The 57,671-nt window shown below is 54.1% G+C and carries 49 protein-coding genes and 1 riboswitch (2 of these 50 cut by a window edge); of the genes, 21 read left to right on the top strand and 28 right to left on the bottom strand.

Annotated features, from left to right (window positions below):
• From nadC to hofC, 4 genes are all read left to right on the top strand, one after another.
• On the top strand, positions 1–112 hold the end of the coding sequence (gene nadC / locus VGM55_RS19500; RefSeq protein WP_154187200.1) for a carboxylating nicotinate-nucleotide diphosphorylase. 779 nt of this gene lie to the left of the window's left edge; only the last 112 of its 891 coding nucleotides appear in the window; its start codon lies beyond the left edge, outside the window; the stop codon is at positions 110–112.
• A 186-nt stretch (positions 113–298) separates the two neighbouring features.
• Complete coding sequence (gene ppdD / locus VGM55_RS19495) at positions 299–754, top strand: prepilin peptidase-dependent pilin (protein WP_154187199.1); 456 nt, start codon at positions 299–301, stop codon at positions 752–754.
• Positions 751–2,130 carry a type II secretion system protein GspE gene (gene gspE / locus VGM55_RS19490; RefSeq protein WP_154187198.1) on the top strand — a complete coding sequence of 460 codons (1,380 nt, stop codon included), beginning with the start codon at positions 751–753 and terminating at the stop codon, positions 2,128–2,130. The genes ppdD and gspE overlap by 4 nt, the downstream gene beginning before the upstream one ends.
• A complete protein-coding gene (gene hofC / locus VGM55_RS19485) occupies positions 2,123–3,328 on the top strand; it encodes a protein transport protein HofC (protein WP_154187197.1) in 1,206 nt (401 codons plus the stop codon). The genes gspE and hofC overlap by 8 nt, the downstream gene beginning before the upstream one ends.
• 34 nt (positions 3,329–3,362) lie before the next feature.
• On the opposite strand, the gene VGM55_RS19480 is transcribed toward hofC, so the two are convergent.
• On the bottom strand, positions 3,363–4,406 hold the full coding sequence (locus VGM55_RS19480) for a GMP reductase (RefSeq protein WP_154187196.1): 1,044 nt from the start codon (positions 4,404–4,406) through the stop codon (positions 3,363–3,365).
• Between the two features lie 389 nt (positions 4,407–4,795).
• On the opposite strand from VGM55_RS19480, the gene coaE reads away from it, so the two are divergent.
• From coaE to yacG, 3 genes are read left to right on the top strand one after another with little or no spacing between them, the layout of a single operon-like run.
• Positions 4,796–5,416 (top strand): dephospho-CoA kinase, encoded by a 621-nt coding sequence (gene coaE / locus VGM55_RS19475; RefSeq protein ID WP_154187195.1) that lies wholly within the window; start codon positions 4,796–4,798, stop codon positions 5,414–5,416.
• Positions 5,416–6,159: a cell division protein ZapD gene (zapD, locus tag VGM55_RS19470; protein WP_331636388.1), complete on the top strand. Its 744-nt coding sequence runs from the start codon at positions 5,416–5,418 to the stop codon at positions 6,157–6,159. The genes coaE and zapD overlap by 1 nt, the downstream gene beginning before the upstream one ends.
• A 9-nt stretch (positions 6,160–6,168) precedes the next feature.
• Complete coding sequence (yacG, locus tag VGM55_RS19465; protein WP_038475555.1) at positions 6,169–6,366, top strand: DNA gyrase inhibitor YacG; 198 nt, start codon at positions 6,169–6,171, stop codon at positions 6,364–6,366.
• Here the strand turns inward: yacG and mutT are convergent.
• The 3 genes from mutT to secM all read right to left on the bottom strand — a co-directional run bounded on the left by mutT (position 6,363) and on the right by secM (position 10,090).
• Positions 6,363–6,752, bottom strand: coding sequence for an 8-oxo-dGTP diphosphatase MutT (gene mutT / locus VGM55_RS19460; RefSeq protein ID WP_154187193.1), 390 nt, complete (start codon positions 6,750–6,752; stop codon positions 6,363–6,365). The two genes, yacG and mutT, sit on opposite strands and share 4 nt — an antisense overlap.
• A 62-nt stretch (positions 6,753–6,814) precedes the next feature.
• On the bottom strand, positions 6,815–9,520 hold the full coding sequence (secA, locus tag VGM55_RS19455; protein ID WP_331636387.1) for a preprotein translocase subunit SecA: 2,706 nt from the start codon (positions 9,518–9,520) through the stop codon (positions 6,815–6,817).
• 63 nt (positions 9,521–9,583) lie between these two features.
• Positions 9,584–10,090 carry a secA translation cis-regulator SecM gene (gene secM, locus VGM55_RS19450; RefSeq protein WP_331636386.1) on the bottom strand — a complete coding sequence of 169 codons (507 nt, stop codon included), beginning with the start codon at positions 10,088–10,090 and terminating at the stop codon, positions 9,584–9,586.
• A gap of 22 nt (positions 10,091–10,112) precedes the next feature.
• Between secM and VGM55_RS19445 the strand changes: the two genes are divergently transcribed.
• Positions 10,113–10,628 (top strand): DUF721 domain-containing protein, encoded by a 516-nt coding sequence (locus VGM55_RS19445; RefSeq protein WP_154187191.1) that lies wholly within the window; start codon positions 10,113–10,115, stop codon positions 10,626–10,628.
• An 8-nt stretch (positions 10,629–10,636) separates the two neighbouring features.
• Here the strand turns inward: VGM55_RS19445 and lpxC are convergent, their stop codons facing one another.
• The 20 genes from lpxC to leuO form a co-directional block, all read right to left on the bottom strand.
• Complete coding sequence (gene lpxC, locus VGM55_RS19440) at positions 10,637–11,554, bottom strand: UDP-3-O-acyl-N-acetylglucosamine deacetylase (protein ID WP_331636384.1); 918 nt, start codon at positions 11,552–11,554, stop codon at positions 10,637–10,639.
• 101 nt (positions 11,555–11,655) lie between these two features.
• Entirely contained in the window at positions 11,656–12,807 is a 1,152-nt protein-coding gene (gene ftsZ, locus VGM55_RS19435; RefSeq protein WP_008461800.1) for a cell division protein FtsZ, read from the bottom strand.
• Positions 12,808–12,870: 63 nt separating this feature from the next.
• Positions 12,871–14,127: a cell division protein FtsA gene (gene ftsA, locus VGM55_RS19430; RefSeq protein WP_008461798.1), complete on the bottom strand. Its 1,257-nt coding sequence runs from the start codon at positions 14,125–14,127 to the stop codon at positions 12,871–12,873.
• Positions 14,124–14,960 carry a cell division protein FtsQ gene (gene ftsQ / locus VGM55_RS19425; RefSeq protein WP_154187190.1) on the bottom strand — a complete coding sequence of 279 codons (837 nt, stop codon included), beginning with the start codon at positions 14,958–14,960 and terminating at the stop codon, positions 14,124–14,126. The genes ftsA and ftsQ overlap by 4 nt, the downstream gene beginning before the upstream one ends.
• Position 14,961: 1 nt before the next feature.
• Positions 14,962–15,882, bottom strand: coding sequence for a D-alanine--D-alanine ligase (locus VGM55_RS19420; RefSeq protein WP_154187189.1), 921 nt, complete (start codon positions 15,880–15,882; stop codon positions 14,962–14,964).
• On the bottom strand, positions 15,875–17,350 hold the full coding sequence (gene murC, locus VGM55_RS19415) for a UDP-N-acetylmuramate--L-alanine ligase (protein WP_154187188.1): 1,476 nt from the start codon (positions 17,348–17,350) through the stop codon (positions 15,875–15,877). Before murC ends, VGM55_RS19420 begins: the two co-directional genes overlap by 8 nt.
• Positions 17,351–17,420: 70 nt before the next feature.
• Positions 17,421–18,488, bottom strand: coding sequence for an undecaprenyldiphospho-muramoylpentapeptide beta-N-acetylglucosaminyltransferase (gene murG, locus VGM55_RS19410; protein ID WP_154187187.1), 1,068 nt, complete (start codon positions 18,486–18,488; stop codon positions 17,421–17,423).
• Positions 18,485–19,729 carry a cell division protein FtsW gene (gene ftsW / locus VGM55_RS19405; RefSeq protein WP_154187186.1) on the bottom strand — a complete coding sequence of 415 codons (1,245 nt, stop codon included), beginning with the start codon at positions 19,727–19,729 and terminating at the stop codon, positions 18,485–18,487. The genes murG and ftsW overlap by 4 nt, the downstream gene beginning before the upstream one ends.
• The gene (gene murD / locus VGM55_RS19400) at positions 19,729–21,045 is read right to left on the bottom strand and encodes a UDP-N-acetylmuramoyl-L-alanine--D-glutamate ligase (RefSeq protein WP_154187185.1); all 1,317 of its coding nucleotides are present in this window, start codon (positions 21,043–21,045) and stop codon (positions 19,729–19,731) included. The genes ftsW and murD overlap by 1 nt, the downstream gene beginning before the upstream one ends.
• Before the next feature lie 2 nt (positions 21,046–21,047).
• Complete coding sequence (gene mraY, locus VGM55_RS19395; RefSeq protein WP_154187184.1) at positions 21,048–22,130, bottom strand: phospho-N-acetylmuramoyl-pentapeptide-transferase; 1,083 nt, start codon at positions 22,128–22,130, stop codon at positions 21,048–21,050.
• Positions 22,124–23,482, bottom strand: coding sequence for a UDP-N-acetylmuramoyl-tripeptide--D-alanyl-D-alanine ligase (gene murF, locus VGM55_RS19390; RefSeq protein WP_331636383.1), 1,359 nt, complete (start codon positions 23,480–23,482; stop codon positions 22,124–22,126). The genes mraY and murF overlap by 7 nt, the downstream gene beginning before the upstream one ends.
• The gene (murE, locus tag VGM55_RS19385; protein ID WP_331636382.1) at positions 23,479–24,966 is read right to left on the bottom strand and encodes a UDP-N-acetylmuramoyl-L-alanyl-D-glutamate--2,6-diaminopimelate ligase; all 1,488 of its coding nucleotides are present in this window, start codon (positions 24,964–24,966) and stop codon (positions 23,479–23,481) included. The genes murF and murE overlap by 4 nt, the downstream gene beginning before the upstream one ends.
• Positions 24,953–26,719: a peptidoglycan glycosyltransferase FtsI gene (locus tag VGM55_RS19380; RefSeq protein WP_154187273.1), complete on the bottom strand. Its 1,767-nt coding sequence runs from the start codon at positions 26,717–26,719 to the stop codon at positions 24,953–24,955. Before VGM55_RS19380 ends, murE begins: the two co-directional genes overlap by 14 nt.
• A 15-nt stretch (positions 26,720–26,734) precedes the next feature.
• Positions 26,735–27,097 carry a cell division protein FtsL gene (gene ftsL / locus VGM55_RS19375; protein ID WP_154187182.1) on the bottom strand — a complete coding sequence of 121 codons (363 nt, stop codon included), beginning with the start codon at positions 27,095–27,097 and terminating at the stop codon, positions 26,735–26,737.
• Complete coding sequence (rsmH, locus tag VGM55_RS19370) at positions 27,094–28,035, bottom strand: 16S rRNA (cytosine(1402)-N(4))-methyltransferase RsmH (protein WP_154187181.1); 942 nt, start codon at positions 28,033–28,035, stop codon at positions 27,094–27,096. Before rsmH ends, ftsL begins: the two co-directional genes overlap by 4 nt.
• 2 nt (positions 28,036–28,037) lie before the next feature.
• Positions 28,038–28,496, bottom strand: coding sequence for a division/cell wall cluster transcriptional repressor MraZ (gene mraZ, locus VGM55_RS19365; protein WP_154187180.1), 459 nt, complete (start codon positions 28,494–28,496; stop codon positions 28,038–28,040).
• A gap of 563 nt (positions 28,497–29,059) precedes the next feature.
• Positions 29,060–30,064 (bottom strand): catabolite repressor/activator, encoded by a 1,005-nt coding sequence (cra, locus tag VGM55_RS19360; RefSeq protein ID WP_331636380.1) that lies wholly within the window; start codon positions 30,062–30,064, stop codon positions 29,060–29,062.
• A gap of 176 nt (positions 30,065–30,240) precedes the next feature.
• On the bottom strand, positions 30,241–30,732 hold the full coding sequence (gene ilvN / locus VGM55_RS19355; protein WP_039300404.1) for an acetolactate synthase small subunit: 492 nt from the start codon (positions 30,730–30,732) through the stop codon (positions 30,241–30,243).
• Positions 30,733–30,734: 2 nt separating this feature from the next.
• On the bottom strand, positions 30,735–32,459 hold the full coding sequence (gene ilvI, locus VGM55_RS19350) for an acetolactate synthase 3 large subunit (protein WP_154187179.1): 1,725 nt from the start codon (positions 32,457–32,459) through the stop codon (positions 30,735–30,737).
• A 404-nt stretch (positions 32,460–32,863) separates the two neighbouring features.
• The gene (gene leuO, locus VGM55_RS19345) at positions 32,864–33,808 is read right to left on the bottom strand and encodes a transcriptional regulator LeuO (protein WP_154187178.1); all 945 of its coding nucleotides are present in this window, start codon (positions 33,806–33,808) and stop codon (positions 32,864–32,866) included.
• A gap of 629 nt (positions 33,809–34,437) precedes the next feature.
• Between leuO and leuA the strand changes: the two genes are divergently transcribed.
• From leuA to leuD, 4 genes are read left to right on the top strand one after another with little or no spacing between them, the layout of a single operon-like run.
• Positions 34,438–36,015, top strand: a complete 1,578-nt coding sequence (gene leuA, locus VGM55_RS19340; RefSeq protein ID WP_331636378.1) for a 2-isopropylmalate synthase — start codon at positions 34,438–34,440, stop codon at positions 36,013–36,015.
• Positions 36,015–37,106, top strand: a complete 1,092-nt coding sequence (gene leuB / locus VGM55_RS19335; protein ID WP_154187176.1) for a 3-isopropylmalate dehydrogenase — start codon at positions 36,015–36,017, stop codon at positions 37,104–37,106. The genes leuA and leuB overlap by 1 nt, the downstream gene beginning before the upstream one ends.
• Positions 37,107–37,108: 2 nt before the next feature.
• Positions 37,109–38,509 carry a 3-isopropylmalate dehydratase large subunit gene (gene leuC, locus VGM55_RS19330; RefSeq protein WP_331636377.1) on the top strand — a complete coding sequence of 467 codons (1,401 nt, stop codon included), beginning with the start codon at positions 37,109–37,111 and terminating at the stop codon, positions 38,507–38,509.
• Between the two features lie 11 nt (positions 38,510–38,520).
• Positions 38,521–39,126 (top strand): 3-isopropylmalate dehydratase small subunit, encoded by a 606-nt coding sequence (leuD, locus tag VGM55_RS19325; RefSeq protein WP_154187174.1) that lies wholly within the window; start codon positions 38,521–38,523, stop codon positions 39,124–39,126.
• A 38-nt stretch (positions 39,127–39,164) separates the two neighbouring features.
• Here the strand turns inward: leuD and VGM55_RS19320 are convergent, their stop codons facing one another.
• Both VGM55_RS19320 and sgrT read right to left on the bottom strand, forming a co-directional pair.
• The gene (locus VGM55_RS19320; RefSeq protein ID WP_331636376.1) at positions 39,165–40,343 is read right to left on the bottom strand and encodes a sugar efflux transporter; all 1,179 of its coding nucleotides are present in this window, start codon (positions 40,341–40,343) and stop codon (positions 39,165–39,167) included.
• Positions 40,344–40,456: 113 nt separating this feature from the next.
• Positions 40,457–40,636, bottom strand: a complete 180-nt coding sequence (sgrT, locus tag VGM55_RS19315) for a glucose uptake inhibitor SgrT (protein ID WP_038475623.1) — start codon at positions 40,634–40,636, stop codon at positions 40,457–40,459.
• A gap of 87 nt (positions 40,637–40,723) precedes the next feature.
• Between sgrT and sgrR the strand changes: the two genes are divergently transcribed.
• The 4 genes from sgrR (at position 40,724) to thiQ (ending at position 45,815) form a co-directional block, all read left to right on the top strand.
• Positions 40,724–42,382 carry an HTH-type transcriptional regulator SgrR gene (sgrR, locus tag VGM55_RS19310; protein ID WP_154187172.1) on the top strand — a complete coding sequence of 553 codons (1,659 nt, stop codon included), beginning with the start codon at positions 40,724–40,726 and terminating at the stop codon, positions 42,380–42,382.
• Between the two features lie 49 nt (positions 42,383–42,431).
• A riboswitch (TPP riboswitch) is annotated at positions 42,432–42,533 on the top strand.
• Between the two features lie 30 nt (positions 42,534–42,563).
• Complete coding sequence (gene thiB / locus VGM55_RS19305) at positions 42,564–43,547, top strand: thiamine ABC transporter substrate binding subunit (protein WP_331636374.1); 984 nt, start codon at positions 42,564–42,566, stop codon at positions 43,545–43,547.
• Complete coding sequence (thiP, locus tag VGM55_RS19300) at positions 43,523–45,133, top strand: thiamine/thiamine pyrophosphate ABC transporter permease ThiP (protein WP_331636373.1); 1,611 nt, start codon at positions 43,523–43,525, stop codon at positions 45,131–45,133. Before thiB ends, thiP begins: the two co-directional genes overlap by 25 nt.
• Positions 45,117–45,815 carry a thiamine ABC transporter ATP-binding protein ThiQ gene (thiQ, locus tag VGM55_RS19295; RefSeq protein ID WP_331636372.1) on the top strand — a complete coding sequence of 233 codons (699 nt, stop codon included), beginning with the start codon at positions 45,117–45,119 and terminating at the stop codon, positions 45,813–45,815. The genes thiP and thiQ overlap by 17 nt, the downstream gene beginning before the upstream one ends.
• On the opposite strand, the gene VGM55_RS19290 is transcribed toward thiQ, so the two are convergent.
• Positions 45,812–46,579 carry a DedA family protein gene (locus VGM55_RS19290; protein ID WP_154187168.1) on the bottom strand — a complete coding sequence of 256 codons (768 nt, stop codon included), beginning with the start codon at positions 46,577–46,579 and terminating at the stop codon, positions 45,812–45,814. The genes thiQ and VGM55_RS19290 overlap by 4 nt on opposite strands.
• 210 nt (positions 46,580–46,789) lie before the next feature.
• Here VGM55_RS19290 and polB point away from each other — a divergent pair, with 210 nt between their 5' ends.
• The 3 genes from polB (at position 46,790) to rluA (ending at position 53,235) form a co-directional block, all read left to right on the top strand.
• The gene (gene polB / locus VGM55_RS19285; protein WP_331636371.1) at positions 46,790–49,150 is read left to right on the top strand and encodes a DNA polymerase II; all 2,361 of its coding nucleotides are present in this window, start codon (positions 46,790–46,792) and stop codon (positions 49,148–49,150) included.
• 306 nt (positions 49,151–49,456) lie between these two features.
• The gene (gene rapA, locus VGM55_RS19280; RefSeq protein WP_154187166.1) at positions 49,457–52,363 is read left to right on the top strand and encodes an RNA polymerase-associated protein RapA; all 2,907 of its coding nucleotides are present in this window, start codon (positions 49,457–49,459) and stop codon (positions 52,361–52,363) included.
• Between the two features lie 212 nt (positions 52,364–52,575).
• The gene (gene rluA / locus VGM55_RS19275) at positions 52,576–53,235 is read left to right on the top strand and encodes a bifunctional tRNA pseudouridine(32) synthase/23S rRNA pseudouridine(746) synthase RluA (protein ID WP_154187165.1); all 660 of its coding nucleotides are present in this window, start codon (positions 52,576–52,578) and stop codon (positions 53,233–53,235) included.
• Between the two features lie 37 nt (positions 53,236–53,272).
• On the opposite strand, the gene djlA is transcribed toward rluA, so the two are convergent.
• Positions 53,273–54,097 (bottom strand): co-chaperone DjlA, encoded by an 825-nt coding sequence (gene djlA, locus VGM55_RS19270; protein WP_331636370.1) that lies wholly within the window; start codon positions 54,095–54,097, stop codon positions 53,273–53,275.
• A 181-nt stretch (positions 54,098–54,278) separates the two neighbouring features.
• On the opposite strand from djlA, the gene lptD reads away from it, so the two are divergent.
• Positions 54,279–56,639, top strand: a complete 2,361-nt coding sequence (gene lptD / locus VGM55_RS19265) for an LPS assembly protein LptD (protein WP_331636369.1) — start codon at positions 54,279–54,281, stop codon at positions 56,637–56,639.
• 58 nt (positions 56,640–56,697) lie between these two features.
• On the top strand, positions 56,698–57,671 hold the 5' portion of the coding sequence (gene surA / locus VGM55_RS19260; protein ID WP_154187162.1) for a peptidylprolyl isomerase SurA. It continues 319 nt past the right edge of the window; 974 of the gene's 1,293 nt are visible here — the first part of the coding sequence; its start codon is at positions 56,698–56,700; its stop codon lies beyond the right edge, outside the window.

The raw sequence follows: 57,671 nt of genomic DNA, 5'->3' as shown, positions 1-57,671 counted from the left end.
TGTAACGAAAGAAACCTTGCGGACCTTTGCCGAGACGGGCGTGGATTATATTTCCGTAGGTGCACTGACTAAGCACGTACGCGCGCTCGATCTTTCTATGCGTTTCCGCTGACAACCTGTCTCTACGGGCGTGCTTGCACGACGCCCGTGTTTTTTTGCGTGGTCACTTCCATTTCAGTTGTTGATAAACACAATATCTATAACTAACGCTGAAGCCCTGTCCCGAATACTGATTTCCTCATTCGCTATCGCTTCGCCGGTTCAGCACAGTGTTGCTCTCTAACAGACGGGGTGACAAATGAACAAACAACAAGGTTTCACGCTAATCGAACTCATGGTGGTGATAGGTATCATCGCGATTCTTAGCGCCATCGGTATTCCCACCTACCAGAACTATCTTCGCAAAGCGGCACTAACCGATATGCTGCAAACCTTTTTACCCTATCGTACCGCTATCGAACTCTGCGCCATAGAACACGGAGGCATCACTGGCTGTCATGCTGGCAGTAATGGTATTGCGGAAACCAAAACGACGCGTTACGTCGGCACAATGAGCGTAGCCAGCGGCGTCGTGACGCTCAGCGGACAAGAATCACTGAGCGGGCTGACGGCAATTTTTACCCCGCAGTGGAGCGATACCAGCGGCGTAACAGGCTGGACGCGAAGCTGTAGCGCGGGCAACAGTTCTGCCCTTAAACAGGCCTGTGAAGACGTATTCCGCTTTGACGACAACAGAGCAGGAGCTGACGAATGAACACAAGAGAACAGCTTCACTCACTTTGCCAGCATTACAACGCAGTGTTAGTGGAAGAGATGCCGGATACGATACGGATTGCGGCCCAGGACACCCCCAGTGAGCAAATGTACGCAGCGTTGCGTTTTCTCTGCAATAAGCATATTGAGGTGGAAGTCTGGCCTGTTGAGAAGCTGGAGAAATGGCAGAACCGGGAATCCCCCATACCTTCAGAACACGAGTACGGCAGTTCAGTGGTCACGCTATTAAACGCAACCCTTACTTCGGCCATCCAGCAACGCGCCTCTGATATTCATTTTGAACCCTTTGAAGAGGCCTATCGCATTCGGCTACGCATCGATGGTGTGTTGCAGTGCCAACCATTATTGGCTCATGCAATGGTTGCCCCTATGACAGCAAGACTCAAGATCCTTGCCAATCTGGATATCGCAGAAAAGCGCGTGCCTCAGGATGGGCAAATGGATTATTTGGTCGGGGATGTAAAAGCCTCATTTCGCATCTCGACGCTACCCTGCCGCCATGGAGAAAAGGTCGTTTTACGGCTTCTCCAGCAAAGCAGGCAAAATAGCGATCTCCCTTCATTGGGCATGTCGCAAAACGAAGCGGAGCAGTTCAGACAATCACTCAGTGCCCCACAGGGTATGATTCTGGTGACTGGACCAACAGGCAGCGGAAAAACCATTACACTCTACAGCGCTCTGGACAATCTTAACCAACCAGATATCAATGTCTGTAGCGTGGAGGACCCCATCGAAATTCCACAAGAAGGGCTAAACCAAACGCAAATAAACCCTAAGGCCGGGCTCACCTTTCAGAACGTTCTGCGCGCCTTACTGCGACAGGATCCAGACGTCATTATGATCGGTGAAATCAGAGACGGAGAAACGGCCGAAATTGCGATTAAAGCGGCCCAAACTGGCCACCTGGTGCTGTCGACGCTTCATACCAACTCCACCGTTGAAACGCTTGTCCGGCTTGAACAGATGTCCATTCCACGGTGGATGATTGCCTCAGCCGTAAACATCATTGTTGCTCAAAGACTGGTGAGAAAACTTTGCCCACATTGCAAAAAATTTAGCGATCCTCCCATAAAATTACCTGGCCATCTTTGGCCATCGACTCTGCCGAACTGGATCCCGGCAGGCTGCGAACGGTGTTACGGAGGATATTACGGGCGAACGGCACTGTTTGAGATTATGCCTGTGTCTGCTTCCCTACGTGCGGCAATCACCAACGGTGAGTCAGCCAGCAAAATAGAATCGCTTGCCAGGAAACAAGGCATGAGAACGCTATTCGAAAGCGGCTGCCTGGCGGTAAAGAATGGGCATACCACTCTGGAAGAGGTTTACCGGGTATTAGGGGTACCCAATGCCTAAGTATCTGCTCTGGCGCTGGAAGGCGATTAATCCTCATGGGCAGTTGGAGACTGGCGCCACCTTTGCCGTTGAACGCGAAGCCCTGGAGGAAGATCTCAGCAACCGGCAGCTCCAGCTGCTTTCGGTTAAAAAATCAGCCCGAGCCGGGAGCGCGTGCTGGCACATCCAGCAGAAAATTGACTTTATTCGGCAGCTTGCAGCGTTGCTCCACGCGGGTATCGCGTTAACGGACGCGCTGTTGCTGATTGCACGTCAACATCCGAAACCTGAATGGTCAGCCTTATTACAGCATATTGAGATGCAGGTATCGCAAGGTGTGGCGCTTTCAGAAACGCTCAAACAGTGGCCTCGCATCTTCCCTCCGCTGTTTATCGCCTTACTGCACACGGGGGAACTTACCGGCAGACTTGCCGAATGCTGCCAGCGACTGGCCGAGCAGCAAGAACAGCAGCATCAGCTCACTAAAAAGGTCGTGAAAGCTTTACGCTATCCATTGTTTATTCTGCTTGTTGCGCTGCTCGTTACGGCAGGAATGATAGGATTTGTGTTGCCTGAATTCGCCAACATCTACCGCACCTTTAATGCCCCTCTGCCCGTAATAACACAGGTCGTCATGAGCGCTTCAGAATGGGTAGCGACCCGGGGTGGCTGGTGTGTCCTCGCAGCTACCGTTCTTTCCCTCATTGGGTGGAGTATTCGCCGCACCCGCCCCAACCTGCAGGAAAAAGAACAATTATTGCTGTTAAAAATACCGGTGATTGCTCCCTTAAGACGGGGACAGCTACTGAGCCAGATATTCACCGTGCTCACGCTATCTCAGCATTCCGGGATCCCTCTACTGCAAGGGCTTGAGGCGGTAGAAAAAACGCTCACTCAGAGGCTTTGGCAACGACAGATTGCCGAAGTACGAACCCGAGTTTCTGAAGGGCAACCTCTCTGGAGCGCGATGAAAAATTCAGGCCATTTTACACCACTCTGCCAACAGCTGGTTCGCATCGGTGAAGAATCGGGGTCGCTGGATTCGATGCTTGAGCGCTTAGCACGCTGGCACTATGAAAAAACGCAGGAGCTAGCCGAAAGCCTTGCCGCCACGCTGGAGCCGCTCATGATGCTTGTGATTGGGCTAATTATTGGCACGCTGGTTATCGCGATGTACCTGCCCATTTTCCAGATGGGGGATGCCATGAGCGGTGGGTGATGACGCAGCATCGGCTGCTGCGCCATCCATCTCATCAGAGGCTATTGAAAACGCGGTTTTCCTGCTCCGCTACGCGGATGAAGGTGGTGCGTTTAGTCAGCTCTTTGAGGCGAGAAGCCCCCACATAGGTGCAGGCCGAGCGCAAACCGCCGAGGATATCGCGTGCGGTGTGTTCAACCGGGCCACGCAGCGGCAATTTCACGGTTTTACCCTCTGCTGCGCGATACTGCGCAACGCCGCCAACGTGGCGAGTCATGGCTGATTCAGAACTCATGCCATAGAACAGCATAAACTTCTCCCCCTCTTCCTCAACAACGGTACCGCCGCTTTCTTCGTGGCCTGCCAGCATACCGCCCAGCATGACGAAATCGGCGCCGCCGCCAAAAGCTTTAGCCACATCACCAGGCACAGTACAGCCGCCATCGCTGACTATCTGACCACCGAGGCCGTGAGCCGCATCGGCACACTCAATTACCGCAGAAAGCTGAGGATAACCCACACCGGTTTTAACTCGGGTAGTACACACAGAGCCCGGGCCAATACCAACTTTAACAATATCCGCACCGGACAAGATAAGCTCTTCGCACATCTCACCGGTCACAACGTTACCCGCACAAATAACTTTATCAGGCCATGCATCACGCGCCTTGCTGACAAACTGCGTGAAGTGCTCAGAGTAGCCGTTCGCAACATCGATACAGATAAACTTCAGCGCCGGAGTCAGGGCCAGAATCTGCTTAGTTTTAGCAAAATCGGCATCGGAGGTGCCGGTTGAAACCATGATATGACGCAGCAGGTTTTCCGGCACCGACTTAACAAAATTGCTCCACTCCTCAACAGAGTAGTGCTTATGCACCGCGGTAAGAATGTCGAAAGAGGCCAGCGCCTGCGCCATCGCGAACGTACCAACCGTATCCATATTGGCCGCGATTATCGGAACACCAGACCATGCAATGCCGGAGTGTTTGAATGTGAATTGACGCTCCAGTTCAACGTCAGAACGGCTTTTAAGGGTGGAGCGTTTTGGGCGAATTAAAACGTCTTTAAAACCTAACTTCAAATCTTCTTCAATACGCATGTTGCAGATCCCTGGGTCGAATGGCGATGAACGCGATCGGCGGTAGGCTCTTAATAATTTAAATCACAGGAAGGCAACAAGCTCGGGGCCCCGGGCCTACATAAGTAAGGGACTGGGGCGAGCAAGCGCGATAAACGCACCTGTGGCGTAAAGTACAATGAGCGAACAACAGCCAACTCCAGTGACGCTATCATACGCAGTAATAATGACTCCGCAAGACTGCGAAAACCGACTTTTTTACGCTACAATCGATTAAATTTACCTGGTAAACGGTAAAACGCACACGGACGGGATATTGTTTATTTTTATTTGAGCCTGACTCATCTAAAAATACCCGGCAGAATGACTTTTATCTCATTGATAAATAATAGCATCAGGATCGATTATTTATGGTTTACACGGTAGCGCTTACGGGGGGGATTGGCAGTGGTAAAAGTACCGTAGCCGATGCATTTTCCCGTTCAGGAGTCACCGTCATTGATGCTGATGTGATTGCCCGCGAGGTTGTTGAACCTGGACAGCATGCGTTAGCTCTCATTTCTCAACATTTTGGTCCGCAGATCCTTCAGGAAGATGGTGCTCTGAATCGCCGGGCGTTGCGAGAAGAGATCTTTAGTTCCCCACAGCAAAAGCAATGGGTCAATAACCTGCTGCATCCCTTAATCCAGCGGCAAACTCGTGATGAAATTGCCCGCGCCACTTCACCTTACGTGCTGTGGGTAGTCCCGCTGCTGGTAGAAAATAACCTGCAACAAAAAGCGAACCGGGTTTTGGTGGTGGATGTCTCTCCCGAAACCCAGATTACGCGTACCGTGCTGCGGGACAATGTCTCTCGCGAGCACGCGCAGCAGATCCTGGCCGCTCAGGCATCCCGGGAAGCTCGTCTCGCCGTTGCAGATGACATAATTAATAATGACGGCAGCCCCCAAGACGTTGTCGTGCATGTTGACCGCCTGCATCGCCAGTACCTGAAACTGGCTGCCCAGGCCGCACAACAGGAAACAGAATAATGAGCACTCAGGTTCTTTTCGAACATCCACTGAATGAAAAAATGCGCACATGGTTGCGCATTGAATTTTTGATCCAACAGCTACAGTCATCGCTTCCGGTCAATGACAGCGCTAAAGCACTGCATTTTTTTCGTAACGTCGGTGACTTGCTGGATGTATTTGAAAGGGGCGAAATCCGCACCGAAATCCTTAAAGAATTAGGCAGGCAGCAGCGCAAACTGCTGAGCTGGTCAGAAGTACCCGGCGTTGATATGCAGCGCATCGACTCACTGCGTAGCCAGCTGGAAAGTTGCGGCAGCGTATTAATGGCTGCTCCACGTATCGGGCAGGTGCTGCGAGAGGACCGGCTGATTGCGCTGGTAAGACAGCGTCTTAGCATCCCTGGAGGCTGCTGTAGCTTTGATCTGCCCACGCTGCATATCTGGCTTTATCTGCCGCAGGAGCAGCGAGATGCTCAAATAGATTTCTGGATGAATAGCCTGGAGCCTGTAAAGCAATCTCTCGATTTACTGCTGGATATCATTCGCAACTCAGCGCCGTTTCGTAAACAGACCAGCCTCAATGGTTTCTACCAGGACAACGGCGATGATGCAGACTTGCTGCGCCTGCATCTTAGCCTGGACGATCGGCTTTATCCGCAAATCTCCGGCCATAAAAGCCGTTTTGCGATTCGTTTTCTGCCGCTGGATTCAGAACATGGCCTGGTGCCTGAACGTCTCGATTTCGAGCTGGCCTGCTGCTAAGGAAAAAACATGAGCGAAGAGACTATCGTCAATTGCCCCGGCTGCGGTAAAGCCGTTATCTGGAACGAGAGCAGCCCTTATCGGCCATTCTGCAGCAAACGCTGCCAGCTTATAGATCTTGGAGAATGGGCCGCAGAGGAAAAACGTATTCCGAGCAGCGGCGACCTTTCTGAAAGCGAAGGCTGGAGCGAAGAGCAGGAGCGCTAAGCGTTCAGCAGCTTTAAAATAACGGGCTCATTGGCTGGCGGAAACTCGTCGGCGATGAGCTCACTTTGAGAAATCCAGCGCCCAGGCTGCCCTTCTTTCCCCCAGGGTTCCCCTTCCCACTGTTCAACCAGATAAAACCACAGCGAAATATGGCGATCGGGAAACTGATATTCCAGGGTTTCAAACAGGCTGGCACTTTGCGCCACAATGCCGGTTTCTTCTTGTAGTTCGCGGATCACCGCCTGCTCTGGCGACTCTCCAGCCTCAATTTTCCCGCCGGGAAATTCCCATTTATTAGCCATGTGTGCATCGGCAGCACGTTGCGTAATGAAGATTTCACCCTGCTGATTACGGATAATGCCGACGGCGATTTGCAGTTGCTTCATATTCTCAAACTCCACGCGTAAAAAAGGCGCAGCAAGCTGCGCCTTTCCAGGGTTGTCAGACCTTAGCTCAGACGGCCATGGCACTGTTTGTATTTTTTACCGGAACCGCATGGGCAAGGATCGTTACGCCCAACTTTACGATCGCCGGTTTCTGCTGCCAGCGCCTGCGCAGCCTGGGTTTCATCATCCACGTGGCTCAGCTGCTGCATACGTGCCAGACGCTCAGCTTCTTCGCGACGCTGCTGCTCCATCGCTTCCACTTCTTCCGGCATGCGCACCTGGACTTTGCTCAGGGTGCTGATCACTTCATATTTCAGCGACTCCAGCATCGCGGCAAACATAGAGAAGGACTCACGCTTATATTCTTGCTTCGGATCTTTCTGCGCGTAGCCACGCAGGTGAATACCCTGACGCAGGTAGTCCATCGCCGCCAGGTGCTCTTTCCACAGAGAATCCAGCGTTTGCAGCATGACGCCTTTTTCGAAGTGGCGCATCATTTCAGCCCCGACAACTTCTTCTTTGCGCTGATAAAGCTCAATCGCCGTCTGCAGAATACGCTCACGCAGCGTTTCTTCATGCAGTTCAGGCTCTTTATCCAGCCATTCTTTGATTGGCATCTCGAGGTCGAAGTCGTTTTTCAGGCGCTCTTCCAGACCTTCTACGTCCCACATCTCTTCCAGAGACTGAGGCGGGATATGCGCATCAATGGTGACCTTAAAGACGTCTTCACGAATGCTGGCGATGGTTTCGCTCACGTCGCTAACGTCGAGCAACTCATTACGCTGGGTGTAGATCGCACGGCGCTGATCGTTCGCAACGTCATCGTATTCCAGCAGCTGTTTACGAATATCAAAGTTACGGCTTTCGACCTTACGCTGTGCGTTAGCTATTGCCTTGGTCACCCACGGGTGTTCGATAGCTTCGCCCGGCTTCATGCCCAGCTTACGCATCATGTTGGAAACGCGATCTGAGGCAAAGATACGCATCAGCGCATCTTCCATGGACAGGTAGAAGCGGGATGAACCGGCGTCACCCTGGCGACCTGAACGGCCACGCAGCTGGTTATCGATACGACGAGATTCGTGGCGCTCGGTACCAATAATATGCAAACCACCCGAAGCCAGCACCGCATCATGGCGAACCTTCCAGTCCGCTTTAATTTGGGCAATTTGCTCTGGCGTTGGATTTTCCAGCTCGGCAATCTCTTCCTGCCAGCTGCCACCCAGCACGATATCCGTACCACGACCCGCCATGTTAGTAGCGATGGTTACCGCAGCAGGATAACCCGCCTGAGCAACGATACCCGCTTCGTTGGCGTGGAATTTGGCGTTCAGAACATTGTGTTTGATACCCGCTTTGGTCAGCTCGTGAGAAACCACTTCGGATTTCTCGATGGAAATGGTCCCCACCAGCACCGGCTGGCCGTTGGCGGTACGCTCTTTAATGTCTTCGATAATAGCGCCAATTTTATCTAACTCGGTCATGTAGACCAGATCCGGCATGTCTTTACGGATCATCGGACGGTTGGTTGGCACCACAATGGTATCAAGCTTATAAATGGAGCTGAATTCGAAGGCTTCGGTATCCGCCGTACCGGTCATCCCGGCCAGCTTCTCGTAAAGACGGAAGTAGTTCTGGAAGGTAATAGAAGCCAGCGTCTGGTTTTCGTTCTGAATATCAACGCCTTCTTTCGCTTCAACGGCCTGGTGAAGGCCGTCGGACCAGCGACGCCCCTGCATGGTACGGCCGGTATGTTCGTCAACGATAATGACTTCGCCATCTTTAACGATGTAGTCAACGTCGCGGGTGAACAGCGCGTGGGCGCGCAGTGCCGCCGTTACGTGGTGCATCAGCATAATGTTGGCCGGTGAGTAAAGAGACTCACCTTCTTCCATCATGCCTTCTTGCATCAGCAGTTCTTCAATCAGTACCAGACCACGTTCGGTCAGGTTAACCTGGCGAGACTTCTCATCTACGGAGAAGTGGCCTTCACCCTGGAAGGTGTCGGAGTCTTCTTTTTCCTGACGCATCAGGTGTGGGATGATTTTGTTTACGCGCTTGTACAGCTCAGAGCTGTCTTCAGCCGGGCCGGAGATGATCAGCGGAGTACGTGCTTCATCGATCAGGATGGAGTCAACCTCATCCACCAGCGCATAATGAAGTTTACGCTGAACGCGCTCTTCGGGGCTGAACGCCATGTTGTCACGCAGGTAGTCAAAACCGTATTCGTTGTTGGTGCCGTAGGTAATGTCCGCGGCATAGGCTTCACGCTTAGCTGGCGCAGGCATACCCGGCAGGTTGATACCCACGCTCAGGCCCAGATACTCAAACAGTGGGCGGTTGTTTTCGGCGTCACGCTGCGCCAGATAGTCGTTCACGGTCACAACGTGAACACCTTTACCGCTCAGGGCGTTCAGATAAGCTGGCAGCGTTGCAGTCAGGGTTTTACCTTCACCGGTACGCATTTCCGCGATGCAGCGGTCGTTTAGAACCATACCGCCGAGCAGCTGCACGTCGAAGTGGCGCATACCAAATACGCGCTTACTCGCTTCACGAACAACGGCAAAAGCCTCTGGGATCAGGTTTTCCAGCACTTCGCCCTTTTCCAGACGAGCACGGAACTCATTGGTTTTAGCCTTCAGCTCATCATCAGTGAGCTTTTCCATCTGTGGTTCCATGCCGTTAATCATGGTCACCACTTTGCGCATACGGCGCAGGGTACGATCGTTACGACTACCGAATACTTTGGTTAATAATTTGATTAGCATAATAAATTCTCAAACGCCTGCCGTCAGTGCGGTCAATAAATTGTTGTTAGTCAGGAATAGTGATTAGCTGAGGCAAAGCGGGCCGGCGCGGATGCCCTGCACCTGACGGATCCATACAACGGTACTGAATACTTCAGCCGCTGGCGATTCCCGGAACGAAGTCAGGCGCACAATAACGGGGGGTTTACTTTCCTGGTTCAGCAGTGCGTTGAGCGTGTCCAGTAAAGCAAGGTGTTGTGCCTGGAGCGGCACACTTTCCTGCGCCACCGGCAAAGCCTGAGGCGCCATAGCGAAGGAAAGATGACGAATAACGGTGCGAATTGCATGCTGGTGCCAATAGTCCACACTAAAGGAAGGACGACGCGTGCTTTCCTGTAGCTGAACAAGGCTATCAAACCGGAACTGACGCGCAGGATCGTGGCGGCTGGCGGAGGCTTCTGCAGGAATACCGGTTTCTGTGCTACCGTTGAGCGCAGGCATGCCAAAACTCGCCGCGACCATCCCCAACAGGAGATGCGGCCAGAAATAACGTCTGCCAAATTGTCGCCAACGATTTAGAATACCAATCACTTTTTCCGCCGGAGCTTAATGTATGCGCGACAGTCGCCCGCAATCCTTAGAAATTCTGTTTGACGATGCCGGTCAGGAAAGCATGCTGCAGAACGTTCAGCAACGTGCCGTTGCCCTGCTGCGACTGAACCGGGCAGTGAAAGGCATTCTGCCTGCACCACTGCATCCCTGGTGTCGGGTTGCCAACTTTCGCCAGGGGATCCTCGTCCTTGAAACCGCAAATGCCAGCTGGCTAATGCGCCTACGCTATGAACAAGCCACGCTACTGAGTGCATTACGCGCCCAAATATTACCATCATTGACATCAATCGACATCAGGATTAATCCATCGCTGGCGGTAAAAGGGCAGGAATTAGTACAAGAAAACACCACTCAGGCGGGTACGGAGAAATATGAAGTGAATCGGCAGCTGAGCGAGCAAAGCGCGGAAGCATTAAGGGAAGTGGCTAAGCGTAGCCCGGAGAAACTGAGAGCAACGATAGAACGACTGGCTTCACTGGCCGGAGAGGGTACCAGCAAAACCAGTCGTAATAGGTAGCTTAAGCGTTACGCCAGCACCAGGTTAGGTGCTTTAAACGCCAGCGGAAGTTCGGCTTCATCTTCGAAGGTCGCCCATTCCCAGGATTCCTGCTTAGCCAAAACAGCCTGCAGCAGTTTGTTGTTCAGCGCGTGACCAGATTTAAAGGCGGTAAATGCGCCGATAATATTGTGGCCGCACATGAACAGATCGCCGATGGCATCCAGCATTTTGTGACGAACAAATTCGTCTTCAAAACGCAGGCCGTCTTCGTTCAATACGCGATAATCGTCAACAACGATGGCACAATCGAAGCTGCCGCCCAGGCACAGGCCGCGGGACTGCAGATATTCGATATCACGCATAAAACCGAAGGTACGCGCACGGCTAATCTGACGCATAAATGCTTCAGCAGAGAAGTTCATGGCGTAGCGCTGGGTGCTTGCGTCAATCGCCGGATGGTTAAAGTCGATGGTAAAATCCAACGAGAAACCATTAAACGGTGACATTTCAGCCCATTTATCGCCATCTTCCACGCGAACCGTCTCTTTAAGACGTATAAATTTCTTGGCCGAGTTCAGCTCGTCAATCCCTGCATCAAGCAGCAGATAGACAAACGGCGCCGCACTGCCGTCCATGATAGGAATTTCTGGCGCATCAACTTCAATAACGATGTTGTCGATGCCCAGCCCTGCCAGGGCAGCGTTGAGGTGCTCTACGGTAGAAATCCGTACATCATGCTCGTTTACCAGACAAGTACAGAGCATGGTATCCCGCACGGATTTGGCATCAGCCGGAAAATCTACCGGAGGATTCAAGTCGGTGCGACGATAGATGACCCCGGTATTTGCCGGCGCAGGGCGCAGCGTCAGCGTGACTTTCTTGCCGGTATGCAAACCGACGCCAGTCGCCTGAACGATACGTTTAAGTGTCCTTTGTTTGATCATCGTATAATCCCGCCAAATTACTAAGCTAGCCGAGAGTGTATATCACTAACGGCAGGCCAGTTTAGCACAAAGAGCGAATATTCCCAACTTCCGGTTTATTCTTAATCAGCTTGCTTACGCAGGAACGCTGGAATATCCAGATAATCAGGCTCTTTCGCCGTCTGCGGTGTATTGTCGTTAACCACTTTAGCGGCCGGCTTTTGCTCTTGCGTCAGCGGAGCCATACCGTGCTGCTGGTAGCGATCCATCACCGGCTGCTGTACCTGCTTGTTAGTCACCAGGGTAATCTCTGGACGTTTGTCCATGCCAATACCTGTTGCAACAACGGTAACACGCAGTTCGTCGTTCATCTCTGGGTCCAGAGAAGTACCGATAACCACAGTTGCGTTATCGGATGCGAAAGCACGAATGGTGTTACCCACGGTTTCGAACTCATCCAGGCGCAGGTCGAAGCCAGCGGTGATGTTAACCAGCACGCCACGAGCGCCAGACAGGTCAATATCTTCCAGCAGTGGGCTGGAGATAGCCATTTCTGCAGCTTCTTCCGCGCGGTCTTCGCCGCTGGCAACGCCAGAGCCCATCATGGCGTAGCCCATTTCAGACATCACGGTACGTACGTCCGCGAAGTCAACGTTCATCAGGCCAGGGCGGGTGATCAGCTCGGCGATACCCTGCACAGCGCCTTTCAGTACGTCGTTTGCCGCGCCGAACGCGTCGAGCAGAGAGATACCACGGCCCAGCACTTTCAACAGCTTGTCGTTCGGGATAGTGATAAGGGAGTCAACGTGCTTGGACAGCTCAGCGATACCCTGCTCGGCGAACGCCATGCGCTTTTTGCCTTCAAAGTTGAAAGGCTTGGTCACAACGGCAACGGTCAGAATACCTAAATCTTTGGCTACTTCAGCGACCACAGGAGCAGCGCCCGTGCCGGTACCACCGCCCATGCCTGCTGCGATAAACACCATGTCTGCGCCATCCAGGGCTGCACGCAACGCTTCGCGATCTTCTTCCGCAGCATTACGGCCAACTTCAGGATTTGCTCCAGCGCCCAAACCTTTGGTAATGCCATTACCAATCTGGATCGTCTGGCCTACTGCGGTTTTGCGCAACGCCTGAGCATCGGTATTCACCGCAAAGAATTCAACGCCTTCGATGCGCTCGCGCACCATGTGTTCAACGGCATTACCGCCGCCGCCGCCGACGCCGATGACTTTAATCACCGCGTCGTTGGTCAGTTCCATAGGTTCAAACATAGTTTCTCTCCGTTTTGTGCCTGTCGCCTGAGACCGCTAATTGTCTCCGGTCTCTTATAAAAATTAAAATTCTTTTCTCAGCCAGCTATTGAGTCGCTTAAACCACGAACCAACCGAGGTCCTTTTTTCCACTTCCGCCTCACCACTGAGATGTGACTCCTTCCCGTAGTGCAGCAAGCCTACTGCGGTGGAGTAATATGACTCCTGGGCATAGTCAGTAAGGCCAGTAATATTCAACGGCTGACCAATACGCACCTGCGTATGGAACACGCGCTGAGCACAGGCTGCCAGGCCTTCAATTTGTGCCGCGCCGCCGGTTAAGACAATCCCCGCCGCCAGATGATGTTTAACACCCTGCTGGCGAAGCTGTTCCTGTAGCTGCAAAATCTCTTCGTTAACCAAGTTAAGCAACTCGGTATAGCGCGGCTCAATGACCTCAGCCAGCGTCTGACGCTGCAGGCTACGTGGTGGACGTCCACCTACGCTCGGGACTTCAACATTTTCATCTTTCCCGACGATAGAACCCAGCGCACAACCGTGGCGTACTTTAATGGCTTCTGCATCACTCGGTGGCGTACCGAAGGCGTAGGCGATATCACTGGTCACCACGTTCCCCGCATAAGGGATAACTTTGGTGTGGCGCAACGCACCGCCGGTATAAACCGCCATATCCATAGTACCACCGCCGATATCCACAACACAGACACCTAGCTCGCGTTCATCTTCGGTCAGTACCGCATAGCTCGCGGCCAGACCGGCAAAAATTAATTGGTCAACTTTTAGACCACAACGTTCAACCGCTTTAACGATGTTTTTCGCCATATCGTTATGGCAGGTAATCAAATGCACTTTCGCCTGCATACGGACGCCGGACAGACCGACCGGATTTTTGATCCCTTCCTGGTAATCAATAGCGTATTCCTGCGGAATCACATGCAGAACGCGGTGTTCATCACGAACACGCACTGATTTTGCCGTATGCACCACATTTTCCACATCTTCCTGCGTCACTTCCTCTTCCGAAATAGGCACCATGCCTATCTCGTTTTGGCAGCTGATGTGCTTGCCCGACAGCGCCAGATAAACAGATGAGATCTGGCAGTCTGCCATCAATTCAGCCTGGTCAATCGCACGTTGAACGCACTTTACTACCGATTCGAGGTCGTTTACCCCGCCTTTGTCCATACCACGCGATGGGCAGCTGCCCACGCCAATAATATTGACCATACCGTCGGGCAGAACTTCCCCTACTAAAGCGGCAACCTTAGCGGTGCCAATCTCCAGTCCAACTACCAGTTTTCTGTCCGTCGCCTTGATCATTGTTGTTCTGCCTGTGCCTGATTCTGTTGCTGATTCGGATTAGGTACCGGAGGAGGAAGAGCCTCCCAACCTACCGCGGCGCCTGAATCGTATCGCAGGTCGACATAACTGATCCGTTTGTTATCAGCCTGCGCCTGCTGCTGCAGAACCGGGTACAGTTCTACAAAACGATCCAGACGTTTCATCGTATCGCCCCGTCCAAGGTTGAGCTTAATCCCGTTATTCAGCGTCAACTGCCAGGAACGGCGGGCGGTCATAGCCGCCTGTTTCAAGGTAAACTTATCCTTTGCCAGCACCAGCCCCATGTCACGGTAACCTTGCAGAACTTCATTTTCGCTGCCTTCCGGACCGGAGAGCATCGGTAAAGTCTGCTTGCTGGTGCGTTCTGCTGGTACGCTGAAGGAATTTCCCTCAGCGTCAACCATATGCTGGTCATTCCAGCGTGCTATCGGCACATATTCAACCAGATGAATCTTCAATTCGTCCGGCCACTGCTTTCTAACGCTTGCTTGCTTGATCCACGGCAAACGTTCTATCTGCTGTTGGATGATATTCACATCCTGGGTCATGAAGGTGCCCGGTGGCCCCAGAGCCAGAATCGACTGGCGAATATCATCATTACGCGTGTAGTGCCGTTCCCCGGTTACCACCAGCCTGGAGAGCGGTAAACGCTGGGCGTCTTCCATCCAGCCCACCACAATCCAACCGCCGATAAACACGCTTAACAGTACCGCGCACAAGAACACCATTCCCGCCAGACGAGACCCGTTACTGCGTCGCGAACTGGTATTTTCTTCGGCACGATTGCGCGCGTTCAGTGCAGCCTGCGACATATCAGTCCGCCAGTTCCAGAATACGTACAACCAGCTGCGAGAAACTCATTCCCGCCTGGCGAGCCGCCATCGGCACCAGACTATGGCTGGTCATCCCCGGTGAAGTGTTCACTTCCAACAGGTAAAACTGCCCGTCGCTGTCCAGCATAACGTCTACCCGCCCCCAGCCACTGCAGCCCAGAACCTGCCACGCCTGCAGAACTAATGCCTGCAATTCCTGCTCTCTTTGCTCAATTAATCCACTCGGGCAGAAATATTGAGTTTCATCAGAGAGATACTTCGCTTCATAATCATAGAAGGTTCCAGCGGGTTGGATACGAATAGACGGTAAAATTTCCTCACCTAAAATCGCTACCGTGAACTCGGGGCCGCTCAACCACTTCTCAACCAGCACTTCTTCATCATGTTCAAACGCACGTTCCAGCGCCGCAGGCAGCGCATCAGCGCTATCAACCTTCGACATCCCCACGCTGGACCCTTCGCGGCTGGGCTTGACGATAACCGGTAACCCCAACGCAGCAACACGTTCAACCAGCGCATCCGTAAGGCCCGTCGCGAAGTCACGACGATGTAGAGCAACCCATGGCGCGATGGGTAAATCTGCGCCCTGCCACAGCAGCTTGCTGCGCAGTTTATCCATGGTGATCGCCGAAGCCATTACGCCACTGCCGGTATAGGGCAGTTCCAGAAACTCCAGCAGCCCCTGTAGTGTCCCGTCTTCCCCGCCGCGACCGTGCAGCGCGATAAAGACTTTATCAAAGCCCTGAGCCTTCAACTCGAGCACTGACTGATTGTGCGGATCGAATGCGTGAGCATCAATACCCGCTTCTTTTAACCCGGCCAGCACCGCGCTGCCCGATTGCAGAGAAACCTCACGTTCGGCGGAGGTGCCGCCAAGAAGAACGGCGATCTTATCAGCCATGACGCCCCTCCTCTTTAGTTTGAGGCTGCAGTTTGATTTCAGCCAGGTTTCGGGCGATTTTGCCGATATTCCCGGCACCTTGAACGAGAATCAAATCATTTCCCGTCAATACAGGTGCCAAAATTTCCGCCACTTCACCGTGATCGGAAACCAAAATAGGATCAACCTTGCCACGGCCACGAATAGTTCGGCATAAAGAGCGGCTATCGGCCCCCGGAATGGGTGCTTCGCCAGCAGGATAAACTTCCAGCATCACCAGAGAATCTACCTGAGACAGTACACCGGCAAAATCGTCATACAGATCGCGCGTGCGCGTATAACGGTGCGGCTGGAAAATCATCACCAGATTCTTATCTGGCCAGCCCGCACGTGCTGCTTTAATCGTGGCATCCACTTCCGTTGGGTGGTGGCCATAGTCGTCCACCAGCATGGCGGTACCCGCCTTCCCGTTTACTGACGCCAGGGGATATTCGCCCAGGAAGTCGAAACGACGGCCGGTCCCCTGGAAGCTTTCCAGCGCACGTAAAATAGCCTCGTCTTCAATACCTTCTTCTGTTGCGACTGCAACCGCCGCCGCCGCATTCAGGGCGTTATGGCGGCCAGGCGCATTCAGCACCACATGCATCTCAGGCCTGTCGTGCCGAACGATAGTAAAAAATCCCTGCGCGCCCTTCTGCTGGTAATTCTCAACGCGCACGTCCGCGTCGTCGCTGAAACCGTAAGTGGTGGTCTGACGACCAACGCGCGGTAGTAGCTCACGAATTACCGGGTCGTCGACACACATCACTGCTCGACCATAAAACGGCAAATTATGCAGAAAATTAATAAACGTCTGCTTTAAATTTTCGAAGTCGCCCTGGTAGGTATCCATATGATCGGCTTCGATATTGGTGACAATCGAGACCATCGGCTGCAAATGCAGGAACGATGCATCGCTTTCGTCGGCTTCTGCAATCAAATAACGGCTGTGCCCCAAACGGGCATGCACGCCAGCCGCTTTCACCAGGCCGCCGTTAACAAACGTTGGATCCAGACCCGCTTCCGCATAAATGCTGGAAACCATCGCCGTAGTCGTGGTTTTACCGTGCGTACCGGCAACAGCAATACCGTGGCGAAAGCGCATCAGTTCAGCCAGCATTTCAGCGCGACGAATCACCGGGATACGCGCCTCATGAGCCGCAACAATCTCCGGGTTGTCCGCAGAGATAGCCGTGGAAACCACCACGACGCTTGCGTCACGCACGTTTTCCGGACGGTGGTTGAAATAAATCGTGGCACCGAGTGCCGACAACTGCTGCGTGACCGGGTTCGGAGCCAGATCGGAACCGCTGATCTGGTAGCCTTCGTTAGCTAATACTTCGGCAATACCGCCCATACCGGCGCCGCCGATGCCAACAAAGTGAATGTGCCGGACGCGACGCATCTCGGGCACGATTGAACGCAGTTTCGCCAGTTGTTGTGTATTCATTCTCTAAACCTGCAAGCGGCATGCCGCCATTACATCAAATTTACGGGGGGCAATTCGCCTCCCACAAGTATTACGCGCGCGCTGCGGCGCTGACTTCATTTGCTACACGCTCGGTGGCATCAGGGATGGAAGCAGCACGTGCTCGCTCGGCCATCGCCAGCAGCGTTGCTCTGTCCCATCCGGCCAGGATACGGGTAGCCGCATCCACGGTAAACTGCGGCTGCTCCAGTATTTTCGCGGCGCCGACCTGCTCCAGCGGCAACGCATTCCAGTACTGCTGTCGGTCTTTATGCTGGAACGGAACAAACAGCGCAGGTAATCCCGCCGCCGCGATCTCACTCACGGTTAACGCTCCGGAGCGGCAAACCACAACGTCAGCCCATGCATAGGCTGCCGCCATGTCATCAATAAATTCGGTGACTTTATGCTGCGGCTGGCCCACTTCAGCATAAGCCTGCTGCACTACCGCCAGGCCGCCTTTTCCGGTTTGATGCCAGATAGTCACCGCCTCGCCGAGGCGCCCGGCAACCTGCGGTATTGTTTGATTCAGGACGCGAGCTCCCTGAGAGCCTCCCACGACCAGTACACGCACCGGCCCTTCACGTCCGGCAAAACGAACCTGCGGCAGCGGTAATGCAAGCACATCGGTACGCACCGGGTTACCAACAACGTCGGCCTTAGGGAATGCGCCGGGGAACGCTTGCATCACTTTGGTTGCGATCTTCGCTAACCATTTGTTCGTCAGCCCGGCAATCCCGTTTTGCTCATGCAGCACAACGGGAATGCCCAATGACCAGGCGGCAAGGCCACCCGGCCCGGAAACATAGCCGCCCATACCCAGTACCACATCCGGCTTCCACGCCTTCATGATGGCGCGAGCCTGACGCCAGGCATTAAAAATACGCAGCGGAGCCAGTAACAAAGCTTTTACGCCCTTGCCGCGAAGGCCTGAAATGCGAATAAAGTCGATCTCAATACCGTGTTTCGGCACCAGATCGGCTTCCATACGGTCTGCGGTACCTAGCCACCGTATATCCCATCCTTCAGCCTGAAGATGATGAGCAACGGCCAGCCCGGGGAATACGTGCCCGCCGGTACCGCCCGCCATCACCATCAACCGCTTCGCTTTGCCCGTCATTTGGCGCTCCGTGTAAACGCCTGCGCTTTAGCCAGACGCGTTTCATAATCTATTCTCAACAACAGCATGATCGCCGTGGACATAATCAACAGGCTGGAACCACCGTAACTGATAAGCGGCAGCGTCAGACCTTTGGTTGGTAACATACCCGCCGCAGCCCCAACGTTAACCAACGCCTGGAAGCTAAACCAAATCCCGATAGAGCATGCCAGGAAACCGGAGAAACGCTGATCCAGTTCCAGCGCACGTTTGCCGATAGACATCGCGCGAAAAGCGACGAAGAATACCATCAAAAGCGCGAGTACCACACCGATATATCCCAGCTCCTCGCCGATGATCGAGAAGATAAAGTCAGTATGCGCTTCGGGCAGATATTCCAGTTTCTGTACTGAATTCCCGAGCCCCTGCCCCCACAATTCACCGCGCCCGAAAGCCATGAGTGATTGCGTTAGCTGGTAGCCACTGCCGAACGGATCTTCCCACGGGTTCCAGAACGACGTTACGCGGCGAATACGGTACGGCTCAGCGAGGATCAGCAGGATAACCGCCGAGATCCCCATGCCGATAATCGCAATGAACTGCCACAGTTTCGCCCCCGCCAGGAACAGCATCGCCAGGGTGGTGACAAACAGCACAACCACGGTGCCAAGGTCCGGCTGGGCAAGCAGCAGAACGGCCATGACAAGAATCACGCCCATTGGCTTCAGGAAGCCGCGCAGGTTATTACGGACTTCATCAACCTTACGCACCAGGTAGTTTGCGAGATAGCAGAACAGCGACAGCTTGGAAAACTCAGCAGGCTGAATACGCAACGGGCCGAAGGCAATCCAGCGTGATGCCCCGTTAACCGAACTCCCCACTACCAGTACGATCAACAGCATGACAATCGACGCCAGCAGCATTGCCGTACTATGACGTTGCCAGAAATCCATAGGCAATCGGAGCGTCACCATCGCCAGCGCAAACGCAACAATGATGTACAACCCGTCACGCTTCGCGAACAGGAAGGGATCGTTTGCCAGGCGCTGCCCTACTGGCATTGACGCCGAAGTCACCATAATAAAGCCGATCGCCGCCAGGCCGAGCGTCAGCCACAGCAGCGTACGGTCATAGAGCACCATGCTGTTGGCATCGGCCTCGCGGGAGCCCATTACCCACCCTTTTAACGCCGCGGCGACCCAAGCCAGGATACCGAATCCCGGAATACGAGGTACGCGCAGGCGAGGGAGAGATAAACGCATCAGCCCAACTCCTTCGCAAGTTGAGTAAACCTATCGCCGCGCTGTTCAAAGTTTTTGAACTGATCGAGGCTGGCGCAGGCCGGAGAAAGCAGCACCATATCGCCAGGCTGAACACGTCCGGCCGCTAGCTTCATCGCCTGTTCCAGGGTTTCAGTTTGATCCGCAATCTCTGGACGCAGTCCGGCAAGCTCTGCGCCGTCGCGGCCAAAGCAGTACAGACGAACACGATCGCCCTGCAGGTAACGAGCAAGCGATGAGAAATCGGCAGATTTGCCATCACCGCCCAGCAGCAGGTGCAAAACACCCTCGACATGCAAGCCGTTCAGCGCCGCTTCCGTACTGCCAACGTTGGTCGCTTTCGAGTCGTTAATCCAGCGCACGCCGTTATGCTCCCAGGCCAGCTGGAAGCGGTGTGCCAGACCGGTATAGGTCGTCAGCGCTTTCAGACTGGTTGAACGAGGTAACTTCACCGCATCCGCCAGCGCCAGCGCTGCCAGCGCGTTGGTATAGTTGTGCTGCCCAACCAGCTTCATCTCTTTGGTATTGAGGATCTTCTCCCCTTTTACCCGCAGCAAGGTATCACCCTGCTGGCGATTAAGGTGGTAATCACCCACATCCACGCCGAAGCTGATGCAGCGTTCGTCCGCACCGCGTACCGGCATGGTCAAAGCATCATCCGCATTCACTACACAGACTTTGGCATTTTCATAGATGCTCAGTTTTGCAGCCCGATACTGCTGAATACCAAACGGATAGCGATCCATATGATCCTCTGTCACGTTCAGCACAGTAGCGGCTGCCGCTTTCAGGCTGTGGGTGGTTTCCAGCTGGAAGCTCGAGAGTTCAAGCACATAGAGCTCATGCCCTTTATCCAGCAGCATCAGCGCCGGCAGACCAATATTGCCCCCTACCCCAACGTTTACGCCCGCGGCCTTCGCCATCTCGCCAACGAGAGTGGTGACCGTGCTTTTGCCGTTAGAGCCGGTAATCGCCACCACAGGCGCCTGCGCTTCACGGCAAAACAGTTCAATATCGCCAATAATCTCGACGCCAGCGTCAGCCGCTGCGCTTAAGGCCGGTGTCGCCAGCGCCACGCCGGGGCTTGCAATAATCAAATCCGCCGCCAGCAGCCAGTCTTCATTTAATGAGCCGGTATGGCGTTCAACGTTCTCAGGCAGCTTATCAAGACCAGGTGGGGAGACACGCGTATCCATGACCCGCGGCGTTACGCCGCGTGCCAGGAAGAAATCCACGCATGACAGGCCGGTCAGGCCTAACCCAATGATAACGACTTGTTTACCCTGGTAATCTGCCATAGTTAACGAACCTTCAGCGTTGCCAGACCAATCAGGACCAGCATCAGCGAAATAATCCAGAAGCGCACGATAACGCGCGGCTCCGGCCAGCCTTTCAATTCATAGTGGTGGTGAATCGGCGCCATGCGGAAAATGCGCTGCCCGCGCAGCTTGAACGAGCCGACCTGCAGGATAACCGACAGGGTTTCAACGACGAATACGCCACCCATAATCACCAGCAGGAATTCCTGACGCAGCAGTACCGCGATAGTTCCCAGCGCACCGCCGAGAGCCAGAGAGCCCACGTCGCCCATAAAGACCTGTGCCGGATAGGTGTTGAACCACAGGAAGCCTAAACCCGCGCCGACAATGGCCGTACAGACGATAACCAGTTCCCCCGCATGGCGCAGGTAAGGAATATGCAGGTAACCTGCGAAGTTCATGTTACCGGTCGCCCACGCCACCAGCGCAAAACCCGCGGCCACAAATACGGTCGGCATAATCGCCAGGCCATCAAGGCCATCGGTCAGGTTTACCGCGTTACCGGTACCGACTATCACGAAATACGCGAGCAGCACATAGAACAGGCCAAGCTGCGGCATCACGTCCTTAAAGAACGGTACCACCAACTCAGTCGCAGGCGTGCCTTTTCCGGCAGCATACATCGTGAAGGCAACCAGCAACGCAATCACCGACATCCAGAAGTATTTCCAACGCGCGATCAGCCCTTTGGTATCCTTACGTACCACTTTGCGGTAGTCATCGACGAAGCCAACGATCCCGAAACCTATCAGCACGAACAGCACGCACCAGACATAAGGGTTTGACGGATAAGCCCACATCAGCACCGACACGACAATGGCGGTCAGGATCATAATCCCGCCCATTGTTGGCGTCCCTTTCTTGCTGAAGTGCGACTCAGGGCCATCGTTACGTACAACCTGCCCGAAGGAGAGTTGCTGTAAACGCGCAATCATCCGTGGTCCCATCCACAGGGAGATAAACAGAGCGGTCAGCAGGCTGACAATGGCGCGAAACGTCAGATAGGAAAAGACGTTAAAGCCGGAATAATATTTGACCAAATGTTCGGCCAGCCACACTAGCATGCTTGTTTCTCCTGTAATGCGCGAACCACCTCTTCCATGGCCGCACTACGTGAACCTTTCACCAAAATGGTTAATATTGAATGTTCCGCAATCAGCGCTTTCAAACGCGCAACCACGGCCTGTTTATCGGTAAAATGTTCACCAACTTCTGATGCGCTACTGAGCGTTTTGCTTAATGCTCCCACGCTCAGTACACGGTCGATACCTGCGGCTTTAGCTGCCTCGCCTACCTGACGATGGCAAGCTTCAGCTTCCTCGCCCAGCTCGCCCATATCGCCAACCACCATGACACGGTAGCCCGGCATCTCTGACAACACCTGCGCCGCCGCAGTCATCGAACCCACGTTAGCGTTGTAGCTGTCGTCCAGCAGGAGTTGGTTCTCTGCAAGCTGGATAGGGAACAGGCGACCCGGAACGGCTTTCAGCTCCGACAGGCCCGCTTTGACCGCTTCAAGCGTCGCGCCAACGGCCATCGCCAGCGCGGTCGCCGCCAGCGAGTTAGCAATGTTATGGCGTCCTGGCAGCGGCAACACAACGTCTACATCGCCCTGCGGCGTGCGCAACGTGAACTCCGTGCCGTGGGCAGTAATATGGATATTCGTTGCGGTAAAATCGCTCCCGGCCGCATTCGGGGAAAAACGCCAGGTTTTTCGATCGCCAACGATCGTCTTCCAGTTCAGCCAGTCATTGTTATCTGCATTAAAGATGGCAATACCATTAGCCGCAAGGCCGGTAAAGATCTCTCCCTTCGCTTTCGCCACGCCGGCCAGCGAACCAAAACCTTCGAGATGTGCCGCAGCCAGGTTGTTGACCAACGCCGCTTCCGGGCGGGTCAACCCTACGGTCCAGGCAATTTCACCCTGATGGTTAGCACCCAGCTCGATAACGGCAAAATCATATTCCGGCGTCAGGCGCAGCAACGTCATCGGCACGCCGATGTCGTTATTCAGGTTTCCTGCGGTATAAAGCGTATTACCGCACTGGCGCAGAATCGATGCAGCCATTTCCTTCACCGAGGTTTTGCCTGAAGAGCCGGTCAATGCCACAACGCGAGTTGGCACCTGCTGGCGAACCCATGCGCCCAGCTCGCCAAAAGCAAGGCGGGTATCCGCAACCACCAGTTGTGGAACATCAATATCCAGCTTGCGGCTGACCAGTAATGCGCCAGCCCCGCCTTTAACCGCATCGGCGGCAAAGTTATGGGCGTCAAAACGCTCGCCTTTCAGCGCCACAAACAGGCAACCAGCGGTCAGCTTACGAGTGTCAGTCGTAACATCAATAATGTCCGCATCAGCGCCGTGCAGCTTGCCATTGAGAATGGACTCTAGTTGCTTCAGGGAGACGCGAATCATGCGACGACTCCCAACAGGCGAGCGGCCGTCACGCGATCGGAGTAATCGAGACGACGATTACCGACAATCTGATAATCCTCATGACCTTTACCAGCCACCAGGACCACGTCATTCTCTTTCGCCTGCATGATGGCGTTGGTTACCGCTTCAGCGCGCCCCAGCACCACGTGTACACGACCTGCGTCCAGCATTCCGGTCAGGATATCTTCGACGATAGCCTTCGGTTCTTCGGTGCGTGGGTTGTCATCGGTCACCACCACCACATCGGCGTATTGCTCAGCAATACCGCCCATGATTGGCCGTTTACCTTTATCGCGATCGCCGCCACAGCCAAACACACACCAAAGCTTGCCGGAGCAGTGCAGACGAGCAGCCTGCAGGGCTTTTTCCAGCGCATCCGGCGTGTGGGCATAATCCACTACCACGGTAGGTTTGCCAGCGACGCTGAACACTTCCATGCGGCCACAAACCGGCTGGAGGCGTGAACCGGTTTGAATTAATTCGTCGAGCGGGTAGCCCAACGCCAGCAGCGTTGCCAGAGCCAGCAGCAGGTTGCTAACGTTAAACGCCCCCATCAGGCGGCTTTCAATTTCACCTTCGCCCCACGATGAGCTGAAGCGGATAGTCGCCCCGCCGTCGTGATAAATCACTTCGTCAGCTTTCAGCCAGCGGCCATGTCTGCCCGGCTCGAGGTTATTTTGCATCGTGACGGCAACAGCATCCGGCAAACGCGCAAGCCAGCGATGGCCGACTTCATCATCGGCGTTAATGATCGCCTGACCACAGTCATGTTCGGAGAACAGCAGCCATTTGGCAGCTTCGTAGTTAGCCATATCACCATGATAATCAAGGTGATCGCGACTTAAATTAGTGAACACAGACGCGGCAAACTTCAGCGCCGCTACGCGATGTTGAACCAGGCCGTGAGATGAAACTTCCATCGCGCCAAAGGTTGCGCCTTGAGCCTTCAGGCTCGCCAATACGTGCTGTACGTCTACCGCAGAGCCCGTAGTATTTTCTGTCGGCACAACCTGCCCGAGCAGGCCGTTACCCACGGTACCCATCACGGCGCTGATTTCACCCAGCAATTGCGCCCATTGCGCCAACAGCTGAGTGGTTGTGGTTTTTCCGTTGGTACCGGTAACGCCGACCAGGCGTAACGCCTCAGAAGGCTGATGATAGAAACGACCGGCCAGCGCAGACAGCCGCTGGTGCAGCTGGCTAAGGTAAATGACCGGAACGCCATGCATCTCGCGGATTTCACCATCTTCAGCTTCACCGTCCGCTTCTGCGATCACGGCAGCCACACCCTGTGCTATCGCCTGTGGGATATAACGACGCCCGTCCGCCTGATGACCGACCACGGCCACAAAAAGATCGCCCGCAGCCGCCACGCGGCTGTCGAGTGTCATCTCTCGTAGCGCTCTCGCGGGTAGCCCAGCTACCCACGGAGCAAGAAGGTCATTCAAATTACGATCTGCCACCTGATGCCTCTTTCTGATTAATTACAAATTCGCTTTTTTCACCGGTTGCCAACGCATCCGGCTCGATGTTCATGGTGCGCAGCACGCCGCCCATAATGGCACCGAACACGGGTGCAGAGATGGCACCACCGTAATATTTACCGGCCTGTGGATCGTTGATCACCACTACCAGCGCAAAACGAGGATTGCTGGCTGGCGCAACGCCTGCGGTGTAAGCAATATATTTATTGATATATTTTCCATCCGGCCCGACTTTCTTCGCGGTACCGGTTTTAATGGCAATTCGATAGCCCTTAATTGCCGCCTTCACCCCACCGCCGCCGGGCAGCGCCACGCTTTCCATCATGTGGAGCACGGTACGAACGGTTGATTCGGCAAAGATGCGTTCGCCGGGAACCGGCGGATCAACTTTGGTGATCGACAGCGGGCGATAAATGCCATAGCTGCCAATCGTCGCGTAGACTCGCGCTAACTGTAACGGGGTTACCATTAGCCCGTAGCCGAAAGAGAAGGTGGCCCTCTCTATGTCAGACCACCGTTGTTTTTGAGGATATAAGCCACTGCGTTCCCCGACCAACCCCAAATTGGTCGCTTTTCCCAGTCCAAAACGAGAGTAAGTATCTACTAACGCTGAGGAGGGCATCGCTAACGCCAGTTTAGATACACCGACGTTACTCGACTTCTGTAGCACTCCGGTAAGAGTCAATTCGTTGTAGCGCCCAACATCTTTGATCTCATGACCATTGATGCGGAACGGCACGGTGTTAAGCACGGTATTTTCCTGTACCACGCCACGCTGCAGCGCGGTCATCACCACCATTGGCTTCACGGTGGAACCCGGTTCAAAAATGTCGGTAATGGCGCGGTTACGCATCACGTCTTTTGCCGTACCGGTCAGATTATTCGGGTTATAGGACGGGCTATTGGCCATCGCCAATACTTCACCGGTATTTACATCCACCAGCACGGCGCTGCCGGATTCCGCTTTGTTAAAAGCGACAGCGTTATTCAGCTCGCGATAAACCAGCGCTTGCAAACGCTCATCAATGCTCAAAGCCAGGTTATGAGCGGCCTGGCTGTCGGTAGAGGAAATGTCTTCGATAACGCGCCCGAAGCGGTCTTTACGCACAATGCGCTCCCCAGGCTGGCCGGTGAGCCATTTATCAAAGCTTTTTTCCACCCCCTCGATCCCTTCGCTATCGACGTTGGTAAAACCAATGAGGTGAGCGGTTACTTCGCCTGAGGGATAGTAGCGGCGAGATTCCTGCCGCAAATGAATACCCGGAAGTTTAAGCTTCTTGATGTAATCGCCGATATCCGGGTTAATCTGGCGAGCGAGATAAATAAACCGCCCACTTGGATTACTGTTCACGCGGGAAGAGAGCTGGTCGAGAGGCATTTTCAGCGCATCGGCTAACGCCTTCCAGCGGTTGTCCAGCGTCACACCGCCGGCATCGTGTAACTCTTTAGGATCGGCCCACACGGCATTTACCGGCACGCTAACCGCCAACGGGCGGCCGGCGCGATCGCTTATCATGCCGCGTGAAGTAGAAACTTCCTGTACGCGCAGGGAGCGCATATCACCCTGGCGCACCAGCATGTCCGGACTGATGATTTGCAGCCAAGCCACACGGCCCAGCAGGAAAGTTAACGCCAACAGAATGCAACCGCAGAGCAACGCAAAACGCCAACTGACAAAGTTGGCCTGTTCTTCCTGACGTTTTGGTTTAAGCGTTTTTGCCGCTGCTCTCATCTGTCGCATTATTCCTTATTGCTGAACTACGATGTTTTCCTGCGATGGATCGACATGCTGCAACTGCAGCTTTTCCGTCGCGATCCGCTCCACCCGGCTATGATCGCCGAGCGCGTTTTCTTCAAGAATCAGGTTGCGCCATTCAATATCCAGCGCGTCACGTTCGAGTACCATCTGCTCACGTTGCGCGGTCAGCAGGCGGGTGTGGTGCGCCGTGGTTACCACAGAAACGGCGGTGATAATAATCGCGGTGAACAAACAAAGTGCCAGTTTCCCGTGGCGCAAAAGATCGCCGCCGATCACGCCGGGTAGAGCATGGCGCTCATTACTACCGAGCTGCGTGACTCTGCTAAGGGTTTCTGTCACTCGGTTGATCATGCGTTAGTCCTCTCTGCAATACGCAAAACAGAACTACGGGCGCGCGGGTTTTCCGCGACTTCTTCTTCACCAGGCATCATTTTGCCGAGCGCTTTAAGCTGGCGACCGCCCAGCTTATTCAGCTGCATTTCCGTCATAGGTATTCCTGCCGGAACCTGTGGACCACGACTCTTTTCACGCATAAAACGCTTAACGATGCGATCTTCCAGAGAATGGAAGCTAATGATCGATAAACGACCGCCAACCGCCAATGCTTCCAACGAGCCGTTTAACGCTTTTTCAATTTCATCCAGTTCGCTGTTGATCCAGATACGAATAGCCTGGAACGTACGGGTGGCCGGGTGTTTAAATTTATCTTTTACCGGCATAGCGGCAGATACGACCGCCGCCAGCTCTTTGGTACGCGTCATCGGCTCTTCGCGGTTACGCTCAACGATGGCGCGTGCAATGCGCTTACCAAAGCGTTCTTCACCGAAGGTTTTAATAACCCAGGCAATATCGGCTTCTTCAGCGGTCATTAACCATTGCGCTGCGGATTGGCCACGCGTTGGATCCATACGCATATCCAGCGGTCCATCCCGCATAAACGAAAAACCGCGTTCCGCGTCATCCAACTGAGGCGAAGAAACGCCAAGATCCAACAAGATACCGTCGATCTTACCGTCCAGTTCACGCTCGCGTGCATAATCTGCCAGCGCAGAGAATGGGCCATGAATGATGGAGAAGCGTGGATCATCAATAGCAGCAGCTGCGGCAATCGCCTGCGGGTCGCGATCGATCGCCAACAAACGCCCCTGCTCCCCAAGCTGGGAAAGAATCAGGCGAGAGTGGCCACCGCGACCAAAAGTGCCATCAATGTAGATGCCGTCAGGACGAATATTCAGGCCGTTAACAGCCTCATCCAGCAGCACCGTTGTGTGTTTAAAATTTTCCATCATGTCTAAAGTGACAAGTCCTGCAGACGATCCGACAAGGTGTTAGTCGAACCCTGCTCAGCGTCGATATCTTCCCTGACCTGTTGATGCCAGGTCGTTTCATCCCACAGCTCAAACTTATTGAACTGCCCGACCAGCATTACTTCTTTGGTAAGCCCGGCGTGCTGACGTAAAACGGGTGCCAGCAGCAAACGCCCGGCGCTGTCCATCTGACATTCACTGGCATGCCCCAATAACAGCCGCTGCACGCGGCGCTCTGCGGGGTTCATGCTCGACAGACGGGCAAGCTTTTGTTCAATGATTTCCCACTCGGGAACGGTATAAAGCAGCAGGCAGGGGTGATGGATGTCGATGGTACAAACCATCTGACCTTCGGAGGTTTCGATCAGCTTTTCCCGGTAACGGGTAGGTACGGCGAGCCGCCCCTTGCTGTCGAGATTGACTAACGTTGCCCCACGGAACATGCCAGCCTCACCCTTTAATGACCCATTTCACCACTTTAACCCACAAATTCCCACATAAAGGAGTTTACGGAGGGGAGGAAAACCTTGTCAAGCCAGCCAGGCCGCTTACAGGAATAAATTCCCGCGCCTAAGCGATTGATAAATGGCTGGCGTGAAAAAGCCCGCATTAGCGAGGCAAAAATTAACGTTATGAATATTTGAAAGAAAAAGACCAATAAACATCAACAGCGTTAAAACGACTGAATACTTGTTCTGGAAAATATTAAGTACGCAGTTTGCGACGCGGTCGGCATTTTAAGGTATTTCTGTGCGGGTTAACAGCGCCAGATGCCCGTCTGGCGCTGGCTTAGGGTCCGGAAGAAACAAAGAGAAGCCGCGAATGATTAATAATCCAACATTTCTTATCTGCTGGTGTGTAACAAAATAATACAGAGAAGAAATTTATTTAGCGATGGTGGGTTTTTTGCCAGATTTTTCCCGCGTAATTAATTGCCTTAAAAAATAAGGGTAAATATACGGGAAAAATCTCAATTAACTTTAAGCGTCTAAGTATGCTCGCTTAGTCAGTAACGACTTAAGCTGCCGCGACGATAAAGGTTCCTGCGGATTCGGGTTAACCCGGGCTTAGGCTTGCGCGGTTCGTCGAGGCTTGCAAGAACCAGCTCAAGCACTCGCTCCGCCACATCACGATGACGCTGCGCCACCGCCAGTACCGGGCATTGCAAGAAATCTAACAGCTCGTTGTCACCAAAGGTTGCGATTGCCAGCTCTGAAGGTAACCGCCCCTGGCGACGCAACGTTACGTCCATGACACCCTGCAGTAACGCGAAGGAGGTCGTGTACAGCGCATCCGGCATTTCATGTGTTTCCAGCCATTTTTCAAAAAGCTGAGCGGCAGCTTCACGCTCATAGCTGTTGGCGTAGAGATAATTAACGGTGCGAGGATCATCTTTCCAGGCAGTGCGGAATCCTTGTTCGCGCAGGAAGCTGACGGACAGCTCGGGTAACGCACCGAGGTAAAGGATATTTTCACCCGGGAATTTCCGCAGTTCTTCAGCCAGCATTTCTGCGTCGTCCTGATCGGCACCGACAACGCTGGTGAAATGTTCACGGTCTAACGCACGATCGAGCGCAATAATCGGGAACGAATCGTTTGCCCAACGCTGATAAAAGGGATGTTCCGGCGGTAAGGAAGTAGACACTATAATGGCATCAACCTGCCGCTGCAGAAGATGTTCAATACAGCGCATTTCGTTGTCAGGCTGATCCTCAGAACAAGCAATCAGAAGCTGGTAGCCGCGCTGCCGGGCCTGACGTTCAAGGTAATTTGCTATACGGGTGTAGCTGGTGTTTTCCAGGTCAGGGATCACCAGCCCAATAGAACGCGTGCGTCCTGCGCGTAGCCCTGCGGCCACCGCATTCGGGTGGTAGTTATGCTCGCGTACCACCGCCATAACTTTCTCAACGGTTTTATCGCTAACGCGATACTGTTTTGCTTTTCCGTTGATGACGTAGCTCGCCGTGGTGCGAGACACTCCCGCCAGGCGCGCGATTTCATCCAATTTCACTGTAGCCCCTTACTCTCCAGGTGATCCATAACCATACCCTGGCCATGGTTAACAACATTAACATCTAAGCGCAGAATAATAACTCCGGCAACCGCTTTTGCGGGGAGTTGTTTCCTTAATTGCAAAAAAAAGCCCGGCAGTGTTTACCGGGCGTGTGAATTAGATCACATTCATGGCTAGCGCATAATCTTATCACCGCGCGAAACGCCAACAATCCCTGAGCGCGCGACTTCGACTATTTTCGCGACGTCACGGATGGTATCAAGGAATGCGTTGAGTTTATCGCTGGTCCCTGCGAGCTGAACGGTATAGAGCGTTGGCGTTACGTCGATTATTTGCCCGCGGAAAATCTCCGCGCTACGTTTCACCTCTTCACGCCCGTATCCGCTGGCCTGCACTTTCACCAGCATAATTTCACGCTCGACGTACGCCCCCTGCCCCAGCTCGCTTACGCGCAATACATCCACCAGCTTATGCAGCTGCTTCTCAATCTGCTCCAGCACCTTCTCATCACCAACAGTCTGAATGGTCATGCGGGAAAGCGTTGGGTCATCCGTTGGGGCAACGGTAAGGCTTTCAATGTTGTAGCCACGCTGGGAGAACAGGCCAATGACTCGGGACAGCGCGCCCGATTCATTTTCCAGTAAGACTGATAATATCCGGCGCATAATCAAGTTCTCTCCGTTTTGCTTAGCCACATTTCATCCATTCCGCCGCCGCGAATCTGCATCGGATAAACGTGTTCAGTACCATCAACCGTGACATCAACAAACACCAGGCGGCCACCGCGTACGGTTTCCAGCGCCAATGCAAGTTTACTTTCCAGTTCCTCTGGCTTCGTGATGCTGATTCCCACATGGCCATAAGCCTCTGCCAGACGAACAAAGTCCGGCAATGACTCCATGTAAGATTGCGAGTGGCGGCCTGAGTAAATCATATCCTGCCACTGCTTCACCATGCCGAGATAACGGTTATTAAGGTTAAGTACCAGCACTGACAGGCCATACTGCAGCGCGGTGGAAAGCTCCTGAATATTCATCTGAATACTGCCATCACCGGTGACGCAAATTACCGTCTCATCCGGTAATGCCATCTTCACACCAAGCGCCGCTGGAAGACCAAAACCCATCGTGCCAAGCCCACCGGAGTTTATCCAACGGCGTGGCTTATCAAACGGATAGTAGAGCGCGGCAAACATCTGATGCTGACCCACATCGGAAGTCACATACGCATCACCGTTCGTCAGCCGATAAGCGGCTTCAATCACCGCCTGTGGCTTGATCGCCGCGCTGCTGCGATCAAATTCAAGGCAATGGCGGGCACGCCATTGCTCAATGTGTTGCCACCAGTCCCGGATCTCATCACCTGATTGCTGCGCGTCTTCCTGAACAAGCAGCTCCAGCATTTGAGTCAGGACCTGATGCGCATCACCCACAATCGGAATATCCGCTGCGACAGTTTTGGATATAGAGGTCGGATCGATATCAATGTGCAGCACAGTAGCGTTTGGGCAATACTTCGCGAGGTTGTTGGTAGTACGGTCATCAAAGCGTACGCCGACGGCAAAAATAACGTCGGAATGATGCATCGTCATATTCGCTTCGTAGGTGCCATGCATGCCAAGCATACCGAGGGCCTGACGATGCGTAGCCGGGAATGCCCCCAACCCCATTAATGAAGAGACGACCGGAATATTGAGCTTCTCTGCGAGAGCCCGCAGTTCAGCGTGGCACGCCGAGTTGATAGCGCCCCCGCCAACGTACATCACCGGCTTTTTAGCCGCCATCAGGGTTTGCAATGCGCGCTTGATTTGCCCTTTATGTCCCTGAGTCGTTGGGTTGTAAGAACGCATACTAACGGCTTCTGGCCAGGCATACGGCAGCTTGTTCAGCGGACTCATGATATCTTTTGGCAAATCGACAACAACGGGCCCTGGACGGCCACTGGAGGCAAGCCAGAAGGCTTTTTTGATGATCCCCGGAATGTCTTCAACTTGCTTTACCAGGAAGCTGTGCTTAACGACAGGACGGGAGATACCGACCATATCGCACTCCTGAAAGGCATCATAGCCAATCAAAGATGTTGCAACCTGCCCGGATAGCACCACCATAGGAATAGAGTCCATGTAGGCGGTTGCGATGCCGGTAATGGCATTTGTAGCACCAGGACCTGAAGTCACCAGCACAACGCCCGTCTCACCCGTAGCACGAGCAAGACCGTCCGCCATATGCACTGCGGCCTGCTCGTGGCGCACCAGCACATGATCAATCCCACCCATAGTATGAAGCGCGTCGTAAATATCGAGAACCGCACCTCCCGGGTAGCCGAATACCTGCTTAACGCCCTGATCGATTAACGATCGGACGACCATCTCGGCTCCTGACAACATCTCCATGGTTTTGCCTCCAGGCTCACGTTTGCGACCGCACGCAGAAGTCATTTCCGCGCCGTCATTTCGACAGGTTGTGTCTCTGCCTGTATCGTTTTTATAGGTTTAGCGCATTAACATAACCGCTCAAAATGAGTCAGGCAATTCTCCGCCGGGGCAACCCGGCGGTAAGAATTTCCCCTCTCAGCTAAAAAAGCCGCACATCACGGAGCTATCAACTGAATATAGAGGGTGGTTATTTACGAATATGTCAAAGATGCAGATAAATACAGCGCGTTATGCATTAATTTAGCATTGTGACGCTGTCAGGAAGGGAAGATCAGAAAATGCTAAAGTACAAAACACTGCCTTTTATGATAAAAATAGAAAAATCGGGCTGTTTAAGCCCGTAAGTAAAAAATGATGTATGTTTATCTGCCGCAGCTTTTCGCTATCAGATCCTGCATCCATAAATGTCCCTTGTCCTGTCCTGACGAACCATGCCACGACAGGTAACAGGTGCGGTTATTTTTAACAAAAGGCAACGGGAAAATTTTAAGTTTCAAACTATTAGTTACGCTTTCTACCAGCCAGCGTGGAGCAACTGCGACCAGCTGCGTCTTTGAAATAACATTCAATACACAGGTAATCGCTGCCCCCTGATAGGTAATCGATTTTTGTTTTTCTACCGTGTCATACCAGGGGGAACTAAATGAGCAATAACATTCCCGGGAAACTACGGCGTGCCGTTGATTATAAAAATCGTTCACGCTCAGTTGCGAATAAAATCCCGGATGTTCCTCTCCGGTGACTAATACCATTTCATCTTCAAACAGGGGTATTCTCTTATACCCAGGGCGGGCTATTTCTTCATAGCACACCAAAAAATCGACCTCCTGATGCCGCAGCTGTTGCTCAATATCCTCGCTAAAAGAGGATTTAAAGGCTAACTGAATATGGGGAGCGGCATATTTAACGCCATCAAAAATTCGCGGCATTATCTTGCTATCCAGCGGGCTGGCAACACAAAGCGTAAACAGCCGTACGCTGCTCAGTGGATCAAAACCGGCTCCGGGTAGTTCATTCTGTACCATTTGCAGAGCATTGCGAACCACGGCGCAGAGCTGAAGCGCCCTTCCTGTTGGCTGAATACCGCGCCCATAACGAACAAACAACTCATCATTGAAGGTAGTTTTTAATCGAGAAACAGCATTACTGACCGCAGGTTGAGACATTCCCAGCAGCCTGGCGGCCCCGGTAATACTCCGCGCTTTCATGACAGTATCAAAAACCGTCAGGAGATTTAAGTCAACTTCACGTAACCGCGGTGTTATTGTCTCCAGAGACTCCGGGGCCTCAATAATTTCATCATCCATTTTTTACTCCAGCAATGAATTGGGTTCCATTCCGCAACGCATAAATTGGAATTTCCATTATTTACACTCATCTGATTCGCCACATTCATGCCGAATATTCTTATGAATACCCCCTAATAAAAAACATCGAAGGTGCATATCGCAAAGACGCCCCTTTAATAAAATTAAGGGGATAAAAGCGCATGACGAATAGCAAACGAATCAGGTAAGGAACAATACATGAGTTTTATTATATTCATACAATGCATTATCAAAAACAGCGCATAATCAGACAATGTCACACCTTTTATAATAATTTGGTATATTTTAAGAAAATTCTCTTTTCTGGTTTTTTCCACTGCATCTACCGCACGCATAAAACCCTTCAGGTTGGACATCTGACAGGTTAAGGGTTGACACCTGCGGTGAGATCAAGTACCAATTAATACATCACAAAATTGCACAGGGTTTGAAACATGAATCGCACCTTCCGCCTACCAGGTCTACTACTAAACGCAGCTTATTTGCGCGGTAGACTGGTGGGCGACAATCAGCGTTGATTCAAGCCTTCAGACAGAAAAAACCCGCGCCAATGCGCGGGTTTTTTTATGCTCGTAGCGAAGGCGCCCAGACAGATAAAGGACCTAACCATGAGCCAGCAAGTCATTATTTTTGATACCACATTGCGCGACGGCGAACAGGCTTTGCAGGCAAGCCTGAGCGTGAAAGAGAAGCTGCAAATAGCTATGGCGCTGGAACGTATGGGCGTGGACGTCATGGAGGTCGGCTTTCCTGTTTCCTCCCCCGGCGATTTCGAATCGGTGCAGACCATTGCCCGCAATATCAAAAACAGTCGCGTTTGTGGTTTAGCTCGCTGTGTCGAAAAAGACATTGATGTTGCCGCTGAATCGCTGAAAGTTGCCGAAGCCTTCCGTATTCATACCTTCATTGCTACTTCACCCATGCACATCGCGACCAAGTTACGCAGCACGCTGGATGAAGTGATTGAACGTGCAATCTACATGGTCAAGCGCGCCCGCAACTATACCGATGACGTTGAATTTTCCTGTGAAGATGCAGGGCGTACACCGATAGCCGACCTGGCGCGCGTGGTAGAAGCCGCAATCAGCGCCGGGGCCACGACCATCAATATTCCCGATACCGTCGGCTACACCATGCCGTTTGAGTTTGCCAACATCATCACCGGCCTGTACGAACGCGTGCCAAATATCGACAAAGCCATCATTTCCGTCCATACCCATGACGATTTAGGCCTGGCCGTAGGTAACGCCATTGCCGCGGTACACGCCGGGGCTCGCCAGGTTGAAGGCGCGATGAACGGTATCGGTGAACGTGCCGGTAACTGCTCGCTGGAAGAAGTCATCATGTCCATTAAGGTACGTAAGGACATCATGAACCTGCATACCAATATCAACCATCAGGAAATCTGGCGCACCAGCCAGATGGTCAGTCAGATTTGCAATATGCCGGTTCCTGCCAACAAAGCGATCGTTGGTACCGGTGCCTTCGCCCACTCCTCCGGTATCCACCAGGACGGCGTGCTGAAAAATCGCGAAAACTACGAAATCATGACCCCGGAATCCATCGGTCTGAACCAGGTACAGCTGAACCTGACTTCACGCTCCGGCCGTGCTGCCGTGAAGCACCGCATGGATGAGATGGGCTACAAAGAAGCCGATTACAACCTGGATAATCTGTATGACGCCTTCCTGAAGCTGGCGGACAAAAAAGGCCAGGTCTTCGACTACGACCTGGAAGCATTGGCCTTTATCAACAAACAACAGGAAGAGCCAGAGCACTTCAGCCTGGATTATTTCAGCGTGCAGTCTGCCTCTAACGGCATTGCTACCGCCTCCGTGAAGCTGGTTTGTGGCGAAGAGATTAAAGCCGAAGCGGCAAACGGCAACGGCCCGGTCGATGCTGTTTATCAGGCGATTAACCGCATCACCGATTACAACATTGAACTGGTGAAATACAGCCTGAGCGCCAAAGGCCAGGGCAAAGATGCGCTGGGCCAGGTCGATATCGTGGTGGATTACAACGGCCGCCGCTTCCACGGCGTGGGTCTGACAACCGACATTGTCGAATCCTCTGCTAAAGCGATGGTGCACGTGCTGAACAACATCTGGCGCGCCGGTGAAGTCGAAAAAGAATTGCAACGTAAAGCTCAACATCAAAATAAAGAACAAAATCAGGAAACCGTGTAATGTCGAAAAATTACCATATTGCAGTTTTACCGGGCGACGGTATTGGCCCGGAAGTCATGGCTCAGGCCTTGAAAGTACTGGATGCCGTTCGCAACCGTTTTGATATACGCATCAGCACCAGCACCTATGATGTAGGCGGTGCCGCGATCGATCGTCACGGCAGCCCGCTGCCGCAGGCGACGGTCGAAGGTTGCGAACAGGCTGATGCTATCCTGTTCGGCTCGGTGGGCGGCCCTAAGTGGGAACATTTGCCACCGGCGGAACAACCCGAGCGCGGCGCACTGCTGCCGCTGCGTAAACACTTTAAATTGTTCAGCAACCTGCGTCCTGCCCGCCTGTACCAGGGCCTGGAAGCGTTTTGTCCACTGCGTGCCGACATTGCGGCAAACGGCTTCGACATCCTGTGCGTTCGTGAATTGACCGGTGGTATCTACTTCGGGCAGCCTAAAGGTCGCGAAGGCAGCGGCATGCATGAGAAAGCCTACGATACCGAGGTTTATCACCGCTTCGAAATCGAACGTATCGCACGTATCGCTTTTGAATCCGCACGCAAGCGCCGCAATAAAGTGACGTCTATCGATAAAGCAAACGTGCTGCAAACGTCGCTGTTATGGCGTGAAATCGTCAACGAAATCGCCAAAGAATACCCTGATGTGTCGCTGTCCCACATGTATATCGACAACGCCACCATGCAGTTAATTAAAGATCCTTCTCAGTTCGACGTGCTGCTGTGCTCCAACCTGTTCGGCGACATTCTGTCCGATGAATGTGCCATGATAACCGGTTCTATGGGCATGCTGCCTTCCGCCAGCCTCAACGAACTGGGCTTTGGCCTGTATGAACCTGCGGGCGGCTCCGCACCTGATATTGCGGGCAAAAATATCGCCAATCCTATCGCGCAGATCCTGTCGCTGGCGCTGCTGCTGCGCTACAGCCTGGATGCCGAAGAAGCCGCTCAGGCTATCGAAAGCGCCATCAATCGCGCATTAGAAGAAGGCCATCGCACCGGTGATTTAGCCCGCGAAGGCAATGCAATCAGCACTGACGAAATGGGCGATATCATTGCTCGTTACGTGGCTCAGGGGAAATAATCATGGCGAAGACCTTATACCAGAAGTTGTACGACGCCCACGTCGTGTATGAAGCACCGGAAGAGACGCCGTTGCTGTATATCGACCGCCACCTGGTGCATGAAGTGACTTCTCCACAGGCGTTTGACGGCCTGCGCGCCCATGGCCGCCCCGTTCGCCAGCCGGGAAAAACCTTCGCCACGATGGATCACAACGTTTCCACCCAGACCAAGGATATCAACGCGTCTGGCGAAATGGCGCGCATCCAGATGCAGGAACTGATGAAGAACTGCAAAGAGTTTGGCGTTGAGCTCTACGATCTGAACCACCCTTTCCAGGGCATCGTTCACGTGATGGGGCCTGAGCAAGGGATTACCCTGCCTGGCATGACCATCGTGTGTGGCGACTCCCACACCGCAACCCACGGCGCGTTTGGCGCACTGGCTTTCGGTATCGGCACGTCAGAAGTTGAACACGTTCTGGCGACGCAGACCCTGAAGCAGGGTCGCGCGAAGACCATGAAAATTGAAGTAAAAGGCAAAGCGGCTCCGGGTATCACCGCGAAAGATATCGTGCTGGCGATCATCGGCAAAACAGGCAGCGCCGGCGGCACCGGCCACGTTGTTGAGTTTTGCGGCGATGCTATCCGTGCGCTGAGCATGGAAGGCCGCATGACGCTGTGCAACATGGCTATCGAAATGGGGGCGAAAGCCGGGATTGTCGCGCCGGATGAAACCACCTTCGAATATGTTAAAGGCCGCCTGCATGCGCCAAAAGGTAAAAGCTGGGATGAAGCCGTCGAATACTGGAAAACCTTCAGCACCGACGAAGGCGCAAAGTTCGACACCATCGTCACGTTAGACGCTGCCGACATTGCTCCTCAGGTCACCTGGGGCACTAACCCCGGCCAGGTTATTTCCGTTACCGACAATATCCCGAATCCAGAATCTTTCAGCGACCCGGTTGAGCGAGCCTCCGCGGAGAAAGCGCTGGCTTATATGGGCCTGAAGCCGGGTATTCCGCTGACCCAAGTGGCTATCGATAAAGTCTTTATCGGCTCCTGTACCAACTCACGCATCGAAGACCTGCGTGCTGCCGCAGAAATCGCCAAAGGCCGTAAAGTCGCCCCAGGCGTGCTGGCGATGGTTGTACCGGGCTCCGGTCCGGTAAAAGCTCAGGCCGAGTCAGAAGGGCTGGATAAGATCTTTATTGAAGCCGGTTTTGAATGGCGCCTGCCGGGTTGCTCAATGTGCCTGGCAATGAACAACGACCGCCTGAATCCGGGCGAACGCTGTGCCTCCACCAGCAACCGTAACTTCGAAGGCCGTCAGGGCCGCGGGGGGCGCACCCATCTGGTCAGCCCTGCAATGGCCGCCGCTGCCGCTGTGGCCGGTCATTTTGCCGATATTCGTACACTGAAATAAGAGGAACTACCATGGCAGAGAAATTTATCCAACATACCGGCCTGGTCGTTCCGCTGGACGCGGCGAACGTCGATACCGATGCCATTATCCCGAAGCAGTTTTTGCAGAAGGTCACCCGCACCGGTTTTGGCGCTCACCTGTTTAACGACTGGCGTTTTCTGGACGATGCCGGGCAGCAGCCTAACCCGGAGTTCGTTCTGAACTACCCGGAATTTAAAGGCGCTTCTATCCTGCTGGCGCGTGAAAACTTCGGCTGCGGCTCTTCCCGTGAGCACGCGCCGTGGGCACTGACCGATTACGGCTTCAAAGTGGTGATTGCGCCAAGCTTCGCCGATATCTTCTACGGCAACTCGTTTAACAACCAGCTGCTGCCGGTCATTCTGAGCGACGAACAGGTGGACGAGCTGTTTAAGCTGGTCGAAGCCCAGCCGGGCATTAAGTTTGTCGTCGACCTGGAGGCCCAAACGGTTCAGGCGGGTGAGAAAAGCTATTCGTTCGCGCTCGACAGCTTCCGCCGTCACTGCATGCTGAACGGCCTGGACAGTATTGGCCTGACGCTGCAGCACGAAGCCGCTATTTCCAGCTACGAGAAAAAGCTGCCTGCATTTATGCAGTAATCTGTTTTCCCCTCTCCCACGCGGGAGAGGGGAAGCCATCAGACGTTCTTAACCCGGCTAGTGAGGAACAAGGCGACAACCGCCAGCGCTGCCATTAGCCAGTACACGGAATAGTGGCCAAAACCTTCCGCCAGCGCCCCCTGCAGTACGCCGGCTAAAATCACACCCGTTGAAATGCTGTTGGTGAACAGCGTTGTCGCAGAGCCCGGCCTTCCCGGCATCAAATCCTGGAACCACAGCATACCAATCCCGGCAATAATCCCGATAAACACCGCGTTAAACAGCTGCAATACCACCAGCGCCGTTTTAGAGTGGAACAGAATCAGTCCGGCATAGAACAGCACGCCCGCAGCCACCGCCGCCACCATCATGTTCCGTTTCCCAAAGCGCTTCACGTAGTAACCCGCCAGGATCATCGCGGGGATCTCGAGCCCGGCAGCCGTCCCCATTAACAGACCTGCCAGCTCATCCGGCAGCCCGAGATCCTGGCTTATCCATAGCGGCATATCGATGATGTACATGGTGTTGCAGGTCCACATCAGCATTGAGGCGATAAACAGCATCCGCACGTTGCTGTCTTTCCAACCGCTGACCTCCGTTATCGCCACCTCTGCGGAGGGCTCGGCTCGGGCGACCGAAGGCAGCGCAAACACAATAAGCAGCAGCGAGATGACAAAGATCCCGGCAGCAATAAGAAACATGGTAGTGAAGCCATACTTTAGCGCCAGCATAAAGGAAAGCGGCGGCCCGATAACCCAGGCAAGGGAGAGCTGCGCACGCATGATCGAGCTGAACATCACCACTTCACGAGCGGAACGATCGGCATATTCCCGCGCCAGGGCAAAAATCTGCGGCATAGCGGTATTGGCGATGGAGGCAAACATCACGCCGAGCGTAATCAGCGTCAGATAATGCCGGTTGAAGGCAAAAAGAACGCTGTTTGCCACCGCCATCGCGCAGCAAACCATAATCAGTTTGCGACGATCTCCCCGGCTATCCGATCTTTTTGCCAGCAGCAGGCTTACGGCGATCCCGGCAATCGCATTAACGGTATAGAACAGACCAACCCAGAAGGGCCGAACTTCAACTTCGCGGGTTAAAAAGAGGCTGAGCGTCGGGGCCTGCAGCGCACCGGCCACGCCAATCATAAAAGACACGGCCATAAAGGCGGCATAAACGGGGTTAAAACGACGTGCGCGGGTCAAAAACCAGAGCATGAGCTGTCCTTAAAAGGAGGGTGTAGTCAGAGGTATTCGCTAAATGCGTAAAGATTAAACGAAAAAAGCCAGCAGTAAACAGCTGCTGGCGTGGTAAAAGCACCAATACTCAGTCACACATGAGTCGGCGTGTTGGCGTTCTCGGGCATCGGGGTTGTAACCTCCCACTGCATCAAGTCTTCGAGCATCCTTAGTCTTTGTTCCACCGTCAGGCGAGCCAGCCATCCAGAACAAACAAACTGCGTTGCGGCAAAGTACTGTTGGAAAAACCTCGCAGGTGATGACCGCTTCATAAACACCTCCTCGCTTCATCGCTGATGATTATTGACGTAATATAGGGAAAGTTAAATTGATGAGTTTCCGCCGGGAGTTCCTCTTTTATGTCCTCATCTCGTCTGCAACAACAGTTCATCCGTCTGTGGCAATGCTGCGAAGGCAAGCCCCAGGAAACCACGCTCAATGATTTAGCGGATTTGCTCAACTGCTCCCGCCGTCATATGCGGACACTGCTTAACGCCATGCAGGAAAAGGGCTGGCTAAGCTGGCAGGCAGAAGCCGGCAGGGGCAAGCGCTCGCAGCTCACCTTCCTGTATACCGGGCTGGCGCTCCAGCAGCAGCGGGCGGAAGATCTTCTGGAACAGGATCGAATCGATCAACTGGTGCAGATCGTCGGCGACAAGGCCGCGGTGCGGCAGATGCTTATCTCTCATTTAGGGCGTAGCTTCCGTCAGGGCCGACATATCCTTCGCGTCCTTTACTATCGCCCGCTGCTGAATCTGCTGCCCGGTTCGGCGCTCAGGCGCTCCGAAACCCACATTGCCCGCCAGATTTTCAGCGGCCTGACGCGGATAAATGAGGAAAATGGGGAACTGGAAGCGGATATTGCCCATCACTGGCAGCAAATTTCCCCTTTACGCTGGCGTTTCTTCCTCCGCCCCGGCATTCATTTCCATCACGGCCGTGAGCTGGACATGCTGGATATCATCTCTTCCCTGCAGCGCATCAACACCCTGCCGCTGTTTGCCCACATCACGCAGATAACCTCGCCGACGACCTGGACGCTGGATATTCACCTCAGCCAGCCGGATGACTGGTTGCCGTGGCTATTGGGCAGCGTGAACGCCATGATCCTGCCGCGTGAATGGACAACGATGCCCGATTTTGCCAGCCAGCCGGTCGGCACCGGGCCTTATTCCGTCGCTCGCAACAATCGAAACCAGTTAAAAATCCATGCTTTTGATGATTATTTCGGTTTCCGGGCGTTGATCGACGAAGTTAATTTCTGGGTGTTACCTGAAGTCGGAGAAGAATCCAGCTGTGGCGTTCAGCTTCAGGGCATGCCGGACAGCGAAAAAGCCGTTGAAAGCCGCCCGGAAGAGGGCTGCTACTACCTGCTGTTTGATAGCCGCTCAACGCTCGGCGTTCACGAAGGCGTACGCCAGTGGATTGGCCATATTCTCTCGCCGGTCAACCTTATTTACCGCGCTGCCGAGCAGTATCAGCAGTACTGGTTCCCCGCCTACGGCCTTCTGCCACGTTGGCACCATTCGCGTCCGGGACCGCTTACCGCAAAGCCTGCCGGACTTGAGAGCATCACCCTTACCTACTATCGCGATCACGTAGAGCACCGCGTTATCAGCAATATCATGACCGAACTGCTGGCCGAGCAGGGCGTGAAGCTGATTGTTCAGGAGATAGATTACGCTGAGTGGCATCAGGGCGACGCCGAAAGTGATATCTGGCTGAACAGCGTGAACTTCACTATGCCGCTGGAATACTCCCTTTTCGCCCAGCTGTATGAAGTCCCGCTGATTCAAAAATGTATCCCAATCGACTGGCAGGGCGATGCCCGACGCTGGCACAGTAAAACGCTGGCATTGCCGGAATGGTGCAGGCAAATGCTGGAACGTAACGACGTTATCCCGTTGATTCACCATTGGTTACGCATTGAGGGGCAGCGCAGCATGCGCGGTGTGCGCATGAACACGCTGGGCTGGTTTGATTTTAAATCGGCCTGGTTTGCCCCGCCTGGCCCATAACGTTTTCGTAACACAGCTTTCGTAATTCCGGGGAAGTCAGTAGAATCCCCCCTGCTCAACGGGGTGCCAGGACAATTTGTCCGCGCTGAGATAATACCCGTCGAACCTGATCCGGATAACGCCGGCGAAGGGATTTGAGACACTCACTCAATTCCTTTGCCCCCTTTTACTGAGGTGCAAAGTGTTCAAAAAATTTCTGCCGCTGCTGGCGCTGGTTGCCACGCCCGTTTTCGCTAACCCCGTTTTAACTGTTTACACCTACGACTCGTTTGCCGCTGACTGGGGCCCTGGCCCGGCGGTGAAAAAAGCCTTTGAAGCCGACTGTCACTGCGAGCTGAAGTTCGTGGCGCTGGAAGACGGCGTTTCGCTGCTGAACCGCGTGCGCATGGAAGGCAAGAACAGCAAAGCAGACATCGTGCTGGGGCTGGATAACAACCTGCTGGATGCGGCCTCGCAAACCAAACTGTTTGCCCCTTCTAACGTCGAAACCAGCGCTTTGCAGGTGCCCGGCGGCTGGAAGAGCAACACCTTCGTTCCCTATGACTACGGCTACTTCGCTTTCGTTTACGACAAGAACAAGCTAAAAAACCCGCCGAAGAGTCTGAAAGAGCTGGTTGAAGGCGACCAGAAATGGAAGGTGATATACGAAGATCCACGCACCAGCACGCCGGGGCTTGGCCTGCTGCTGTGGATGCAAAAAGTCTACGGCGATAAAACCCCGGAAGCCTGGCAAAAGTTAGCGAAGAAAACCGTCACCGTCACCAAGGGCTGGAGCGAAGCTTACGGCCTGTTCCTGAAAGGCGAAGCCGATCTGGTTCTGAGCTACACTACGTCACCGGCCTACCACATCATCGAAGAGAAGAAGGATAACTACGCCGCAGCGGACTTCAACGAAGGGCATTATCTGCAGGTTGAAGTCGCGGGCCGGCTGGCGAACAGCAAGCAGCCAGAACTTGCCGAGAAGTTTATGAAGTTCATCACCACGCCAGGTTTCCAGAACACTATTGCTACCGGCAACTGGATGTATCCTGTGACCAACGTGGCGTTGCCTGCCGGCTTCGACGGGCTGGTAAAACCAAAAACCACGCTGGAATTTACGCCTCAGCAGGTGGCTGCCCAGCGCGCGGCATGGATTAACGAATGGCAACGCGCCGTCAGCCGCTAATTCCGGGCTGGCTATGTCCGGGGCTATTTGCCGCGACGCTTGTCGTGGCGGTAGCCCTGGCGGCTTTTCTGGCGCTGTGGCTTAACGCCCCGCAGACGGATGTCTTTGCTCTTTTGCAGGACAGCTACCTTTGGCACGTCCTGCGCTTCTCTTTCTGGCAGGCGTTCCTTTCCGCAGTACTCTCCGTTTTCCCGGCGATATTTTTAGCCCGGGCGCTGTACCGACGCCGTTTTCCTGGCCGAATGGCGCTGCTGCGGCTTTGCGCCATGACGCTGGTTCTGCCGGTGCTGGTTGCGGTATTCGGCATTCTCTCCGTTTACGGGCGTGAAGGCTGGCTGGCAACGCTAAGCGGCTGGCTTGGTCTGGAATGGCGTTTCTCCCCTTATGGGCTGCAGGGAATTTTGCTGGCGCACGTTTTCTTTAATATGCCGATGGCGACCCGCCTGCTGCTTCAGGCGCTGGATAACATCCCCACCGAGCAGCGCCAGCTGGCGGCCCAGCTGAATATGCAGGGCTGGCACTTTTTCCGCTTCGTCGAATGGCCCTGGCTACGCCGACAAATACTCCCGGTAGGCGCGCTAATTTTCATGCTTTGCTTCGCAAGCTTCGCCACCGTGCTGTCTCTGGGCGGCGGCCCCCAGGCAACCACCATCGAACTGGCTATCTTTCAGGCGCTAAGCTACGACTACGATCCGGCAAAAGCGGCGCTGCTAGCGCTACTACAAATGTTCTGCTGCCTGGGTCTGGTGCTGCTCAGCCAGAAGCTAAGCAAGGCGATACCTGTCGGCGTAAGTCAGCTTCAAGGCTGGCGCGATCCGCAGGATTCTCTGCGCAGAAAGATTTGTGATGCCCTGTTTATCCTTCTGGCCTTGCTTCTGCTGCTGCCACCACTGTTGGCGGTAATGGTGGACGGCATTAATAGCAGCATGGGCAACGTACTGCAGCAGGCCGCACTGTGGAACGCGCTTTGGACTTCGCTGCGCATTGCCGTTGCAGCCGGGCTGATTAGCGTGACGCTAACCCTGATGCTGCTTTGGAGCTCGCGCGAGCTTCGTTTGCGTAACCGTATTTTCGCCGGACAGGCCATTGAACTTAGCGGTATGTTGATTCTGGCGATGCCGGGAATCGTCCTCGCCACTGGCTTCTTCTTACTGCTAAACAATACCGTGGGCCTGCCGCAATCCGCCGATGGCATTGTGATTTTTACCAACGCCCTGATGGCGATCCCTTACGCCCTGAAGGTGCTGGAAAACCCGATGCGCGACGTCGCCGAGCGCTACGCTCAGCTTTGCCAGTCGCTGGACATCCGTGGCTTTAACCGCCTGCGATTCATCGAGTTAAAAGCCCTGAAACGCCCGATAGCACAGGCGCTGGCCTTTGCCTGCGTACTGTCGATTGGTGATTTCGGCGTGGTGGCGCTGTTCGGCAACGAAGACTTCCGTACACTGCCCTTCTGGCTATACCAGCAAATCGGCTCATACCGTAGCCAGGACGGTGCGGTTACGGCGCTGCTGCTCCTGCTGCTTTGCTTTATGCTGTTCACTCTGATTGAAAAACTTCCGGGACGTGATGCTAACTCTGACTGATGTAACCTGGCTGTACCAGCACTTACCCATGCGCTTTTCTCTGAAGATTACGGCGGGTGAGCGCGTGGCGATCCTTGGGCCGAGCGGGGCGGGGAAAAGTACGTTGTTGAGCCTGGCTGCTGGTTTTCTGCAGCCCGCGAGCGGCAGTATCGTCATAAACGGTCAGGATCACACCCGGACACCGCCTTCAGCTCGCCCGGTCTCCATGCTCTTTCAGGAAAATAATCTGTTTAGCCACCTGACGGTTCGGCAGAATATTGCCCTGGGGATGCACCCGGGGATGAAGCTCAATGAGATTCAAAAGCAGCGGCTGCTGGAGATAACTGAACGCGTAGGGATGACGGAGATGCTGGATCGCCTGCCGTCTCAGCTTTCCGGTGGCCAGCGGCAGCGTGTTGCACTGGCTCGGTGCCTGGTGCGCAAGCAGCCGGTATTGTTGCTGGACGAGCCCTTCTCGGCACTCGATCCCGCGCTACGTAAGGAGATGCTGCAGCTGCTCGACGAACTGTGTCGGGAGCAGCACCTGACGCTGCTGATGGTATCGCACAGCATCGACGATGCCGCACGAATCGCCGGACGGAGCATAGTGGTAAAAGACGGGCGCATCGCGTGGGACGGCGACACGGCTACTCTGCTAAGCGGCGAGGCGAGCGCCTCGACGCTGCTGGGCATCGGCAATTAGTGCGATAGCACTTTCCACAAAATATCCCAGTAAACCGGCATCAACGGATGCTGAAGCAACGCGACGAAACTGGCGATACCGGCAGCCAGCATTAGCGGTGCCAGCCAGTTTAACCGCGACTGAGGCAGATAGCGGGTCAGGCGATCGGTACCACGTTTGCCGCTGCGGTACCAGCGCCAGCACAGCCATGCGGCCAGCCACAGCAACAACGCCACCGCCAGCAGCAGCCACTTAAAGCTGCCGCTCTGCATATCCGCCGGAATATCAATTGCGGCTCCAGCCAGGATCCCCGGCATAAAGTAGAGCGGTGGCCAGAGCAGGCACCCGATAATGTTCGGCGGTAAAAACTTAGCCAGCGGCAAATCCAGCATCCCGGCAACCATCGGAACCAGCGGGCGCGTAGGGCCGACAAAGCGCCCGATCAGGATAGTAAAGAGGCTGTGCTGATGCAGGGCATGCTCGGTTTTATCCAGCAGCGCCTTGTTCTTCTTCATAAACGACCAGCGGTGCAGCGGGCCTTTAAAACGCTGGCCCAGCCAGAATGAAACCCAGTCCCCTAACAGGCAACCAACGATTCCGGCCCCCCAGGCGTAGTAGAAATTAACCTGCCCCCCACCGATAAGCGCGCCGAGTCCAGCCATCATTACCGTACCCGGCAGGATAAGCCCTACCAGCGCTAATGATTCAAAAAAGGCCACCAGCATCACCGCGAAAAGCGAATATGCAACTGACTGTGTAATAAAGTGTTCCAGCAAGGCTTCCATAAGCTTTCCGTCGATAAGCGAGCGGGCGATTCTCCAGAATTAACGTGATGGACGTCAAGGTATCATTTATATGAATAAATAATAGCCGGGAAAGTTCCGGACAATTCGCACTCAGCGTTAACGATACCAACGATAACACTGTATATAAATGCAGTAACCACCGGTTTTTTGCGCTATAATCAAAACACTTTTCCTGAAAGAGAATGCAGCGTGTCTCAAGCTCGTCAGGGGTTTCTGTTGACCAGGCACTGGCGAGACACCCCACGCGGTACCGAAGTCGACTTCTGGCTAGCCACGGACGAAGGCCCGCTTAAGGTGCGCCTGCCGCCGCAGGAGTCCGTCGCCTTTATTCCCCAGGCGCAGTTCGCTCAGGCCCAGCGCCTGCTGGCCGGTGAAAACCTGTTCCACCTTACCCCCCTTGAGCTTAAAGATTTTCATCGCCAGCCGGTAGCCGGCCTCTATTGCCAGCAGCATCGCCAACTGATGAGGCTGGAGAAGCTGTTGCGCGACGGAGGGGTCACCGTTTACGAGGCAGATATCCGCCCACCGGAGCGCTTCCTGATGGAGCGCTTTATTACCGCGCCGGTTTGGTTTAGCGGCAAGCTTCAGGGAGACGTTCTGCTTGATACCCGGCTGAAGCCCTCACCGGCATACCGCCCGCCGCTAAAATGGGTCTCGCTCGATATCGAAACCAACCGCCACGGCGAGCTTTACTGCATCGGCCTTGAAGGCTGTGGTCAGCGTCACGTCTACATGCTGGGGCCGGAAAACGGCGACGCCAGCGGCCTGGATTTTACGCTGGAATACGTGGCCAGCCGCCCGCTTCTGCTGGAGAAACTTAACGCCTGGTTTGCCGAGCACGACCCCGATGTCCTGATCGGCTGGAACGTGGTGCAGTTCGACCTCCGCGTACTGCAAAAAATGGCGGAACGTTACCAGGTTCCGCTGCGTTTAGGGCGTGGTAACAGTCTGCTGGAATGGCGCGAGCACGGCTTTAAGCAAGGCGTATTCTTTGCTCAACTTGCAGGCCGGGTAATTATCGACGGCATTGAGGCGCTAAAATCGGCGTTCTGGAACTTCTCTTCCTTCGCCCTGGAAACCGTTTCCCGTGAACTGCTGGGCGAAGGTAAATCTATTGATAATCCATGGGATCGCATGGATGAGATCGACCGCCGCTTTGCCGAGGATAAGCCCGCACTGGCCACCTATAACCTCAAAGACTGCGAGCTGGTCACGCGTATTTTCCACAAGACCGAGCTGATGCCCTTCCTGCTGGAGCGCGCGACGGTCAACGGCCTGCCGCTGGATAAGCACGGCGGCTCGGTAGCCGCTTTCAGCCATCTCTATTTCCCACGCATGCACCGCGCAGGTTTTGTCGCGCCTAATCTCGGCGAGGTACCTCCGCAGGCAAGTCCAGGCGGATATGTGATGGACTCTCGCCCCGGTCTATATGACTCGGTATTAGTGCTGGATTATAAAAGCCTGTACCCGTCAATTATCCGCACCTTTTTAATCGACCCGGTCGGCCTCGTCGAAGGCACAGCACGGCCGGACGCGGAGCATGCCGTCGAGGGGTTCATCGGCGGCTGGTTCTCCCGCGAGACACACTGTCTGCCGGAAATCGTCAGCCAGATCTGGCACGGCCGGGACGAGGCAAAACGCCACGGTAACAAACCGCTCTCTCAGGCGCTCAAAATCATCATGAATGCCTTTTACGGCGTACTGGGCACCAGCGCCTGCCGCTTTTTCGATCCGCGTCTTGCCTCGTCGATCACTATGCGCGGGCATGAGATCATGCGTCAGACAAAGGCGTTGATTGAGTCTCAGGGCTATGACGTCATTTATGGCGACACGGATTCAACCTTTGTCTGGCTGAAAAAAGCCCATAGTGAAGAAGATGCCGCACAGATTGGCAGGAGGCTGGTTGAGCACGTAAACGGCTGGTGGCGCGAGCACCTGAAAACCACTCAGAACCTGGACTGCGCCCTTGAACTTGAGTACGAAACTCACTTCTGCCGCTTTCTGATGCCCACCATTCGTGGGACAGACCAGGGCAGTAAAAAGCGCTATGCCGGGCTGATTCAGGAGGGCGATTCACAGCGGATGGTATTTAAGGGGCTGGAAACGGTGCGAACAGACTGGACGCCGCTCGCCCAGCATTTCCAGCAAACGCTCTACCTGCGGATTTTCCGCGGCGAGCCCTATCAGGACTATATTCGTGAAACGATAGCCAGCCTGATGGCGGGCGAGCTTGACTCACAGCTGGTCTACCGCAAAAGGCTGCGCCGCCCGCTGAGCGAATACCAGAAAAACGTCCCGCCGCACGTCCGCGCGGCAAGGCTTGCCGATGAGCATAACCAACGTCTGGGCAGGCCTGCGCAATACCAGAATCGCGGTACGATAAAATATGTAATGACCATGCATGGCCCGGAACCCGTTGATTACCAACAGGCTCCGCTGGACTATGATCACTATCTGACACGTCAGCTACAGCCCGTTGCCGAAGGGATTTTACCCTTCCTTGAAGATGACTTTGCTACACTGATGACGGGGCAGATGGGTCTGTTTTAAAAACACGCTAAATAATTTGGCTTACGGCCTGGCGGCAAGGGCGTGACAAAATTCAGGTAAGCAATTTTGAACGTAGTTTACTTCGGCCCCAAAGGGTGAAACTCATGGAGGAGTTGAATAAACGGAGCGCTACCAACACTGCTGTCATTCGAAGAATGAGGAGTGCGTGACGAATCCGTTGCCATCCAGTACCATAGCGCCCTTTCTTCGAATCCATAGACCCAATTTTAAACAACTGCGCCTCTGATGCGTGGTTGTCATGCTATTGCCTGCACATTTAAGTCACTGAAATAGAGCCTAAAACTTATGCCTTTTACACTTGGTCAACGTTGGATCAGCGATACCGAAAGCGAACTGGGACTGGGAACCGTTGTGGCGCTGGATACGCGCATGGTGACCCTGCTCTTCCCGGCAACGGGTGAAAATCGTCTGTACGCCAGAAATGACTCTCCAATCACCCGCGTGATGTTTAACCCGGGCGATGTGATTACCAGCCATGAAGGCTGGCAGCTGAAAGTTGATGAAGTTAAGGAAGAAAAGGGTTTGCTCGCCTACTTCGGCACCCGACTTGATACCGAAGAACAAGACGTTCTACTGCGTGAAGTATTCCTCGACAGCAAGCTGGTATTCAGCAAACCGCAGGACCGCCTGTTTGCCGGGCAAATCGACCGCATGGACCGCTTCGCACTGCGTTTTCGCGCCCGTAAATACCAGAGCGAGCAATCTCGCCAGATCTGGAGTGGCCTGCGCGGTATGCGCACCAGCCTGATCCCACACCAGCTGAACATCGCACACGATGTTGGTCGCCGCCATGCGCCGCGCGTGCTGCTCGCCGATGAAGTGGGTTTAGGTAAGACCATCGAAGCCGGGATGATAATCCACCAGCAGCTGCTGGCCGGTAGCGCCGAGCGCGTTCTGATCGTGGTACCAGAAACGCTGCAGCATCAGTGGCTGGTCGAAATGCTGCGCCGCTTTAACCTGCGCTTTGCCCTGTTTGACGACGAGCGCTACGCCGAAGCCCAGCACGACAGCAGCAACCCGTTTGACACCGAACAGCTGGTTATCTGTTCCCTGGACTTTGTCCGCCGCAATAAGCAACGCCTGGAAAATCTGTGTGAGGCGGAGTGGGATCTTCTGGTGGTCGATGAAGCCCACCACCTGGTGTGGAGTGAAGAAGCGCCAAGCCGCGAATATCAGGCTATCGAACAGCTCGCCGAGCATGTACCGGGCATCCTTCTGCTGACCGCGACACCGGAACAGCTGGGAATGGAAAGTCACTTTGCGCGCCTGCGCCTGCTGGATCCAAACCGCTTCCATGATTTCGCCATGTTTGTGGAAGAGCAGCAGCACTACCGCCCGGTAGCGGATGCCGTTGCCCTGCTGCTGGCGGGTGACCGTCTGACCGACGAACAGCTGAATACCATGGGTGAGCTGATTGGTGAGCAGGATATCGAACCGCTGCTACAAACCGCCAACAGCGACCGCGAAGGTAGCGAAGCCGCTCGCCAGGAACTGATCGCCATGTTAATGGATCGCCACGGCACCAGCCGCGTGCTGTTCCGGAACACGCGAAATGGCGTCAAAGGATTCCCGAAACGCGAGCTGCATAGCATCCGTCTGCCGCTGCCAACGCAGTACCAAACGGCGATCAAAGTTTCCGGCATTATGGCCGCACGTAAATCCGTAGAGGATCGTGCCCGTGATATGCTTTACCCGGAGCAGATTTATCAGGAGTTTGAAGGGGACACCGGCACCTGGTGGAACTTCGATCCGCGCGTCGAGTGGCTGATGGGTTACCTGACCAGCCACCGTTCTCAAAAAGTGCTGGTGATCTGCGCCAAAGCTGCGACCGCTCTTCAGCTTGAGCAGGTTCTGCGTGAACGCGAAGGCATCCGCGCCGCCGTATTCCATGAAGGCATGTCAATTATCGAACGCGACCGCGCCGCAGCCTGGTTTGCGGAGGAGGATACCGGCGCTCAGGTGCTGCTGTGTTCCGAAATCGGCTCCGAAGGCCGTAACTTCCAGTTTGCCAGCCAGCTGGTCATGTTCGACCTGCCGTTTAACCCCGATCTGCTGGAACAGCGCATCGGGCGTCTGGACCGTATCGGTCAGGCGCACGACATTCAGATCCACGTTCCATACCTGGAAAAAACCGCCCAGTCGGTGCTGGTGGACTGGTATCACGCGGGTCTTGATGCCTTCGAACACACCTGCCCGACCGGCCGCACGATTTATGACAGCGTCTATCCGCAGCTGATCGAGTATCTTGCTGCGCCGGAAAATACCGAAGGCTTTGACGCCCTGATCAAACAGTGTCGCGAGCAGCACGATGTCCTCAAGCAGCAGCTTGAGCAAGGGCGTGACCGCCTGCTGGAAATTCACTCCAACGGCGGTGAAAAAGCGCAGGCGCTGGCTGAAGCCATTTCAGAACAGGATAACGATACCAACCTCGTCAGCTTCGCGATGAACCTGTTCGATATCGTCGGTATCAACCAGGACGATCGCGGCGACAACATGATTGTTCTGACACCGTCTGACCATATGCTGGTTCCGGACTTCCCTGGCCTGCCGGAAGACGGCTGCACCATCACCTTCGAACGTGATGTCGCGCTCTCCCGTGAAGACGCGCAGTTCGTTACCTGGGAACACCCGATCATCCGCAACGGTCTGGATCTGATCCTCTCAGGTGATACCGGCAGCTGCGCTCTGTCGCTGCTGAAGAACAAGGCACTGCCGGTCGGTACGCTGCTGCTGGAGCTGGTTTACGTTGTTGAGGCCAAAGCGCCTAAGCAGCTGCAGCTCAATCGCTTCCTGCCGCCGACGCCGGTGCGTATGCTGGTGGATAAAAACGGAACCAACCTCGCGGCGCAGGTGGAGTTTGAGAGCTTCAACCGCCAGCTCAGCGCGGTTAACCGTCATACCGGAAGCAAACTGGTTAATGCGGTGCAGTCCGACGTTCACACCATTCTGCAGCTCGCAGAAGAGAAAGTTGCTGATGCTGCTCAGGCGCTGATCGATGCCGCTCGTGAAGAGGCGGATGAAAAGCTGAGTGCGGAGCTGTCGCGGCTGGAAGCGCTGAAAGCCGTTAACCCTAACATTCGTGACGACGAGCTTGCGGCTATCGAAACTAATCGCCAGCAGGTGATGGAAGCCCTGAGCCAGGCTAACTGGCGTCTCGACGCGCTGCGCCTGATTGTCGTGACGCACCAGTAAATATGCGTCGCTTTACTCAAATCATTCGAGTTGCAGCAAGGCGGCAACAGAGAAAATTCCCAGGGGCTTACTAAAGTAAGTGACTGGGATGACAAATCTGTAGGGAACAGATTTGAACGTTGCTTGCAACGGCCCTGAAAGGGTGAGGCTCGTGGATGAGACGAATAACAGAGAGCAGCCAACGCGGCTGCAGCTTGAAGGATGCAGAGTAAATGCTGATGGAACCTTACAATCCGCCTCTCGATCCCTGGCTGATCATTCTTTATCAGGATGAGCACATCATGGTGGTTAACAAGCCAAGCGGCCTGCTATCCGTCCCGGGGCGTCTTGAGGAACACAAAGACAGCGTGATGACGCGTATTCAGCGCGACTTCCCACTGGCAGAATCGGTCCATCGGCTTGATATGGCGACCAGCGGGGTCATTGTGGTTGCCCTGACCAAAGCGGCAGAGCGGGAGCTTAAGCGCCAGTTCCGCGAGCGCGAACCGAAAAAGCAGTACGTGGCTCGCGTCTGGGGCCACCCGCAGCCGGAAGAGGGGCTGGTGGACTTACCGCTGATTTGCGACTGGCCGAACCGGCCAAAGCAGAAGGTATGCTATGAAACGGGGAAATCCGCGCAGACAGTGTATCAGGTGCTGGACTACGCGGCGGATAATACCGCTCGCGTACAGCTAAAGCCAATCACCGGGCGCTCACACCAGCTTCGCGTACATATGCTGGCCCTTGGACACCCTATCCTCGGCGATCGCTTTTACGCCACGGCAGAGGCGCTGGCGCGAGCTCCCCGTTTGCAGCTGCATGCGGAAATGCTGACCATTACGCACCCGAACTACGGCACGCCAATGACGTTTAAGGCACCTGCCGACTTCTAATAAAAAAGCCTCTCAACGAGAGGCTTTTTTCTCTTTACTATTTAAACCCTTTCGCCGTTTTAATCAGATCGTAAGCACCTTGAATTTCTTGAGCTTTCTGTTTCGCCATCTGCATCATTTCCGGCGGTAAACCTTTTGCCACCAGCTTGTCCGGATGATGCTCGCTCATTAACTTGCGATAAGCGCGTTTGATCGTCGTCGCTTCATCGGTACTTTTTACACCCAGCACTTTGCAGGCATCTTCCAGCGTCGGACCTCGTTGCTGTTGAGAGAACCCGCCCTGCGATTGCTGATGCTGATGCTGATAATGACCACCGCCAAACTGCTGGCCACCCTCCATCATGCGCAGGAACTGGTCGAACTGGGCGCGAGAGATGCCAAGCTCTTCGGCAATGACATACAGCACCTGACGTTCATTCGGGTGTAATGAGCCATCAGCAAACGCCGCCTGAATTTGAATTTCAAGAAACATCCGAATCAAATCAGAGCGGCCAAAACAGACGCTGCGCATCTGCCGCATTTTTTCTCGTAATGGGTAATTATTTTCTTTCCCGGCACGAAACGCACGCTGTGCTGCTGAGCGTGCTTCGCCATGAAGCTGCATTCGGTCCATCAGTAACGACGCAATTTGAATATCCGCTTCGGTCACCCGGCCTTTCGATTTGGTGAGATGTCCCATCACTTCAAACGTGGTAGAAAAAAATAGCGCCTGACGCTGCTGCTGGTTGGCAAACCAGGCACCGCGACGACTGCGCGCTTTATCGAACATATGCCCGATAAGAAAACCTATCACTACACCCCAAAAGCCGCCGCCCGAGATTAAACCCAAAGCAACACCGAGTACTTTTCCCCAATACTGCATATACTCCCCAAATCGTCATGCTGTCGTCTAGAATTTGCTTTATCATACCCGCCATTGATAGCGCTGCCTAACGGCATACTGCTAACGGGCTGGATTAACACTAGCGCTGTGGTGATGAGTACGTTAGTCTCTGACCGTTTGCCTTCGCTATACCCTGATGACGGAACAACAAATAACACGTATGAAAAAACGTATTCCCACCTTGCTGGCCACATTGATTGGTTCAGCGCTTTATAGCCAACAAGGTATGGCTGCCGACCTTGCCTCTCAATGTATGCTGGGTATCCCAAGCTACAATCGCCCTTTGGTTCAGGGCGACGGCAACAATCTGCCGGTCACTATCCAGGCGGATCACGCTAAAGGCGACTACCCGGATAACGCCGTGTTTACCGGCAATGTTGACGTTCAGCAAGGCAATAGCCGCCTGCAGTCAGACGAGGTTCAGCTTCATCAGAAACAGGTTGAAGGCCAGCCCGATCCGGTGCGCACCGTCGATGCCTTAGGTAATGTGCATTACGATGACAATCAGGTCATCCTGAAAGGTCCGAAAGCGTGGTCGAATTTAAACACCAAAGATACTAACGTCTGGAGCGGCGATTACCAGATGGTTGGCCGCCAGGGTCGCGGTACTGCGGACCTGATGAAACAGCGCGGCGATAACCGTTATACCATCCTGGAAAACGGAACCTTTACCTCCTGTCTGCCGGGTTCAAATACCTGGAGCGTTGTCGGCAGCGAAGTGATTCAGGACAGGCAGGAAGAGGTCGCGGAGATTTGGAATGCCCGCTTTAAGCTGGGCCCGGTGCCGGTCTTCTACAGCCCTTATCTGCAGCTCCCGATCGGCGATAAACGCCGCTCCGGCTTCCTGATCCCGAGCGCTAAATACAGCACCAACAACGGGATTGAGTTCTCGCTGCCGTATTACTGGAACATTGCGCCGAACTTCGATGCCACCATTACGCCGCACTACATTGATAAGCGCGGCGGCATTCAATGGCAGAACGAGTTCCGCTACCTGACCCAGGCGGGTGCAGGCCTGATGGAGTTTGACTACCTTCCGTCTGATGACGAATACAAGAACGCACAAGGCGTGCCTCAGGGGGAAAAAGATCGCCGCTGGCTGTTCTACTGGAACCACAGCGGGGTGATGGATCAGGTATGGCGCTTCAACATCGACTACACCAAGGTCAGCGACTCACGCTACTTCAACGACTTTAGCTCCCAGTACGGTAACAGTACAGACGGCTATGCCACGCAAAAATTCAGCGTCGGCTACGCGGTCGAAAACTTCGACGCCACGCTATCCACAAAGCAGTTCCAGGTCTTTGCTAACCAGGCAGGCAGGAGTTCTTATCGTGCGGAACCTCAGCTGGACGTTAACTTCTACCAGAACGACGTGGGCCCATTTGATACCCGTGTTTATGGCCAGGCGGTGAAGTTCACCAACGTTAACGCCAACTACCCGGACGCAACACGTGTCCATTTAGAGCCGGTTATCAACCTGCCAGTGTCTAACGGCTGGGCAAGTCTGAATACTGAAGCCAAGCTGATGATGACCCATTATCAGCAGGACAACCTGGACAAGTACAAGCAGAATGTAAAGGCCGACAGTACGCTGGAAAGCACGGTCAACCGTACGCTCCCACAGTTTAAAATGGACGGCAAACTTATCTTTGACCGCGATATGGACTCGGTTGCCGGCTGGACGCAGACCCTGGAGCCGCGTGCTCAGTATCTTTATGTCCCGTACCGCAACCAAAGTGCTATCAACAACTACGACTCATCCCTGCTTCAGTCTGACTACAGCGGGCTGTTCCGCGATCGCACTTACGGCGGTCTAGACCGTATCGCTTCAGCTAACCAGGTTACCACGGGCTTAACGTCTCGCGTTTATGATGACGCTTCCGTTGAACGTTTTAACGTATCCGCTGGTCAAATCTACTATTTCACCCAGTCCCGTACCGGGGATGACAACATCAACTGGGAGAAAGATAAGAAAACGGGCTCCATGCTTTGGGCCGGAGATACCTACTGGCGTATGACCGATCGCTGGGGCCTGCGCGGCGGCGTGCAGTATGATGCCCGTCTAGGCAGCGTCGCAAACGGCAACGGTGCCATTGAGTATCGTCGCGATAGCGATCGCATGGCGCAGTTGACCTATCGTTACGCCAGCCCGGAGTATATTCAGGCAACGTTACCGGCCGATTATTCCACCGCAGATCAGTTTAAGGACGGGATATCACAGGTGGGTATGGCTGCCAGTTGGCCGATCGTTGATCGCTGGTCGGTCGTCGGTGCCTACTACTATGATACCAATGCCAGACAGTCTGCTGACTCTATGCTCGCCGTACAGTACAACTCTTGCTGCTATGCAATTCGTGTTGGCGTCGAGCGTAAAATCAACGGCTGGGAAAATAACCAAAGCAAATACGATAACGTAATCGGCTTTAACATCGAGTTACGTGGCCTGAGCTCTAACTATGGCCTGGGTATCCCGCAGATGTTGCGTTCTAATATTCTGCCGTACCAAAGCTCGTTGTAATTCACTTTGACGAATACTCTAAATAATCCGCTTTGCGGCTAAGTAAAATGGAAAAAGTATGAAGAACTGGAGAATGCTGCTTCTTGGTGTCGCCCTGGTAGCGAACACGACCTTTGCAGCCCCACAGGTTGTCGATAAAGTCGCCGCCGTAGTGAATAACGGCGTCGTGCTTGAAAGTGATGTTGATAGCTTAATGCAATCAGTAAAAATGAACGCACGCGAAGCGGGACAGCAGCTGCCGGATGACGCGACGCTGCGCCACCAAATCGTTGAACGTCTGATTATGGATCAAATCATCCTGCAGATGGGTCAAAAGATGGGCGTGAAGATAACCGACGACGAACTCGATCAGGCGATCGCTAACATCGCTAAACAGAACAATATCACCATGGATCAGATGCGCAGCCGTCTGGCCTATGATGGTGTGAACTACAACACCTACCGCAGTCAGATTCGTAAAGAGATGACGATTTCGGAAGTGCGTAACAATGAAGTACGGCGTCGCGTCTCTATCCTGCCTCAGGAAGTGGACTCGCTGGCACAGCAGGTTGGCAACCAGAACGACAGCAGCACAGAGCTGAATCTGAGCCATATCTTAATTGCCCTGCCGGAAAACCCAAGCTCTGCTCAGGTTGACGACGCAGAAAAACAGGCGCGTAACGTGGTCGATCAGGCTCGTAGCGGGGCTGACTTCGGCAAACTCGCCATCAGCTATTCCGCCGACCAGCAGGCGCTGAAAGGCGGCCAGATGGGCTGGGGCCGAATCCAGGAACTGCCTTCTATTTTCGCTCAGGCCTTAAGTACGGCGAAGAAAGGCGACATCATCGGGCCGATTCGTTCAGGCGTGGGCTTCCATATCCTGAAAGTTAACGACCTGCGTGGCCAGAGTCAGAATATTTCGGTTACCGAAGTTCATGCTCGTCATATTCTACTGAAAACGTCACCTATCCTGAACGATACTCAGGCACGCCAGAAGCTGGAGCAGATCGCTGCGGATATTAAGAGCGGGAAAACCACGTTCGCCGCAGCGGC

This window comes from Cedecea sp. (assembly GCF_036500665.1).
Classification (GTDB): domain Bacteria; phylum Pseudomonadota; class Gammaproteobacteria; order Enterobacterales; family Enterobacteriaceae; genus Cedecea.
Note: the sequence above shows the minus strand (reverse complement) of the source record. Positions and strands in the feature narration are given on the sequence as shown.

What these genes read in the sequence shown, in the direction of transcription:
- ppdD (WP_154187199.1), top strand. Translation starts at nt 299, where the DNA reads ATGAACAAACAACAAGGTTTCACGCTAATCGAACTCATGGTGGTGATA.
- gspE (WP_154187198.1), top strand. Translation starts at nt 751, where the DNA reads ATGAACACAAGAGAACAGCTTCACTCACTTTGCCAGCATTACAACGCA.
- hofC (WP_154187197.1), top strand. Translation starts at nt 2,123, where the DNA reads ATGCCTAAGTATCTGCTCTGGCGCTGGAAGGCGATTAATCCTCATGGG.
- VGM55_RS19480 (WP_154187196.1), bottom strand. Translation starts at nt 4,406, where the DNA reads ATGCGTATTGAAGAAGATTTGAAGTTAGGTTTTAAAGACGTTTTAATT.
- coaE (WP_154187195.1), top strand. Translation starts at nt 4,796, where the DNA reads ATGGTTTACACGGTAGCGCTTACGGGGGGGATTGGCAGTGGTAAAAGT.
- zapD (WP_331636388.1), top strand. Translation starts at nt 5,416, where the DNA reads ATGAGCACTCAGGTTCTTTTCGAACATCCACTGAATGAAAAAATGCGC.
- yacG (WP_038475555.1), top strand. Translation starts at nt 6,169, where the DNA reads ATGAGCGAAGAGACTATCGTCAATTGCCCCGGCTGCGGTAAAGCCGTT.
- mutT (WP_154187193.1), bottom strand. Translation starts at nt 6,752, where the DNA reads ATGAAGCAACTGCAAATCGCCGTCGGCATTATCCGTAATCAGCAGGGT.
- secA (WP_331636387.1), bottom strand. Translation starts at nt 9,520, where the DNA reads ATGCTAATCAAATTATTAACCAAAGTATTCGGTAGTCGTAACGATCGT.
- VGM55_RS19445 (WP_154187191.1), top strand. Translation starts at nt 10,113, where the DNA reads ATGCGCGACAGTCGCCCGCAATCCTTAGAAATTCTGTTTGACGATGCC.
- lpxC (WP_331636384.1), bottom strand. Translation starts at nt 11,554, where the DNA reads ATGATCAAACAAAGGACACTTAAACGTATCGTTCAGGCGACTGGCGTC.
- ftsZ (WP_008461800.1), bottom strand. Translation starts at nt 12,807, where the DNA reads ATGTTTGAACCTATGGAACTGACCAACGACGCGGTGATTAAAGTCATC.
- ftsA (WP_008461798.1), bottom strand. Translation starts at nt 14,127, where the DNA reads ATGATCAAGGCGACGGACAGAAAACTGGTAGTTGGACTGGAGATTGGC.
- ftsQ (WP_154187190.1), bottom strand. Translation starts at nt 14,960, where the DNA reads ATGTCGCAGGCTGCACTGAACGCGCGCAATCGTGCCGAAGAAAATACC.
- VGM55_RS19420 (WP_154187189.1), bottom strand. Translation starts at nt 15,882, where the DNA reads ATGGCTGATAAGATCGCCGTTCTTCTTGGCGGCACCTCCGCCGAACGT.
- murC (WP_154187188.1), bottom strand. Translation starts at nt 17,350, where the DNA reads ATGAATACACAACAACTGGCGAAACTGCGTTCAATCGTGCCCGAGATG.
- murG (WP_154187187.1), bottom strand. Translation starts at nt 18,488, where the DNA reads ATGACGGGCAAAGCGAAGCGGTTGATGGTGATGGCGGGCGGTACCGGC.
- ftsW (WP_154187186.1), bottom strand. Translation starts at nt 19,729, where the DNA reads ATGCGTTTATCTCTCCCTCGCCTGCGCGTACCTCGTATTCCGGGATTC.
- murD (WP_154187185.1), bottom strand. Translation starts at nt 21,045, where the DNA reads ATGGCAGATTACCAGGGTAAACAAGTCGTTATCATTGGGTTAGGCCTG.
- mraY (WP_154187184.1), bottom strand. Translation starts at nt 22,130, where the DNA reads ATGCTAGTGTGGCTGGCCGAACATTTGGTCAAATATTATTCCGGCTTT.
- murF (WP_331636383.1), bottom strand. Translation starts at nt 23,482, where the DNA reads ATGATTCGCGTCTCCCTGAAGCAACTAGAGTCCATTCTCAATGGCAAG.
- VGM55_RS19380 (WP_154187273.1), bottom strand. Translation starts at nt 26,719, where the DNA reads ATGAGAGCAGCGGCAAAAACGCTTAAACCAAAACGTCAGGAAGAACAG.
- ftsL (WP_154187182.1), bottom strand. Translation starts at nt 27,097, where the DNA reads ATGATCAACCGAGTGACAGAAACCCTTAGCAGAGTCACGCAGCTCGGT.
- rsmH (WP_154187181.1), bottom strand. Translation starts at nt 28,035, where the DNA reads ATGATGGAAAATTTTAAACACACAACGGTGCTGCTGGATGAGGCTGTT.
- mraZ (WP_154187180.1), bottom strand. Translation starts at nt 28,496, where the DNA reads ATGTTCCGTGGGGCAACGTTAGTCAATCTCGACAGCAAGGGGCGGCTC.
- ilvN (WP_039300404.1), bottom strand. Translation starts at nt 30,732, where the DNA reads ATGCGCCGGATATTATCAGTCTTACTGGAAAATGAATCGGGCGCGCTG.
- ilvI (WP_154187179.1), bottom strand. Translation starts at nt 32,459, where the DNA reads ATGGAGATGTTGTCAGGAGCCGAGATGGTCGTCCGATCGTTAATCGAT.
- leuO (WP_154187178.1), bottom strand. Translation starts at nt 33,808, where the DNA reads ATGGATGATGAAATTATTGAGGCCCCGGAGTCTCTGGAGACAATAACA.
- leuA (WP_331636378.1), top strand. Translation starts at nt 34,438, where the DNA reads ATGAGCCAGCAAGTCATTATTTTTGATACCACATTGCGCGACGGCGAA.
- leuB (WP_154187176.1), top strand. Translation starts at nt 36,015, where the DNA reads ATGTCGAAAAATTACCATATTGCAGTTTTACCGGGCGACGGTATTGGC.
- leuC (WP_331636377.1), top strand. Translation starts at nt 37,109, where the DNA reads ATGGCGAAGACCTTATACCAGAAGTTGTACGACGCCCACGTCGTGTAT.
- leuD (WP_154187174.1), top strand. Translation starts at nt 38,521, where the DNA reads ATGGCAGAGAAATTTATCCAACATACCGGCCTGGTCGTTCCGCTGGAC.
- VGM55_RS19320 (WP_331636376.1), bottom strand. Translation starts at nt 40,343, where the DNA reads ATGCTCTGGTTTTTGACCCGCGCACGTCGTTTTAACCCCGTTTATGCC.
- sgrT (WP_038475623.1), bottom strand. Translation starts at nt 40,636, where the DNA reads ATGAAGCGGTCATCACCTGCGAGGTTTTTCCAACAGTACTTTGCCGCA.
- sgrR (WP_154187172.1), top strand. Translation starts at nt 40,724, where the DNA reads ATGTCCTCATCTCGTCTGCAACAACAGTTCATCCGTCTGTGGCAATGC.
- thiP (WP_331636373.1), top strand. Translation starts at nt 43,523, where the DNA reads ATGGCAACGCGCCGTCAGCCGCTAATTCCGGGCTGGCTATGTCCGGGG.
- thiQ (WP_331636372.1), top strand. Translation starts at nt 45,117, where the DNA reads ATGCTAACTCTGACTGATGTAACCTGGCTGTACCAGCACTTACCCATG.
- VGM55_RS19290 (WP_154187168.1), bottom strand. Translation starts at nt 46,579, where the DNA reads ATGGAAGCCTTGCTGGAACACTTTATTACACAGTCAGTTGCATATTCG.
- rapA (WP_154187166.1), top strand. Translation starts at nt 49,457, where the DNA reads ATGCCTTTTACACTTGGTCAACGTTGGATCAGCGATACCGAAAGCGAA.
- rluA (WP_154187165.1), top strand. Translation starts at nt 52,576, where the DNA reads ATGCTGATGGAACCTTACAATCCGCCTCTCGATCCCTGGCTGATCATT.
- djlA (WP_331636370.1), bottom strand. Translation starts at nt 54,097, where the DNA reads ATGCAGTATTGGGGAAAAGTACTCGGTGTTGCTTTGGGTTTAATCTCG.
- lptD (WP_331636369.1), top strand. Translation starts at nt 54,279, where the DNA reads ATGAAAAAACGTATTCCCACCTTGCTGGCCACATTGATTGGTTCAGCG.